Raw genomic sequence first — 43,253 nt, 5'->3', positions numbered from 1 at the left:
CCCGGCGACGGCGTCGGCGAGCCCGGCGACCGCTGCGGCCTGCGACGGCCCCGGCCGCAGCAGACCGGCCACCAGCGCCTCGTCGAAGGCGTCCACGGCGGCGAGCGCCTCGTCGAGCCCCTCGACCGGATCGGACAGCAGATCGCCCCGCATCAGGCCACCGCCCGCGTCGGCGGGAACCACTGCATCTCGGGCAACGGCGTGGTGACCGCGTCCAGTTCGAGATAGGCCAGGTGGCGCAGGAACCGGCTGAACACCTGGGCGGCCGCCGAGGAGTCGCCCTGCACCGGCCGCGCCGCTGTCATGGTGGCGGTCAGGGACCGCGCGTCGGGCTCCCCGTCCGGGTTCTCCACCGTGAGGTAGCGGGCGACGCGCGCAGCACCGTACTGCAGCACCGCCTCGCCGACGAGCGCCTGGATGTGCTTGCAGAACATGCCGCGCGCGCCGCCGCAGGGCCGGTTGTTGTTGGTGCTGCAGGCGAACGCGTACGTCCGGGCCGCCACGGACGACACATACACCCGGCCGATGTCCGATCCGCTGGAGACGACTCCCTGCAACCGCCCGTCGGCCAGTTCGACGAACGGCACCTTGGCCAGCTTCCGCGGGCGCGCGGGCGGCATCACCCGCGCCGTACTCGACTTCTCCCAGACCGACAACGCGTCAACTCCCATGCAGGCGAAAGGGGACGTCCACGCCATCGCGGCGGGACATGTACGAACTTAGTCCCGACCACTGACAACGCGGCCGGCAGCCCGCGACGCCTCGGCGTCCGGCCCGCAGCGGCCCGTCCACCCCGTCCGGCACAGGAAAAGGGTCATGAACCCCAGAGGTGTCGCGCGAGCAGGGCCGGGTCGATGGTGCGGGTGAGCAGGTGCAGGGGCGCTGCGCGGATGCCGGTCGCCTCCGCGGCATCCCAGTAGGCCAGCCCGGTGGCCGCGTCGACCGGACCGCGGACGAGCGGCACCTCGGCCCCCGAGGCGTGGAGCAAGGACTCCAGCCGGCAGGACGCGATGGTGTCCGGCACCATCGGCTGCGCGAGGTAGCCGGCCACCGCGGCGGCCGGGAGGCCCTCGGCCACCTGCCGTTCCGCGGGGCCGGCGCTCAGCAGCCCGCCGCCCACGACCAGGACGTCCTTCGCCCGTTCCATCCGGCCGATGGCGCGGGACGTGTCGAAGCAGTGCGGGAACGAGTCGTCCACCACCGTCGTACCCGGTGCGAGGCGGTCGATGTCCAGGAGCGTGCCGCCCCCGCTGACCGCCGCGACGATCAGGCGGGCGTCGTACACGGCGTCGGGCAGACCGTGATCCGACTCGACCACCTCCACGATCTCGACGAGGCGGCGCTCCAGGAGGTTCTCGGCCAGCTCCTTGAGCCGTGGCCCGCTGCCCGGTACGTCACAGAGCAGCAGCCGTGCGGGCGGCTGCTGGGCCCGGGTGAGCAGCAGTTCCAGCGAGGAGGAGCCGATCGAGCCGAGCCCCACGAACGCCACGGTCACGGAGTCCAGTTGCTGCCCTGTCGCGTCGAGAGCCGCGTGCACGGTCCTGACGACGGAGACGACGGTCGCCGCGTGACCGGTGGTGACGGCCGGGGCGGTGCGGGCAGTCGGGACACCGTGATCAGCGGGCTCGACGGGGCCCGTGGGCGCGGCGGCGACGGCTCCGGCCGTGCCGACGGCCCGCAGGACGTCGAAGCCGTAGCCGGTGAGCGAGGGGATCATGCCCGCGAGGGACACGGCCCGCGCACCGAGGGACGAGGCCAGCTCCACCCCCCGGGCGGTGTGACCGAGCAGGTCCTCGCCGGCGGCGAGTTCGTCCGCGAACAGCGGGACGCACACGAAGCCCGAACGGCCCAGCGGCGTACTCAGCGTCTCCAGAAGCCGGGGCCGCCCGTCCGGAAACAGCAGGGTCCGTATCTGCTCGCGCGGCAGCGCCGCCTCCGGCAGACCTGACAGCCGGGCGAGGTCGGCCGGGGACGGCAGATAGCCGACGAGCGCGGCATCCATCCGCGCGTCCCGGCCGGGGCCATCCGGGTGGGCGCGGCGGCCGGGACCGGGCACGGTCGAGGTCGTCGCGTGCGCCAGACCGTCGCGCACCGAATCCGCGAACGCCGCCAGCGACTCCGGGGTGAACGCCGTCGCCGCCGCCCGGACGGTGATCCGCAGCCGCTCGCCGTCCGGACCGGCGGCCAGGAACACATCCGTACCGGCAGGCGGCGGCGTGTACACGCTGTCGCCGTCCTCCCGGGTGACCGTCAGCGTCCTGCCGCTCTCCGGACCCAGGGCGGAGAAGTCCAGATAGGTGAAGAAGAACTGCGAGGTCATGGGCAGCCCGTTGGACAGCAGGGGTACGACCCCCTCGTACGCTCGCGCCTCGGCGGCCTCGGCGGCGACGCGCAGCAGATCGTCCTCGAAACCCCCGTCGCCGGGCCGCCCGGACGCCGGACCAGCCGGACGCAGGGGAACAGCCGTGGCGTAGGGACCGAACACCCGGTGTGCGTCGGGCAGGGAGTCGTCCCGGCCGCTCACCGCCAGACCGAGCACCAGATCCGCCCGGCCCGTGGTAGCCGCGAGCGCCCGGTAGTAGGCGGTGAGCACCGGGGCGTGGAGGGTGGAACCGGTGCGCGCGGCGAGCCCGCGCAGCGCCTCCACCTGATCGGCGTCGACCGTGAACCCGCAGGTGTGGAAGAGCGGGTCGGCGGCGGTGCCCGCAGGCGTGCCGGTGGCGGTCCTACCGGCGGCGAGTACGGGCGGCCGGTAGGGCGCGCTCAACCGCGCCCAGCGGTCCTCGCCGGCCGGGACGCCCGGCCCGGCTGACGCGGTCGGCGTGACGAAGTCCGTCCCGGCGGTGGTCCCCCGGGCCGCCGACGGGGCTGTTGCGGTGGCCGATTCCGTGCGCTCCGCGAGCTGCAGGGCGTGGTCGCGGAACGTGCTGCGCAGAGGGGCCGGCGCCGGTTCTTCACCGAGGGACAGGGCGTCGTACACGGCCGTCAGCTCCCGTACCAGGAGTGCGGCGCTGTAGCCGTCGCCGATGATGTGGTGGGCGTGTGCCACCAGGACGTGTTCGTCGGGAGCGACGGTGAGTACTCGCAGGCGCAACAGGGGCCAGGCCCAGGGTTCGAAGCGGCGCGCCCGTTCGGCGGCGACCCGCTCCTCCACCTGCCCCGGGTCGGTGAGGTTCTCGAAGTCGACCGGCAGGCGCAGTGAGGACGGAAGTTCCTGCTGGACGGCCGGGCGCGCCCCGGCGGGGAAGACGGTTCGCAGCATCGGGTGGCGCCCGACGAGCGTGTCCACCGCGCTCTGGAAGCGGGTGGTGTCGAGGCGGCCACGCAGACGCAACCGCGTGAGCCAGGACGATGTCGTGCCCGGTGCGATGGCTTCGGCCAGCAGAAAGCCCCGCTGGGTGGGTGTCAGCAAAAAGGCCGGGGAAGCGACGGCCGGATCGAGCGTTGGCGTGCGGTCGCCCACCGGATCGCGTCCCAGGGCCGACGCGCCCGCTGCGGCGTCAACGGCGTCAAGGGCTGCGTCGGTGGCGTCGGTGGCGGTGTCCGCCGCGGCGTCCACCGCCAGGGCGAGGGCCGCGAGCGTGCGATTGCGGTAGATGACGGTCGGCCGGGGGAGCGGTCCGCCCTCCTTCTCCAGCCGGGCGAACACTTCCAGCACGAGCAGGGAGTCGCCGCCCAGGACGAAGAAATCGTCCTCGCGGGACACGTCCTCGGCCTGGAGCAGGGCGGACCAGACGGCGGCCAGCCGGACCTCGGTGGGAGTGCGGGGCGGTGTACGGACATCACCCGTACGCGCGCCGCTGTCCGCGTCCGTGTCGGCCCCGGGCGGTTCGGCCGCTCCCTGGAACGTCAGCAGCCCACGGCGGTCGATCTTGCCCGTGCTCGTGAGCGGCATCCTGCCGACACGGGTGATCCGGGACGGAAGCATGTACGCGGGCAGTGACTCCGCGAGATGGAGCCGGAGCGCCACGGCATCCGCCCCGGGAGTCCCGGGCCCCGGTGTGACGAAGGCGGTGAGGCGTCCGTGCTCGGTGAGGACGACGGCGTGGGTGACGTCCGGATGGGTCTGGAGCACCGCTTCGATCTCGCCCGGCTCGACCCGGTTGCCACGGATCTTCACCTGGTCGTCCAGCCGCCCGAGGAATTCCAGCACACCGTCCTCGGAACACCGCACCCGGTCGCCGCTGCGGTACCACCGGCGACCGCGCCGGACGGTGAACGCGGCCTCGGTGAGGGCCGGTTCGCCGAGGTAACCCGAGGTCAGACCGGATCCGGAGATGAGGAGCTCACCGGCGTCGCCGGGCCGCCGGGGCTCCCCGTCGGGGCCGACGACCTCCACCTCCGTGCCCGCAACGGGGCGGCCGATGGGAAGCCGCCGCACCTGGTCGCCGGGCCGGGCCCGGATGATGTGGCAGCTCGTGTTGATCGTGGCCTCGGTCGGGCCGTACAGGTTGGCGATGTGCTGGCCGTCGCCGAAGAGGTCGAACCAGCGGCGCACATGGGCGGGTGACAGGGCCTCGCCGCCGACATGGATCCACCGGAGCGCGGACAGGTCCGGCCGCGGTGCGCCGTGCCGCACGCGTTCCTCGGAAGCGCTGAGCAGTTGCTCCCAGAGCGTGGGAACGGAGCTCCATACGGTGATGCGGCTGCGTTCGACGTGGGTCAGCAGTCGGTCGGGATCGCGCAGCAGGTCCCACGCCACCGTGACCACGGTGGCGCCGACGAGCAGGGGGGCGAGGAGTTGGCGGACGGAGGCGTCGAAGCAGGGCGACGCGGTCTGGGCGAGCCGGTCGTGCTCGTCGTATCCGAAGGTGTCGATCGCCCAGTCGAGGTAGTTCTCCATCGACCGGTGGGTGATGGGTACGGCCTTGGGCCGGCCGGTGGATCCGGAAGTGAAGATCACGTAGGCGATGTCGTCGGCGTCGGCCGGGCCATCGGGCGCGGGGAGTCCGTCCGGCGGCCGGACGGAACCGGCGACACGGCCGGGGCCCGCGGCAGGCCCCGGAGCCGTACCCCGGTACGACGGCGCCGAAGCGTCGACGGACACCAGGGTGACGTCGCCGAGCGCTTCCCCCACCGCCCGGGTGGCGGTGTGGCAGAGCACCGTACGGGCTCCCGAGCGCGTGAGCTGGTCCCTCAGCCGCGCGGTCGGGTGGCCGGCGTCCAGCGGAACCCAGCCCGCTCCGGCGCGCAGGGCCGCGACGACCGAGACGACGGTGTCGGCGCCGGGTTCGGTGAGAAGCCCGACGAGGCTTCCCGGGGTGACGCCGTGGGCCAGGAGAGAGGTCGCGAGGGAGTGGGAGGCACGGTCGAGTTCGGCGTACGTCAGGGTGACGGCGCCGGTGTCGACGGCGACCGCGTCCGGGGTGGCCCGGAACCGTGCGACCAGCCGGCCCACGAGCGTGGCGGCACCGGATCCGGCACGGGACCCGACGCCGTGGTCGGGTACGGCCTCCGTGACGACCGGTGCGACGGGCGGAGGCTCGACGAGCGCGGCCAACTCGGCGTGGAAGTCCCGGTCCAGGCGGGCCACCGTCGCCGGGTCGAAGAGCCGGACGGGGAAGTTCCACGAGAAGCGCAGGGTCGCCTCGTCCTGCCAGCACAGCAGGCTCAGGCGGGTCGCGGCGGTGGCGGTGCCGGCAGCGGTCGGCCGCACGCTCACCGGACAACGCCCGTCGAGCGCGGCGGGGAAGCGCGAGAAGCTGAAGCCGGCCGGGCTCACGGTCCGGGGGCCGGCCCCGGAGGGGTCCGGCGGCAGCAGCCGCGCCAGGTCCAGGCCGGTGAGGCTCGCGTGCTGCTCGCTCTCCAGCCAGATCCCCGCCAGCCGCTCGGCCAGAGCCCCCGCCGACTCGTCCGGGTCCGTCCCGCACAGCAGGGGAAGGGTGTCGGCGAGCGGCCCCACGAGCCGGTCCAGGCCCGTCAGGCGATCGTCCCGCCGGGCGCGGGCCACGTTCACCGCGATCTCCCGCTGTCCGCTCCACCGGGCCAGACAGCGCACGTGCGCGGCGAGCAGAAGATGGAACAGGCTCACCCCATGAGCGGCGGCCCGCTTCACCAACGCGGCGGACAGCACCGGGTCGAGGGCGCTCTGGTGCGTGGTCATCGGCGCCGTGGGCAGGGCGGACGGATCACCGTCGTACGGCAGGCGCAGCGGTTCGCCCAGGGAGCCCAGCCGCCCCGACCAGTACAGCCGGTCGGCGGCGAGGGCCCTCATGCCGCCCGTGGAGGACCCCTCATCGGCGGCCGCGGCCGCGTACCGCGCGAAATCGGTGCCGAGCGGGGGCAGCGTCGGTGCGCGCCCGTCGGCGAGGGTGGTGTAGAGCGACCAGAGTTCTCCGGCGAGGACGTTGAGGCTGTATCCGTCACCGGCCGCATGGTGGATCACCAGCACCAGATGGGACAGCTCCGGGCTCTCCCGGGCGAGAAGCGCGCGCACCGGAGGCTCGGCGGAGAGGTCGAACGGGCGGTTGCACAGGGCCGTTTCGAGCTCCTTGAGCTCCTCGACACGGCCGGTCAGCTCCCGGACCTCGTACCAGGCGGACAGCGCGGCGGGCGGCGCGACGTACTGCCGCGGTGCCGCCGAGCCGATCCTGTCGCCGGTGCTCCCGGTGCTCCCGGTGCTCCCGGTGCTCCCGGTGCTCTGCTTGCTCTCAGTGGTGTCCGTGCTCTCGATGCGGATCCGGAGCATGGTGTGCCGGTCGGCGAGCGCTGCGAGTGCCCGGCCCAGGAGCCGGGTGTCCAGGGGACCCCGCACGGTCTGGCGGACGTAACCGTGAGCCGGGACGTCGGGGTGGAGCCGACTGCTGGTGTGCAGGGCCAGTTGGACGGGGGTGAGCGGGAAGGTGACCCCGTCCGGCACGGGAGACGGGGCGGGCGGGAGGGACCGGGAGGAGTCGGCCGGCGGTTCGGGGGAGGGCGTGGTGTCGAGGTGGGCGGCCAGTTCGGTGACCGTCCGGTACTCGAAGAAGAGCGTGGCGGGAAGCGGCCTGCCCAGTTCCCGTTCGAGCTGCCTGACGAGGTCGACGGCGGCGAGCGAGTCGAGGCCGAGGGCGAGAAACGGTTCGTCGTCGGGAATCCCGGTGGCAGGCAGACGCAGCGCCGGGGCCAGCAGCCGCCGAAGCAGTACCGCGGTACCGGTGCGAGGTCCGGACCCCGCACCGGTACGCCGGTTCACACGCGCGCCGCCGCCGGTGCCTGTGCCGGGCACCCAGCCCGAGGCCGCAGGATCCGTGCCGGATTCCGTGCCGGGTTTCGTCCCCGTGGGAACCGTCGGCGCGGTCGGGTCCGCCATGACCGCGGGCCCCGGGGGTGGCGTCAGGTCGGCGAGCAGCAGCTGCGCCGCGTCGACGCCGCATGCCGTACGGAGCGCCGCCAGCGCGGGGCCGACGGCGACGGGCGGGCCCCCGGCACTCCGTACGGTGGTGGAGCCGTCTCCTGCCCCGGCTCCGAGAGCCGCCGCGATGCCCGTCCCGGCGAGGGCAGCGAGGTTCACCGACTGCCAGGGCCGGCCCGCGTGCCGTTCCGACGCGGCGAACGCGTCGAGGAAGGCGTTGGCGCCGGCGTAGTCGCCCAACGCTCCCGCCAGGCCGGGCAGCACGGCGCTGACGGAGGAGAACGCGATACGGACCGCCGGGTCGAGCCCGTGCCGGCGCAGGGCCAGGGAGAGCAGCAGACTGCCCCGGGTCTTGGCGGCCAGGGCTGCCGCCGTCTCCTCCGCGCGCCTGGTGCGCAGGGTGCCGGGGCGCACTGCCCCCGCGGCGTGGAAGAGACCGTCGAGGTGGGGCAGGCCGGCGAGGAGCGCGTCGACGTCCTGCTCCACCGAGACGTCGGCCACGCGGTAGTGGACGGTGGCGCCCAGCGAGCGGAGTTCCTCGGCCAGTCCCACGGGAGGACGGGGGGAGCGCCCGGCGAGTACGAGGGTCGGGCGGCCCCGGCCGGCGAGGTCCCGGGCGAGCGCGGCGCCGATGCCGCCGCCGCCCCCGGTGATGAGGAACGTGCCGTCGGGCGGCAGCGGTGATCGCGTAGCCCCGCCCGGGGCGGTGGTGCTGCCCGCCAGCGGTACGAAGCGACGGGTGAGCCTGCGCCCGGCGCGCCAGGCGACGGTGGCGGCCCCGGCATGGGTGCTGCCGCCCGACTTCAGTTCGGCCAGTTCGGCCAGCACGGCGGTCAGGCGCTGGGACGCGGTGTCCAGCGAGCAGAGGTCGAGGGCGGTGGCCGCGGCGCCCGGTGTCTCCTGCGGCAGCGCCAGCAGGAGCCCGCCGAGGACGGCGTGGGCCGGCCTGGGCCTTTCCCGTACGGTCCCCGTGGCGTGGACGTCCTCGGTCAGCACCAGCAGCCGGTCCGCGCGCGTTTCGTCGAACCGTGCGAGTGCCTCGCCGAAGGCGGCCAGCGCGGCGTCCTGGGCCCGGCCGAGCGCGTCGGCGGTGTCCTGGCCGGGAGCGGCCCCGGCAACCAGGACCACGGCATCCGGCGGCCCGTCGCCCCTTTTGTGCATCCGGACGCCCTCGGCGGCGAGCTGCGAGGCGAGCCGGTCCACGTACGCGGAGTCCGGCCCTGTCAGCAGCACCGAACGCACGGCCGCCGCCGCCCTCCCGGGCAGGGCGGCGTCCTCCCACAGGACCCGGTGCAGCAGAGGGCTCACGGGCGGATCGGCCCAGTACCGGCGGCGCTGGAAGGGGTAGGCGGGCAGGGGAATCCGGTGATGTTCCGCGTCGAGCGCGGTACGGTCCAGCGGCACGCCGTGCGACCACAGGCGGCCGACGGTTCCCAGCAGGGCCCCGCGTCCGCCGCCGTGCCCCTCATCGGGGAGCCGTTCGGCGTCCGTGCGACCGTCGGAACGTCCCGGGAGGGCGCACATCACCGTCGTTCCGCCGGTGAACGCGCTGGAGTTGCCGGATGTATCGGACGTATCAGTTGAACCGAACATTCCGTCGCCTCCGGCGCGTGCCACCGGCGCTCCGGCCGCGTACGCCTCCGTCGCCGCGCGGACCGCGCCGGACAGCGTCGCACCGTGGCCGACCTCCACGAACGTGTCGTATCCCTCCCGGGCCAGGCGTTCCACAGCCTCCCCGAACAGCACCGGACGCTCGGCGTGGTCACGCAGGTACTCCGGGCCGAGGACCGGCTGCCACTCGGCGGTGACGGTGCTCATGAGGGGGACGGAGGGGGCCTGCGGGGTCAGCGCGCGGGCCGCGTCGGCGAGCCGGTCGGCCACCGGCCGCATCAGCGGTGAGTGGAAGGCCCGGGAGACCCGCAGGCGACGGGTGGGAACGCCCAGGGCTTCGAGGCCGACGGCGGCACGCTCCACGGCACGGACGGCCCCGGAGAGGACCTGGAGCCCCGGACCGTTGTACGCGGCCACGGCGAGCGCCCCGCCCGACTCCGCCACCGCCGCGGCGACGGCCTCCTCACCCCCGCGGACGGCGATCATCGCCCCGGGTTCGGTGAACGCGCCCATGAGACGGCCGCGTTCGGCCGCGAACCGCACGGCCTCCCGGAGGGTCAGCACCCCGCCGGCACAGGCGGCCGCGATCTCCCCGACACTGTGCCCGGCCACGGCGTCGGGCTCCACGCCCCAGGCGCGCAACTGGCGGGCGAGCGCCACCCCGGAGGCGACGAGGAGAGGCTGTGCCACCTCTGTGACCGCCTGCGCGGCGGGGTCCGCCTCCGGGTCCAGCGCCCAGTCCAGCAGGGACCGCCCGCACACAGGACCGAGCAGCGCGGACGCTTCGTCGAACGTCTCCCGGAACTCCTGCGCCGTTCGGTACAGCGCCCGGTCCTGGCCGGGGAACTGCGAGCCCTGCCCGGGGAACAGGAAGACCACGCGCGGCCGGGAACGGACGAGGCTCCCGACCTGCCCGCCCGCTTCTCCCGCCCCGCCGCCGGCGGCGATGGCGGCGAGCCGCTCCCGCAGATCTCCGTCGGCGATGACGGCGAGCCGGTGGGGCCCCTCGTCCCGGGATGTGCTCGCGGTCCGGCAGACATCGCCCTCCCGAAGACCCGGATGGCTTTTCAGATGAGCGGCGAGTCGGGTCACCGCGTCCCGCAGCGCGCCCGAGCTGCCCGCCGACAGGGTCAGCAAGTGAGGCCCGTCGACCGCGACGTCACCCGCGACACCCGCAGGAGGCGAGGCCGGGGCAGCCGGGGGCGCGGCCTGTTCGAGAACGGCATGGGCGTTGGTGCCGCCGAAACCGAACGCGTTGATCCCCGCGACGAGGGGCCCGTCGGACGTCCAGTCCCGTGCCTCGGTCACCACGGAGAAACCGGCGGGGGCCAGGCCCGGCGAGGCGGGGGCGTGGTGCAGCGACGGCGGCAGCCTGCGGTGGCCCAGAGCCAGCACGACCTTCACCAGCGCGGGCAGTGCGGCGGCGTTGAGCAGATGCCCGATGTTGGTCTTCACCGAACCGACCAACCGCGGTTCGCCGTCGGGCCGTATGGGGAACGCGTGAGCCAGCGAACGCAGTTCGATCGGGTCCCCCACGGCCGTGCCGGTCCCGTGGGCCTCCACATAGGTCACCGAGGCGGGATCGACCCCCGCCGTCTCGTACGCCCGGGTGATGACTTCGCGCTGCCGCAGGGGGTTGGGCGCCATGAGGCTCATCGACCGGCCGTCGTTGTTGACGGCCGTGCCCCGGACCACCGCGAGCACCGGATCGTCCGCGAGGCGGGCCGCGTCGAGGCGCGTCAGGACGATGGCCGCGCCGCCCTCTCCGGGCACGAAGCCGTCGGCGTCGGCGCTGAAGGCACGGCTGCGTCCGGTGGGGGAAAGGGCCCCCGCCTCTTCCAGCAGCCGGTGCGGGGCTGAGGTCAGGTGGAGGTTGACCCCGCCGACGACGGCGAGGTCGCACTCGCCGTCCAGCAGGCTGCGCCGGGCCAGATGCAGAGCCACCAGGCCCGACGAGCAGGCGGTGTCCACGGCGAGGGCGGGCCCGTCGAGGTCGAGGCTCTGGGAGACCCGGGCGGCGACGAGAGCGGGCAGGTTCCCTGTGAGCGCCGCGGGCAGCGGGGAGCCGTCGGCGGCGGCCCGTTCCAGGATCTCCCGGTAGCCGCTGTCCCCGACCGCCGCGAACACACCGATCCTGAGGCCGCGTCGGCGGGGTCCCGCGTATCCGGCACGTTCGAGTGCCTCGTGCGCGAGTTCCAGGAAGAGCCGGGCCTGCGGGTCGAGTGCGCGCGCCTCGTCCTCGCCGATGCCGAAGTAGCCGGCGTCGAAGGCGGCCGGATCCTCCAGCAGTGCGGCCCATCGCTTCCGGGGAACCGCCGGAGCCGCCGGCCGGGCTCCCGGAAGGTCCTGGCCGTCGTCCCATCGTCCTCGCGGTACGGGGGTGACGGCGTCGTGCCCGTCGACGAGCAGGTCCCAGAAGTCCTCGGGGGTGCCGGCACCGGGGAACCGGCACGCCATCCCGATGACGGCCGCAGCGGTGGCGGCAGCGGCAGCGCCGGTGGCTGTGGTGGGATCGGGTACGGCCGGGTCCCCCGCGGTCGTACCTCCGGTGCGCGGCTCGGCACTCTCCTCGGCTTCCGGGGCATACGGCCTCGGAACCGGCGCCACCGTCAGAAGGTGACCGGCGAGGGCGGATACCGTGCCGTGGTCGCGGATGACCGCCGGCGGCAATGTCACACCGAAGGCGTCCTCCAGGGCCCCCAGCACCTCCATGGCCTTGAGCGACGTCCCACGGAGGCTCCCGAACGCCTCGTGCGCCCCGATCGAACCGGCGGGCCGGCCCAGTACCCGGGCCCACACCTCCCGCACGGCCTCGACGGTCTCCGCCCGAGCCCGGGGCGCCCTCGCGAGAGCTTCCGCCGCCGGCCGAGCCGCTTCCGCGAGACCGCCCGCCGCAGACGAGGGACCATCGCCGTCACCCGAAGCGACCTCACCCGCTCCCCGCTCACCCGTCCCGAACGCGCCGTCCTCGAAACGCTCCCGCAGCCGCCGGCGCCGCAGCTTGCCACTCGTCGTACGGGGGAACGCCCCCGGCGGCAGGGTCAGCACCCGCACATCGTCATGGAGCAGGGCCTCGCGCACCCGGGCCGTGACGCGTTCGAGTACCTGCGCCGCCTCGCGCGGGGGCCGTGCCCAGGGGACGAACACCACGACGCGCTCGGCTCCGGTGACCGGGTCGGTCGATCCGACCACCGCGGGGGCCCCGGGAGGCAGCCCGGGGGTGGCGGCCGCGACCTCCTCCATGTCCGTGGCGTGGAAGGTGCGGCCGTTGAGGAACAGCACGTCCTTGTGCCGGCCCGTGACGCACAGCCGGCCGTCCCGCAGGAACCCGAGATCCCCGGTGCGGAGCCATCCCCCGGCGAACACCTCCGCGCTCACGTCGGGAAGGCGGTGGTAACCACGGGCCAGTTGGGGACCGCTCACCATGATGTGCCCGGTCCGCCGGTCCCCGAGGACGGTGCCCGCGTCGTCGACGATGCGTACGGCGCAGCCGGCCACCGGCCGCCCGACGTCCATCAACTCGACGGCGCCTTCGCCCGGTTCGGCGTCCACCGCCACTCCACGGCTCAACGACGCCCGGTCCAGGACGAGGGGTTCGGCCACTTCCCCCGCCGGCGGGAAGGTCACCGCCAGCGTCGCCTCGGCCAGGCCGTAGACCGGCTGGGCCGCTGTCGGATCGAGCCCAGCCGGCCGGGTCTTGTCGGCGAACGCACGCCACACCGCGGGCCCGATCGGCTCCGCCCCGACCAGGATCAGCCGTACCGCCGAGAGGTCCAGCCGGGCCAAAACCTCGTCGGGAACCCGGCGTACGGCCAGCGCCAGGGCGAAGTTGGCCGCGGACAGCACCGTGGCCCGGTGCCGGGCCGCGACCTCGAACCACAGGCGGGGACGCTTGGCGAACGACAGCGGACCGATCTTGACCTGCCTGGCCCGGGCGGCCAGCGGAGCGAGGTGGGTGCCGATGAGCCCCATGTCGTGGAAGTACGGCATCCAGCTGACCACCACGTCGTCGGGGCCCAGCGCCGAGGCGGCCCGTATCTGCTCCAGATTGGCCAGCACCGCTCCATGGGTCACCTCCACCCCCTTGGGCACACCGGTGCTTCCCGAGGAGAACTGCACGAACGCGACGTCGTCGGGCCCGGCGGCGGCAGGCTCCCGCAGGAACGGCCCCTCCCGCAGGACATCGAGGGTCAGGGTGCGAACAGCGTCGGGGAGGTCACCGGACAGCGACGAGGTCGAGGCGTCCACGACGACGGGCGGCCGCCCCAGGTGCTCCCAGACCGGCAGCACCCGACGGGCGTCCGGCGCGAGCGGGACCGGAACGAGACCGGCCGCCACAGCACCCCAGAACATCGGCTGGAAGTCCTCGCTGCGGTCGGCGAGCAACGGCACACAGGTCCCGGGCGCGACGCCCGCCTTCCGGAAGCCGCCGGCCACGCGCAAGGCCTCGTCCAAAAGTTCGCTCAGGCTGACCGTCAGCTCGCCGCCGTCGCCGCGGACATGTACGACGACCTGCCCGGGAGCCTCACGGACCGCGCCCAGCAGTACATCCAGCAGCGTCATGTCGTACTCCACCGGTCCGTCGGTCCGTTCCTCGAAGAATGATCTTAAAAAGGCGCGGGTCGGGGGGAATCAGCCGCCGGGAGGAGAGCCCATGCACCCTGGGAGTGACCTGGTGGAAGAGGTTCGGCTCGGTTTCAGGACCGGGACGGGCAGCGACTGGCGTGTCCGCCGTGAACGTGGGGACCGAGGAGAAGCACTGCCTGGACGTCCCGTTCGCCGGGACCATGGCCCGGCCGCTCGGAACGACCTGCCGGGCCGGAGCGACCCGCCTGGCCGGCCATCGGCCGGACCGGGCGGGTCACCCCTCGGCGCGCGCTCGCGCCACCTGTCGTACGCGTCGTGCTACGCGCCGGCCGGGGCGGCCTGCTGTACGACCTCGAAGGACCACACCGTGGACCCGCTGGCCGCCGGCTTGGGGCGCTCACCGCTCCCGGCGTCACCGCCCTGATGGGCCGCCTTCATCGGCCCCTCCATCCACGCCTGGAAGGAGGCCTCGTCACGCCAGCGCGTGTAGACGAGGTAGTCGTCCGTGCCCTCGACGGGCCGGAGCAGCTCGAACCACTCGAATCCGTCGGAGCCCTCCACGGCATGGGCCCGGGAAGCGAAGCGCTTCTCCAGCGTCTCGCGTTGTTCCTGGGGGACGGTCAGCACATTGATCTTGACTACGCTCATGGCTCCATCCTGCCGTACGAGGTCCGGACTCCGTCGGCGGGCGGGGCGATCGCGGGGAGTTCCACCGTGATACGGATCCCGCCGTCCGGGCGCGGGGTGAGGGTGAGCGTTCCGTCGTGTGCGCGGGCGATGGTCTTGACGATGGCCAGGCCGAGGCCGACGCCCGCGTGGTGGGTGCGCGTCCGTTCGGCGCCGCGTCGGAAGGGTTCGGTGAGCGTCGAGGCCAGCTGCGGGGTGACCTTCGCACCGGTGTTCTCGACCGTGAGCACCACGGTCTCCCGGCGGACGCCGGTGGTGACCCGGACGGTGCCCCGTTCGGGCAGATTGTGGACGATCGCGTTGTGCACGAGGTTCGTGGTCAGCTGGAGCAGGAGCGTCGGCGATCCGATCGCGGGGGCGATCTCGCCGCGTGTCTCGACGGTGACGTCCTGTTCTTCCGCGAGGGGGAGGAGGGTCTCGGTGGCCTCCTCCGCGAGCAGCGACAGGTCGACGCGTTCTCGGGTGAAGGAACGCCGGTCGGCGCGGCTGAGTACGAGCAGGGCCTCGGTGAGGTCGATCGCCCGGCCGTTGACGGCGTACAGACGGTCGATGATCTCGTCGGTGTCGTGGTTCGGATCGGTGCGGGCCACATCGAGAAGCGCCTTCGAGATCGCCAGCGGGGTACGCAGCTCATGGGAGGCGTTGGCCGCGAATCTCTCCTGTTCGGCGACGTGTGCTTCGAGCCGGGCGAGCATGGCGTCGAAGGCGTCGGCGAGTTCCCGGAACTCGTCCCTGCGGCCCGGCAGCCGGACCCGGTGGGAGAGCGACCCGTGCGTGGCCGCGCGGGTCGCTTCGGTGATCCGGGTCAGCGGGGCGAGCATGCGGCCGGCGAGGACCCATCCTCCCAGGAGGCCGAAGACGAGAAGGACCGCCAGCACGGTGGCCGCCGCCGGGGCGAAGGTGTACGCGAGGAGCTGACGGTTGGGGTTCTCGTGGAGCATCCGCTTGTCCCAGTCGTCGGGAACGTACTCCAGGAGGAACACCCACACCGCTGTGAGCAACAGGACGCCGGCGACCATGAGGAATCCGGCGTAGCTGAGGGTGAGCTTGAGGCGGACGCTCAACCCGGGCCGCCTAGCCATGGTCCTCTCCGTCGCCGCGACCGGTGCCGGACGCTGTGCCGATGCGGTAGCCGACGCCCGGCACGGTGGCGATGATCCACGGTTCGCCGAGGCGCTTGCGCAGGGCCGAGACGGTGATGCGTACGGCGTTGGTGAACGGGTCGGCGTGCTCGTCCCACGCGCGTTCCAGGAGCTCTTCGGCGCTGACGACACCGCCGTCGGCGGCGACGAGGACATCGAGAACCGCGAACTGCTTCCTGGTCAGCGCGACGTAGCGGCCGTCCCGGTAGACCTCCCTGCGGAAGGTGTCCAGCCGCAGACCCGCGATCTCCCGCACGGGAGGTCTGCTGTGGGCGCGTCTGCGGTCGAGCGCTCTGAGCCTGAGCACGAGTTCCCGGAGATCGAAGGGTTTCGTGAGGTAGTCGTCGGCCCCGAGTCCGAACCCGGAGGCCTTGTCGTCGAGACGGTCGGCGGCCGTGAGCATGAGGATCGGCATACCACTGCCGGAGGCGACGATGTGTTCGGCGATCTGGTCGCCGGACGGCCCGGGGATGTCGCGGTCCAGGACGGCGATGTCGTAGGTGTTGACGCTCAGCAGCTCCAGAGCGGTCTCGCCGTCACCCGCGATGTCCGCCGCGATCGCTTCGAGACGCAGGCCGTCGCGGACGGCTTCTGCCAGATAAGGTTCGTCCTCGACGATCAGCACGCGCATGCGCCGATGCTACGAGTCGGCGCCTGTCGTCCGCGTATCGAAAACCGCATACGCCTCGGCAACACCGCGCTGCCTTGACTGGCGGTATGACTCGACCACCGCCGTCAGTGCGAACACCACCCCACCGGGCGGGCCGGCCCCTCGTCGTCGGCGCGGTAGCCGTCGTGGCGGCGATCGCCACGGCCCTCGGCCATGCCCTGCTGACCCCCTCACAGGCCCCGTCGCCCTCGGCCTCGGCCCGCTCCCCGTCCGCCGCCCCCTCCTCGGCCCCGGCACCCCTGCCTCCGCTCCACCGTGAGCACGGTGGAGCACTGGGAGAGGCCGACGGCGTCGTCCCCGACGGCGTGACGGTGCTCGACGACGGGATCCCGGCCGTCGCCCGTCTCGACGCGGATCTGCTCGCGGTACTCCGCCGGGCGGCGCGGGAGGCGGCGCGGGACGGCGTCGAGTTCGCCGTCAACAGCGGCTGGCGATCACCGGAGTATCAGAATGAGCTGCTCCGCGAGGCGGTCGCGCGGTACGGGTCGAAGGCCGAGGCCGCCCGGTGGGTGGCCACCGCGAAGACGTCGCCGCACGTGTCGGGGGACGCGGTCGACATCGGGCCTGCGGACGCGACGAAGTGGCTGGCCGAGCGCGGCGCCGCGTACGGACTGTGCCAGACCTACCGGAACGAGCCCTGGCACTACGAGCTGCGCCCGGAAGCGATCGACCGGGGTTGTCCGCGCATGTACGCCGACCCCACCCAGGACCCGAGGACGCGACAGTGACCGGCAGCGAACGAGGACGGACGATGACACAGGTGGACACGGCCGGGACCGCGCAGGGTGACGTGCACACGGCCGGGACCGCGCAGAGCTACCTGGACACGCCCGGTTCCGGGCAGGGCGATGCCTGTCCCCGGGACGCGGGGCCCGGGGACACCGGCCCCCGGGGCACCGGCGCGAGGACAGGTCTCTGGAGGCGCGGCCGGGTACTCGCGGCGGCGGCGCTGCTGCTGGGCCTGTTCCTGATGCTGCACGCGAGCATCCCGAACCGGGTCGGGAACCTCGGCAGCCTGGTGGAGACCTTCCTCCCGTGGTTCGGCCTGTTCATCCCGGTGCTGCTGGCCGGGGCGCTGCTGCGCCGCTCCGTCCTCGCGGTCGTCGCGCTGCTGTTGCCGGCCGTCGTGTGGCTGACCCTCTTCGGCGGGCTGCTCACCGACAAGTCCCACCCGGGCGGCGACCTCACCGTGGTCAGCCACAACGTCGGCGCCGACAACCCCGACGCGGCGGGCACCGCGCGCGACCTGGCCGCCTCCGGCGCGGACGTGCTGGCACTCGAAGAGCTGGCCCCGGAGGCCCGGGGGGCGTACGAGAAGGAGCTGGCGACGACGTACCCGCACCACACGGTGCTGGGCACGGTCGGGCTGTGGAGCAAGCTGCCGCTGTCGGACACCCGGCCGGTCGACGTCAAGATGGACATGGGGCCGCTGGCGGACACCAAGCCTGCCGCCGTCAAGCTGGAATACAACCGGGGCCTGCGAACCACGGTGGCCACACACCACGGACCCCTGGCGGTGTACGTGGCGCATCTCGGGTCCGTCCGGGTGAATCCCCGGGCGGGCCTCTCGACGGGCCAACGGGACGCCGGCGCGCAGTCGCTCGGCCGGGCCGTCGCCGCCGAGCGAAACGAGCGGGTGGTGCTGCTCGGCGATCTGAACGGCACCCTGGACGACCGCGCGTACGCGGGCATCACCGCGCGGATGCGATCGGCGCAGGAGACGGCCGGCGGTGGTTTCGGCTTCAGCTGGCCCGCCACCTTCCCGGTGGTGCGGATCGATCAGATCCTGGTTCGGGGCGTGGAGCCGGAGAGCTCGTGGGTCCTGCCCGCGACCGGCAGCGACCACCTCCCGGTGGCGGCCCGCATCAGCTGGTGAACACCGCGGAGGGCTTCGGACGCGTCCGGAGCCCTCCTGCCGTCTCGCGGCGGCAACGGGACCTTCCGTGTCCTGCTGTTGTTCACCCTCCTCCGGAGGAGGGCGGACGAACGCGCTAGGCTGCGTTCCGCCACGGGGGAAGTCCGGTCGAAATCCGGCGCTGACCCGCAACGGTAGACGGAGCCCCTCCCCGGGGCGCCGTGAGCCCGATCACCCGCGGCGGAGAAGGCTCCTGACGATTCGCCGTGGACTGCGAACGGGCGCTGCGCGGGGCGGCCGCCGTCCGGGGCCGCTCCTCATCGCGCGACGCACGGCCCGAGGCGAAAGCGACCGGCCTGTGGCCACGTCTGTCGACCGCATACCCTCCGAGCCGCCGCGCCCCGTGCACGTCGGCACCGGACCGGCGCCACCCCGGCGCATGCCCCTGCCGCTCCTCCTGGCCGGCCTGGCTCCGGCCCTGCCTCTCTCGCTCGTCTGCGGGGCGGCGCTCGGGGCGTCGGGGCTCTCCTGGGCGGAGGTGACGCGCTACCTGTGGGCAGGGCTCACCGGCGGAGCCATCGGCCCCGACGAGGTCCCGGCCTACACCATCGTCTGGGAACTGCGCCTGCCACGAGCCGTGCTGGCCGCCGTCGTCGGGGCCGGCCTGTCGGCCATCGGCGTCGCGGTCCAGGCCATGGTGCGCAACGCGCTCGCCGACCCGTTCGTGCTCGGCATCTCCTCGGGCGCGGCGGTCGGCGCCAACGCCGTACTCATCTTCGGGGCCTTGGGAGCGCTGGGCGTCTGGGCCCTGTCCACGGCGGCGTTCCTCTCCGCACTTCTGGCCATGCTGCTCGTGTACGCGGTCGCCCGCACCGAACGCGGACTGACCCCGCTCCGGCTCGTCCTGACGGGAACCGCGATGTACTACGGCTTCTCGGCCGTCACCACGTTCATGGTGTTCGCGGCCGAGCGCGGGGAAGCGGCCCGCTCCGCGATGATGTGGCTGCTGGGCAGCCTCGGCGGGGCCAACTGGACGGCCGTGCCGATCGCCGCCGGAGCGGTGCTCGCCGGCCTCGCGCACCTCGGCTGGTCGGCACGGCGCCTGAACGCCCTCGCCCTGGGCGACGAGACCGCCGCCGCACTCGGGGTCGATCCCGGGAGACTGCGCAAGGAGCTCTTCCTCGTCTCCGCGGCCGTCACCGGGGCGGTCGTCGCGGTGAGCGGAGCGATCGGCTTCGTCGGCCTGATGGTCCCGCACGCCGCACGGATGCTGGTCGGCGCGGACCACCGCCGGCTCCTGGCCGTCGCACCCCTGGCGGGGGCCGTCCTGCTGATCTGGGTGGACATCCTCTCGCGCGTGGTGCTGGCCCCGGCCGAGCTGCCGGTGGGCGTCCTCACCGCGGTCATCGGCGTCCCCTGCTTCATCCTCCTCATGCGCCGGCGCGCCTACTCCTTCGGAGGCATCTGATGCGGATCGACATCGACGCGCTCACCGTCGAGATCGCCGGTGCACGGCTGGTGGACCAGGTCACCCTGGGCGCGGCCGACGGGCAGCTCGTCGGCCTGGTCGGTCCCAACGGCAGCGGCAAGTCGACCCTGTTGCGCTGTGTCTACCGGGCCCTGCGCCCCTCGACCGGCGCCGTCAGGATCGGCGGTGAGGACCTCCACACCCTGAGCGCCCGGGAAGGCGCCCGGCGGCTGGCCGCCCTTCCGCAGGACGCGGTCGCCGCATTCGACTTCACCGTCGCCGAGATCGTCGCCATGGGGCGGCTGCCGCACCAGGGGCCGGTGGCCAGGGCGTCCGACGAGGACCGCCGCCTCTGCGCCGAGGCGCTGGAGGGGGTCGGCGCGGGACACCTGGCCGAACGGGGCTTCCTCACCCTCTCCGGCGGCGAGCGGCAACGCGTCCTGATCGCCCGCGCCCTGGCCCAGCGGCCCCGGGTCCTGGTACTCGACGAGCCCACCAACCACCTGGACATCGCCCACCAGCTGGAAGTCCTCGCCCTGGTCCGCGGCAGCGGCCTGACCGTGCTCACCGCCCTGCACGACCTGAATCTGGCGGCCCTGCACTGCGACCTGGTCCACGTCATCGACAGCGGCCGGATCGTCGCCTCCGGGGCCCCGCACGCGGTCCTGACCACCGAGCTGCTGGCCGACGTCTTCGGCGTACGGGCGCACCGCGTCGCGCATCCGGAGACCGGCGCGCTCCAACTGCTCTTCGACCTCCCCCCTGCCCGCCCCACTTCCTGAAGGAGCCTCGACCACCATGCGCGACCCCCTACGTACCGCGGCCCTCGTCCTCGCGGCCGCCCTGGCCCTCACCGGCTGCGGAGCGGACGTCACCTCGCAGGCGGACGGGAAGGACACCGCGTCCGGGGCCGACCGCCACTACCCGGTCACCGTCGAGAACTGCGGGGAGAAGAAGACGTACGACAAGGCCCCGCGACGCGTCGTCACCAACGACACCGGGATCACCGAGATCATGTTCGCCCTCGGACTCGAGGACCACATGGCCGGGTACGTGATGCCCGACGACAAGGGCGACATGACGTCCGTCCCCTGGAAGGACGGCTACCGGAAGACCAAGTGGCTCTCCAAGGAGCGGATCAACAAGGAACTGGTCCTCGACGCCCGCGCCGACCTGGTCTTCGCCGGCTGGAACTACGGATTCAACGAGGGGGAGGGGTTCACCCCCGCAGAACTGGAGCGCGTGGGCATCGACTCGTACCTGCTCAGCGAGTCGTGCCGCAACGGGCAGGGCAAGGCGCGCGGAGTCATGCCCCCGCTCGAAGCGCTCTACACCGACCTGCGGAACCTCGGAAAGATCTTCGACGTCGAGGACCGGGCGGACACCCTCATCACATCGTTCCGTGAGGAGGTCGCCGCCGCACGGGCGAAGGCGGCCGAGGGCGGTGACCGTCTCCGCGTCTTCCTGTACGACGACGGGAAGGACAAGCCGCTGACCTCGGGCGCCTACGCCGGACCGCACGACATCATCACCAAGGCCGGCGGCGACCACATCATGAAGGATCTCAAGGACAGCTGGACGACGGTGGGCTGGGAGACCGTGGTCGACCGCGACCCCGAGGTCATCGTCATCAACGACTACGGCGACACCGGAGCGGACGAGAAGCGGAGGTTCCTGAAGTCCTACAAGCCGCTCGCCGGCGTATCCGCGATTCTGAACGACCGGATCGTCGTACTCGACTACGTGGACCTGGTCGAGAGCCCGCGCAACCCCGCGGCCATCAGCTCGCTGGCGGAGGAGCTGAGGAAGTTCGCCCGGTAGAGCCCGGGGACACCCCGCGACCTCACCCGGACCCTGCCGTCCGGTCGTCGTCGACGGGAACGCCCAGCCGGCCGGCCGCGGTGGTGAGGGCGTCGCCCAGCGGGAGGGCGATACGGGTCAGGGCGTGCCGGTCGCCCCGGGTCGGGTCCCGGTTGACGATCAGCACCGGAACTCCCGCCTGGGCGGCCTGGCGGACGAACCGGAGCCCGGACATCACCGTCAGCGAGGAGCCCAGCACCAGCAGGGTGCTCGCCCCCCGGACCATGTCGCGGCAGTGTTCGACCCGCCCCGGGGGCACGGCCTCGCCGAAGAACACCACGTCCGGTTTGAGGACGCCGCCGCAGACCGCGCACGGCACCACGCGGAAGTCCCCGACCTGCTCGTCCGTGAGATCAGCGTCGCCGTCCGGATTCATCGAGGCGGCCACCGGCGCGAAGCCCTCGTTGGCCTCCTCCAGCCGGCGCGCCAGCTCGGGGCGCGGGCTGGAGGCACCGCAGGACAGGCAGACGACCCGGTCCAGGCGCCCATGAAGGTCCACGACGCCTTCGCTGCCGGCGGCCTGGTGCAGGCCGTCGACGTTCTGGGTGATCACACCCGAGAGCAGCCCCCGCCGCCCGAACGCGGCCACGGCCCGGTGCCCGGCGTTGGGCCGGGCGCGGCCGAACGTACGCCAGCCCAGATGGCTGCGCGCCCAGTACCGGCGACGGGCCCCTGCGTCGGCGGTGAAGTCCTGGTAGGTCATCGGGGTGTGGCGGCTCAGGCTCCCGCCCTCGCCCCGGTAGTCGGGGATGCCCGACTCCGTGGAGATGCCCGCACCGCTCAGGACCAGAACACCGCCACCACGCAGCGCCTCGACGACCGGCTCCAGGTCCGTCGTGCCCGGCAGTGGCTCCTCGGTGGAGGTCCAGCTCAGGGTGGGTCGCATGCGCATGCCCTCAGCGTACGGAACATGCCCCGGATGGCGACGATGCCCGCGACCGGGGCGCCGGGGGCGACCCGATGGGACGAAGCGTCCCGGGCCGAAGATCCCGGCAGGGTGCGTTTCCGGCCTCATTTTATGGCAGGTGCATGATCAAGCCGCGATCGCGGCATAGGTTCTGCGGCCCCGGGAGGATCGGCAACCGGCCCTTGCGTCCCCACGGTTCGCGGTGGCGATCCTCCCACTCCCTCGGCTCCGCGCGGAGCCGAGCCCCCCATGAGTGAAGGGACAACCATGCTGGATTCCAGATGGCTCAGAGCAGTCGGTGTCGCCGCGGCGATCACCCTGGCCACCGCTACGGCGGCGCAGGCCGCTCCCGCGCCGGACCCGGCGGCGGCGCAGGGCGCGTCGGCGGTGGTGACGCTCCGGTACGACGACAGCCGGGCCGGCGGCTGGGAGGCGGAGATCGCGGCAGGGGTCGCCTCGTGGAACTCCAACGTCGACAACGTCAAGCTGGTCGAGGCCGCACCCGGCACGCGTGCCGAGATACAGATCGTGGCCACCAGCGGCTGGCCGCAGGCCACACTCGGTCCGGTCCGGCCCGGTGGCCGGGCCAGGGTGGAGCTGGGCAGCCAGGCGGTTTCCCAGGGCCACGACAAGACCCGTATCGCCGCTCACGAACTCGGCCACAGCCTGGGTCTGCCGGACACCAAGCCAGGCCCCTGCTCCCAGCTGATGTCGGGATCCAGCGCAGGCATCAGCTGCAAGAACGCCGTACCGAACGCGGCCGAGCAGTACCGCGTCGAGTCCGCCTACGCGGGCGGCCTCGCCCCGCGCGTGCCGGCTGACGGGCGTGTCCTGGTGGACGCCTCGTAACCGGTCGTACGAGGACACAAGAGGTGCCGGCCCCGTTCTGAACCGGCGCCCGGTCACCCCCGTTCCCGGCACCCGCCGCCGGGGCCCGGGAGCGGGGGCTTCACCGGTTCTTCGGGCCGAACGGTCCGTCGGGGCCGAACGCGAGGCGGGCGAAGCGTTCGGCGATGCGCCGGTGGGCGGCGGGGTCCGGGTGCAGGTCGTCGGGGAGCGGGAGTTCGGCGTGGTCGCTCTCGCCGTAGAGGTCGAGGCCGTCGAGGTAGTGCAGATGAGGGTCGGCGGCGGCGCGTTGTGCGACGATCCGGGCCAGCTCGTCCCGGATGACGGTGAGGGTCAGCTTCCCGGCGGCGCTCTCCGCGGGGTCGCCGATGGCCACGAACCGCAGCCGCCCCTCGCTCATCGCGCTGCTGTCCGGGGCGCTGGGGCCCGGAGTGGTCTCGTGGATGGGACAGCAGATCGGCGAGACCACCAGCAGCGGTGCGGTGGGGTGGCCTTCGCGGATCGTGTCGAGGAAGCCGTGGACGGCCGGGCCGAACGCGCGCAGCCGCATCAGGTCGGCGTTGACGAGGTTGATGCCGAGCTTGACGCTGATCAGGTCGGCGGGGGTGTCGCGCATGGCGCGGGCGGTGAAGGGGTCGAGCAGGGCGCTGCCGCTGAATCCCAGGTTGATCAGCTCGGCCTCGCCGAGGTTCGCGGCCAGGGCGGGCCAGGTGCCGGTCGGGGTGGCGGCGTTGGATCCGTGGCTGATGGAGCTGCCGTGGTGCAGCCACACGGGCCGGCCGGTCGGGGCGGGGCTCTGGAGCGGTGCGTCGGTGCGCAGGGCGACCAGGAGTGTGGTCTCGTCGTGCGGAAGCCAGATCTCGACGTCCTTCTCATCGTCCGGCAGGCCGGTGAACCGGAGCGTTTCCACGGGACCGGGCCGGGTCCGCGAGGCCATCGAGGCCAGATCGATGGTGATCGTGTCGCCGTCGGGGGCACTGGCCCGGGCCGCGGGGCGGCCGTCCACGAGGAGCTCGTACACGCCGTCGGGGCGCGGCGGCGCTCCGGGGTAGACGCGCTTGGTGGCCACCACGTCCAGCTCGACGACGGTGGCCCGGGTGCGGAACGCCAGCCGGACCCCGGAGGGCTGCGATTCGGCCATGGCCAACTGGTCGTCGGGAATCTGCCGCCGTGCCCGCGCGGGCAGCCGGTGCGGCAGCACGCCGCGCTCGGTCGGCTCCAGGTCGAGAGCGCCCCGCAGGATGTCGGCGCTGATGGGGGTCGTCGTCCAGTCGTGCCGGATGGTCATGTTCTCGGCCTCTTCGTTCGTCGAGGGGCGGGAGGCGGGTCAGGAGGGGGCGGGCCAGTTGCGCAGCAGGGAGTCGAGCGCGTCGAGGATCTCCGTCCAGCTCTCCTGGGAGTCGGGGGAGCTGTGGCGGAAACCGCCGGCCGTCTCCAGCCCCACGTAGCCGCTGAAGACGCTGCCCAGGAGCCGCACCGCGTGTGTTTGCTGGAGTTCGGTCAGGTCGTAGCCGCGCAGGATCGCCCGCATCATCCGGGAGTGCCGGACGCCGGCGCTCGCGGCCGCCGTGTCCGCGTCGAGCCGGAACCCTGCCGCGGCGAAGCGTCCCGGATGCTGGAGGGCGTAGTCGCGGTAGGCGTTGGCGAAGGCGCCGAGCGCGTCGCGGCCCGCCCGCCCCGCGAGCGCCGCCGACGCCTGGTCGGCGAGTTCCTCCAGTGCCAGCAGGGCGATCTTCGTCCTGAGGTCGTGGGCGTTCTTGACGTGTGAATACAGGCTCGCGGTCTTGATGCCCAGCTTCCGGGCGAGCTCCGACGGGGTCACCTGCTCGAAGCCGATCTCGTCCGCCAGCTCGGCCCCCGCCCGTACGACGCGCTCCGCGGCCGGCCCTGCTCGTGCCATGCGAACCTCCGAACGCTTACCTGCGGTTACCTAAGCAAATATATGTTTGCCTAATGGGATTAGGCAAATTAGCGTGAGTTGCATGAAGCCCCTGACCGAGCAAGAGATCCGTACCTCCTTCGTGAACTGCACCAAGGGCGAGGCCAAGCGCCTGTCCGTACCCCGCGACATCGCCGACCGGCCCTGGGACGACCTGGACTTCCTGGGCTGGCGCGACCCTCAGGCCCCCGACCGGGCCTACCTGGTGCTCGACCCGGGCCAGGGTCCCGTCGGCATCCAGCTGCGCTCCTCCGACGCCGGATCCTGGCAGACCCGCCGCAGCATGTGCTCGATCTGTGTGACCGTCCACACCGGAGGCATTTCCCTCCTGGTGGCCCCCAAGTCCGGGAAAGCGGGCCAGCAGGGCAACTCGGTCGGCGCCTACATGTGCAGCGACCTCGCCTGCTCGCTCTACGTACGCGGGAAGAAGGACGCGGGCGTCGGGGCGCGGCTCCGGGAGTCGCTCACCCTGGAAGAGCAGATCGAGCGAACCGTGGCGAACCTCGTGGCGTTCATCGCCAAGGTGACGGCGTGACCCGACGCGTCCGCGGGGGCGTCGCCGTGCGGCACGGGAAGCTCGGGCGCGCCTCCACCGGCCGTGGGCGGCACGGTTCGACGGCATGGTTCCGGACGTCGCGGTGAACGGTTCCGGCCGCGGCGGGGGCGATGCTCGCTCCGGTGCCGCTCCACCGCACTCGCTGGACCTGAGCGGACGCGAAACCGTTCGACCGTGTGCGAAAGACACCGGCCAGATCCGCGGTCCCGCGAAGTGGCCGGTCCGGGCGTCGACCCGATAGGTGCCTGGGGCATCCAATTGGGTGAGGTGCGGAGCGACCCGCTCCGCACCTATCACCGAGCACTGCGAGGCGACCGCTCCCATGACGGAATCCACGACGGAACCGGCCCGCCAGGACCCCGCTCTCACCGGCCCTACCACCGAACCGACCTCCGCGACACCGTTCCCGCAGGACCGCGAGTGCCCCTACCACCCGCCCACCGGGTACGAACCGCTGCGCGCGGACCGGCCGCTGAGCCGAGTCACCCTCTTCGACGGACGTCCGGTCTGGGCGGTCACCGGCCACGCCCTGGCCCGCCGGCTGCTGGCGGATCCGCGGCTGTCCACCGACCGAACCCATCCCGGGTTTCCCGTTCCGGCCGAGCGGTTCGTGAACGTGCAGCGGCGGCGCGTGGTCCTGCTCGGCGTCGACGACCCCGAGCACAACGTCCAGCGCAGGATGCTCATCCCGAGCTTCTCCGTGAAGCGGATCGCCGCGCTGCGCCCTCGCATCCAGGAGACGGTGGACCGACTGCTGGACGCGATGGAGCGGCAGGGGCCGCCGTCCGAGCTGGTCGCTGATTTCGCGCTGCCGGTGCCGTCGATGGTGATCTGCGCGCTCCTCGGTGTTCCGTACGCCGACCACGAGTTCTTCGAGGGCTGTTCGCGCCGGCTCCTGCGGGGTCCGGGCGCGGCCGATGTGGACCGGGCCCGGATCGAGCTGGAGGACTATCTGGGTGCCCTGATCGACCGCAAGCGGGTCGAGCCGGGGGAGGGGCTCCTGGACGAGCTGATCCACCGGGACCACCCGGAGGGGCCCGTCGACCGCGAGGACCTCGTCTCGTTCGCCGTGATCCTGCTCGTGGCGGGGCACGAGACGACGGCGAACATGATCTCGCTCGGCACGTTCACACTGCTGAGGCACCCGGGGCAACTGGAGGCACTGCGGTCCGGAGGGACGACGACGGCCGCGGTGGTCGAGGAGCTGTTGCGGTTCCTGTCCATCGCCGACGGTCTTCAGCGGCTGGCGACCGAGGACATCGAGGTGGCCGGGACGACGATCCGCGAGGGCGAGGGCGTGCTCTTCTCGACCTCGCTCATCAACCGCGACACCGAGGTGTTCGAGCATCCGGAGACGCTCGACTGGGACCGGTCCGCCCGCCACCATCTCGCCTTCGGCTTCGGCGTCCACCAGTGCCTGGGCCAGAACCTGGCCCGCACCGAGCTCGACATCGCCCTGCGCACGCTCTTCGAGCGGCTGCCGTCACTCAGGCTCGCCGTGCCCGCACACGAGATCCAGCACAAACCCGGGGACACGATCCAGGGTCTGCTGGAACTGCCCGTGGCCTGGTGAGCGGCGTGGGAGTCCAGGTCGACAAGGAACGCTGCGTGGGGGCCGGCATGTGCGCGCTGACCGCGCCGGACGTGTTCACGCAGGACGACGACGGGTTCAGCGAGACGCTTCCCGGCCGCCCGGCGGAGCCGGGGGACCATCCGCTGGTGCGGGAGGCCGTACGGGCCTGCCCGGTCGGGGCGGTGACCCTGACCGACGACTGACGGGCCGGGGCCCGGCGGGACGTCACACGGTCACGCCCGCCGGGCACCTGCCCGCTACGAGAAGCGCACCGGCCGGATCAGAGGCCGAACTCCTGCGGCGACACCCCGAGCGCCATGCACGCTTCCCGCAGAACCTGCGCCTCGGCCGGGGCGATGTACCCGTCCGCACCGGCGATCACGAAGCCGGTCTGGACGACCGCCTTGGCCTCCACGGGCTTCTTCGCGGCCTTGGCGATCTCCTGCATGGCCTCGGTCTTGCCCTGCTGGAAGTTGAACATCATCTGATCGACATGCTTGTTGAACCTCTGCCGCAACTGCTCGGGAGGGAAGTTCTGCAGTACGTCGTTCTGCAGGATCAGCGTCTCCACGTGGTGCCGCTCCGCGGGGTCGACAGACCCGTCGGCGGCCGCGACCAGAGCGCACATCGCCATACTGGCGTCCCGGTACGCCCCGCTCTTGAGCTCCGTCTTCAGGGAGCCGAGCTGCGACTTGAGCAGCCCCACCAGCTTCTCCTTCGAGCCGCCCGCGGCTCCGGTACCCGCCTGCCGCTGGCCGGCGGGGCCCCTTGTGCCCTGCGACTGCTGCTGCAGCCCCTTGGCCTGGTCCTTGATGCGGTCCCACATAGCCATGCGTGCCACCTTGTCGATCGGATCGATGGTCCGCGCAACGTGCGCGGCCTCTTGCAACCATTCTTCGTGGACCGCCCGTCGGCGGCCCTCGCCCGCTGACCGGTGAGTCACCCGAAGCAGGCGGCTCCGGGAGGCTCGTCGAACCGATCACGCGTGGTCCTTCTGCCGATCACCTCGACGGGAACGCAGCCTGCGACCGACCGCCACGGCCAGCGCTGCGACCACCAGCACCAGAACAACCTTCGAGAGCACCCCGACGTAACTCTCCACGAGGTCCCACTGGTCACCCAGCAGATATCCGGCCATGACGAGGATGAAGTTCCATATGAAGCTGCCCAGAGCGGTGAGCAGGACGAAGATCGGCAGAGGCATCCGCTCGACGCCGGCCGGGACACTGATCAGACTGCGAAAGATCGGAATCATCCGGCCGAAGAAGATGGCCTTCATGCCGTGCTTGAGGAACCATTGTTCGGTCTTCTTCAGGTCGGACACCTTCACCAGCGGAAGCCGCTCCCACAGGGCGTACATACGGTCCCGGCCGAAGAGAGCGCCGATCTGATAGAGGGCGACAGCACCCACCACCGACCCCAGCGTCGTCCAGAACAGGGCGGAGAACAGGCTGATCACTCCCTGCCCCGCGGCAAAACCCGTCAGCGGCAGAATGACTTCGCTCGGCAACGGCGGGAAGAGGTTCTCCAAGGCGATCGCCAGCCCGGCCCCGGGGCCGCCCAAGGTTTCGACAAGGCTGGTCGCCCATCCCGCGATGCCGCTCGCCGGCTCCGAGGCGAGGGGGAAATACTGCATGTGCGTCTGCTCCAGGACTGAGTCGGGGGCCGAGGCCAGGGTGCTGACCGCATCGGCGTCATATCTATTGGGGCGGGAAACCCCACAGGATCCGATCGGATAACGAGAGAGGAATCCGAGGGGCATCGCGATCGCGTCGCGGCGGAATTCCGCGTGACGCGGGACGTGATGACGTATCCGCGAGCGGGAGATCAGAGCCTGAGCGCCGAGGGCCTGCGCACCGAACGGGTCGGGGCAGGGTGCACTTCGCCGAGTCGAGGGCCGAGCCGCTGACTGGCGCCAGGCCGTGCGGGGGCCCGGCGGGCTGCCGCAGGGTGATCGGATGGTTCGCTCAGCAGCGAAGGATCTGGACACGGTCAGGGCTTCGCGAGCCCGAGTGCGAAGAATGCTGCCGGGCGACATCCGTCGCACAGTCGTCAGGATCCGGTGACGATGAGGGAATGCCTGCCTGCACAGGAGGCGAGGCCGTCGTGCTTCCCGCTTTGTGGCGGTGCTGGAGCGTGACGTCACCGTCCACGCCCTCCAGCGGAGTGCTCGGCCCTGACCCGTCGAATACGGACACGGCGTGAGAATGAGTCGCCGTGTCGACGGTCTGCAGGGTCTGAGCCGAGGCGCCGAGAGCGAACGCGGAAATCATCAGCAGCACGGCGATTCCGGCGTAGAAGGCCAGCATCTCCCTGCAGCGCATTCCTACGCTCCCTGTCCCGGTCGATTCGGCCCGCAAGCTGAAGTGCCAAAGCCGCTCGGCGAATTGCCGCCGCAGGACTGCACTCTAACAGCCCGAACTGAAGCGAACCCGAAGCTCATTTCGCCCTACGGCTCACGCGCTGCGGCAGCTGTGCGTGAGCCGGGCGCCGGCCGTGCGGTGGGGCCGCGTCGGCCGCAGAGGCCGCTCCCCGGTCGCGACGGGGGAGCGTCCGCCGCGGAATCGGCGCCGACTGCCGACCGGGCCGGGGCCGGGTGGTGGCTCGGCCTTCTCGGACGGGTCGTCTAGACGCGTTCCAGGGCCTGGTGAGGGAGAGGCGGCAGTTCGATCCCGACGGCGTCGCCGGCGCGGACCGTCCCACCGGTACGGACCACGGCCATGACGCCCGACTTGAAGGTGAACTCGCCCGACACGGGGTCCAGGGCGAAGACCTCGCCCAGCAGCCCTTGACGGAAGTCGTTGATCTTCGCGCACGGATTGCGCAGCCCGGTCACCTCCAACACCGCATCCTCACCGAGGCGCAGGAGGGATCCGGTGGGGAGGCCGAGAAGATCCACTCCCGCGGTCGTGATGTTCTCGCCGAGCTGGCCCGCCGACACGTCGAAGCCCTTGAGCGCGAGCTCCGCGAAGAGTTCCTCGTGCATCAGGTGGACCTGGCGCAGGTTGGGCAGGTCCGGTTCGTACGTCATGCGGAACTGGTGGCGAATCGTCTTTCCCGCATGCACGTCCCCTTCCACGCCGAGCCCGGCGAGCAGGGTGATGGACGGGTGGGTGGGTTTGCTGAACGCGTACCGCTCGTTGCGGCTCACCGCGGTGACCTGGCCGCCCATCGTGTCCTCCGTGCGTCGTCGTCCGTGCCGCGATCCTACGGAGGTGTCCCGGGCTCGGCGGGAGAGCCCGGCCGGGAGCCACCCGAACCGGACGCCGTGTGACAGTCTCGTTTATGCTCCCGCTGCGGGCTGACCGGAAGGCAAGCTGAACATGACTGGGCAACGCGATCGTTGGGCGGAACTGACCGGTGGACAGGCTGGGGAGGAATATGCCCAGCGGTTCGCACGGCTCGCCGAGTCGGGCCACGACATCCACGGCGAGGCCTCCTTCTGCGCCGCGTTGCTGAGTCCGGCCGGCCGGGTGCTCGACGCGGGCTGCGGCACCGGCCGGATCGCGATCCGGCTGGCCGAACTGGGCCACCACTGCACCGGCGTGGACGTCGACTCCTCGATGCTCGCCGTCGCACGCCGCGAAGCACCCGCGCAGGACTGGCGCCTCGGTGACCTGGCCCGCCTGGACGCACTCGGTCTGGACCCGGACTTCGACCTGGTGCTCGCCGCCGGAAACGTCATCCCCCTGCTGGCCCCCGGCACCGGGGCGACCGTCGTCGGGCACCTGGCCGCCGCACTGCGCCCCGGCGGTCTGCTGGTCACCGGCATGGGACTGGACCCGGCGCACCTGCCGCTCGACGAAGCACCGGTGACCATCACCGAGTTCGACCACTGGTGCGCCCGGGCCGGACTGGTCCTGCGGCAGCGCTACGCGACCTGGAGCGGCGACCCGTACAACGACGGCGGTGGCTACGCGGTCAGCGTGCACACCCGCCCCGCCACCTGAACCCGCGGCCCTTCCGGCAGCCCGGTCCCGCCACTCGCCCGCCGAAAGCCCCTCTCGCGATCTTTCCTGTCCCAGGACCTGGAGATACCGGCATGCCACGCGTCGTCCTTGTCGAAGATGATCCGTCCGTACGCGACGGCGTCGAGATGGGGCTGCGCCGGCGCGGGCACGAGGTCCTCGCCACCGCGACCGGCGAGGCAGGCCTGGAGGCGCTGGACGTGTTCCGCCCCGACCTCCTGCTGCTCGATCTGATGCTGCCCGTGATGGACGGTGTCGAGGTGTGCCGCCGCGTACGCGCGAACAGCCAGTTGCCGATCATCATGCTCACCGCGCGCGGTGATGACGTGGACATCGTCGTCGGCCTGGAGGCCGGTGCGGACGACTACGTCGTCAAGCCCGCCCGTACCGAGGTCATCGAGGCCCGCATCCGTGCTGTGCTGCGCCGTATCGAGGCCCCGGTCGGTGTCCGGCCCGCCGTCGAATACCACGGCGACCTGGACATCGACCGGGCCGGTCACACCGTCCTGAAGTCGGGCGAGCCGGTCGCCCTCGCACCTTCCGAGCTGAAGCTGTTGCTGTTCCTGTCCGCGGCGCCGGGAAAGGTCTTCAGCCGGCAGCGGCTCCTGGAAGAGGTCTGGGATCACAGCTACCACAGCGACGTGCGCCTGGTGGACGCCTGCGTGCGCCGACTCCGCATCAAGATCGAAGACCTGTCCGACAGCCCTCGGTACATTCAGACCCTGCGGGGATTCGGCTACCGCTTCGGCCCGTTGTGAAGATACCCGGAGCGGCCGTCGCGTTCGGCGTGCGTACCCGGCTGGTGCTCGCGTTCCTCCTGGTGGCCGCGGTCAGCGCGGTCACCACCGCCGCGCTGACCTACCGGGAAGCTCGCAGCGCGGTCCTCGAACGCGCGCAGGACACGGCCGTAGCCTCCTTCCGCGAGGAGGTCGAGCGGTTCGTCCCCGGCCTGCCACTGGACCTGGAATCGGTCCGGTGGGAGCTGTACGACATCGCGGCGCGCTCCAAGCCCCATCCGTGGATCGTGTTCGCCGAGTACGGCTCGGTGCGCGTCTCCTCGGGCGACCGGCCCGTCTCCGGTGTGCTGACCGGAGAGCTGCGCCGCGCCGCGCGGACCTCGCCGCACGGCAGCTTCCAGCGGGTCGTCAAGGACGAGAAGGCGTACCTGACGATCGGGATGCCGGTGATGACCCGGGTCGTCGCGGGCGGCCGCGCGGTGCCCAGCGGCCTCGTCCTCTTCGCCGTGATGCCCATGGCGAACGAGGAGGCGGACATCGACGCGCTGGTGACCGCCGCCCGCGACGGTGCCCTGCCGGGACTGGTGGTGGCCCTGGTGCCCGCCCTGTTCGCGGCGCGCAGCGTGCTGCGCCCCGTCCGGGAACTGCGGCGTGCCGCGCACTCCATGGGCGGGGGGCGGCTCGACGCGCGGATCACCGTACGCGGCAGGGACGAAATGGCCGACCTCGCCCGGACGTTCAACAGCTCGGCGGCCCGCCTCGAACACTCCGTACAGGAACTCCGGGACGCCGGGGCGCGGGCCCGGCGCTTCGCCTCGGACGTCTCGCACGAACTGCGCACCCCCCTCGCGGGGATGCTCGCCGTCACCGACGTCCTGGACGAGGACGCCGGGACACTCGACCCGGACACCGCCCGTGCGGTGCGCCTGATCAGCGTCGAGACCGGCAAACTGGCCGTGCTGGTGGAGGACCTGATGGAGATATCCCGCTTCGACGCCCGCGCGGCCGGACTCAACACCGACGAGGTGGACGCGGCGGAGGCCATACGCAGAACCCTGTCCGGCAGGCAGTGGCAGGACCGGGTCCGTGCGGAGCTGGCCGAGGGCGTCCGTATCCGCCTCGACCCGCGCCGCTTCGACGTCATCGTGGCCAACCTCGTCGACAACGCCCTGCACCACGGCGCCGAACCGGTCACCGTACGGCTGTCGTCCCGCGCGGGTGCGCTGATCACCGAGGTGCGGGACAGCGGCCCCGGGATCGCCCCCGACGCACTGCCGCACATCTTCGACCGCTTCTACAAGGCGGACGCCGCACGTTCCCGCTCATCGGGCAGCGGCCTCGGCCTCGCGATCACCCGGGAGAACGTGGTCCTCCACGGCGGCACGATCCGCGCTTCGAGCGCGCCCGGCGGTGGCGCGCTGTTCACGGTGGAACTGCCCTTCGACGGGCCCGCATCGAGGCCCGACGCGCCGGACGATCCGGCGGCCGCACACGGCGAAGAGCCGGGGACGGGTCCTGGCCGCACGGAGGCCACCGCGTGAGGAGACGGGCGCTCCGCGGGGTCGCGCTCGCCACGCTGCTGCCGCTCGCCGGGGCGCCGCTCTCCGGCTGCGGTATCCAGGAGACGGGCGTGGTCGGCGCCGGGAGACCGCCGGTCGGCGACCTGTTGCCTCCGCGGGACTCACGGATACTGTTGTTCTTCTTCTCTCCCGACGACGAACTGCTGCCCGTGCCACGGATCGTCGAAGTCCCCTGGCAGGGCGGCTCCGGGAGTTCGCCCTCGGAGAGCGAGGAGGCGAGCGAGGCCCTGTCGCCCCTGACGGCCGTCACCGCCCTGCTCGACGGGCCGAACAAGGCCGAACGGCGGGCCGGGCTCCGCAACACCCGCTCACTGCCCCGTGCGGCGTCAGCCGTGGACCGGGTCGTGACGGGCGCCTCCACCGTCGAGGTCAGGCTGAACCTGCGGGTGAGGCGGCTGTCCGCCCCCGCCCGCGACCAACTCGTCTGCACGGCCGCCTTCGCCGCGCACGCACAGGGGGCCCTGCCCGTCACCCTGGTCGGGCAGGACGGCGGCCTCGCCCCGGCCGACTGCTCCCTCCGCCCGGTCCCGGCACCGGCACGCTGAGCGAGCGCGAGGCGGGAACGGCCGACGGCCCCCGCCCACCACGCCGGCGGCACGACAGCGGCCCGCCGGAACTTCCGTTCCGACGGGCCGCTTCGCCTGGCATCACCCCGGACGGTGTTCCGCCCGGTGGCCCCTCACCTGCCGAAGAAGGCGTGGTGGATCGTGACCGTCGACTCGTTGCCGCTCCTGTCGGTGACGACGGCCTTCAACGAGATCGCCTTGCCCTTCGCCGGGGCGTTCACGGTGATCCTGCCCGCGGTGACCTTGGCGGGCAGCCACTTCTCGTCGTCGTACGACACCATCACCCGCAGCGCCTTCAGACCGGCTCCGGCCGCCGCGCCCTGCACCACGACGGGGAACGTCTGCTGGGAGCCCGCCGGGACGGTGGAGTCCAGCGCGAGCCGCGGCAGGAAACGGACCGTGGAGACCGGCAGCGTCGCCGGGGCTTCGGTGCGTGCGGAGGTGAAGGTCCACGAGGCGTCGATCCGGGTGCCGGCGCGGTAGACCGCCGGGTTCCGGTTGATCGTGGTCGCCACCTTGTACGTGGCGGACTCCGGAGGGAGTGCGAAGAACCGCTCGTCGATGGCCGCGTCCTCCTTCGCGTACAGAACGCCGTCGCGGTGGATGGTGGTGGACGCACCGGAGTACCGGGCGAACCCGGGATGCCCCGGCCCGTCACTGACCAGCGCCAGCGAACCGTAGAGGTTGTCGCCGTCGCGCACGAGCCCGTCGCCGGCCTTGATCTGCGGCCCCATCACACCGGCATGGAAGGTCTCGGTGTGCGTCGTCCCCGGCTCGAAACGTCGTGACTGCGCGAAGGAGTAGGCCCCTTCGACCTGCCGGTTGCCGGCCGCGTCCTTCTCACCCAGCACACCGGCCGCGATGTTCCAGACGGCGTCGTCGTCCGTGGACAGGTACACCTTCCGGGTCCCCGGCAGGGGGTGCGCCGAGTAGAGCGCGGCGATCCCGCCGTTGGCCAGTTCACCGTCCGCCCTGACGATGCCGTCGAGGCCGGGCACGGACGCCCCGATCCGCACCTTCACCAGGGCCATGTTCTTGGTCGTGTACGTCTTGCTGTAGCCGGTGGCCAGCTCCGGGACCAGGCTGCCGGCGAGCGCGTTGTACTCGGTGCCCCCCTGCTTCCAGTGGGCGGACCACTGCTGGTAGAGGGAGCCGTCGGACGCCCGGGGACCCTGGTGCGCGGTACGGACGTTGTCGAAACTCGTGAAGTCGCTCCACAGCGTGATGCCCACCTCGGGCGTGTTCAGGGCGTACATCATCCCCGCGCGCGTCGGAGTGGCCGCCGCGTCCGGCACCTTGAACGTCACCGGCCGGGTGGACCGGGCGTCTAGGTCGACCGTGGTCGGGCCGGTCACCGAGAACTGGGGGTTGTTGATCAGATCGGCGCCCTTGCCCGGAGCCGCGGGGTCGACCAGCATGTCGGCCGACAGGTTGTAGGTGCCGCGCGGCAGCCGGACAGTTGCCGAACCGGACGACAGATCCGGGAAGAACCGCAGGCCGGAGGCGTGACCGAGATACCCCTTCAGGTCCGCCTGCCAGCCGGTGCTGGGCGCGCCGTCCCGGCCGGTGGCCTTGAAGGTGACCTCGTACGACTCGGCCTCCCGCTCCACCGCGGCCGCCGTCCGCACGGTCTGGCCGCCCCCGGACGCCACGACGGTGGCCGAGTAGGAGCCGTCGACCGTACCGCCGAGGCGGGTGTCGGCCGTCAGGTCCACGGCGGCGGTGCCGCCCGCCGGGACCGTGACCCGCTGCGCCCCGAGGGCGAAGAAGCCGGCCGGTGCGTGCTGCCCGTCCCCGCCGGTCGGCGCGGACAGCGACAGGTTCAGCGTCACGTCGGCGCTGCCGTTGTTGCGGTACGTCACCTGCTGGGTGACGGGGGTGTCGTCGGTGTGGGGCCAGGCCTGGGTGCCCAGGTTCACGGAGGCCGGCTCGGCGACGACCGTCTGGTCGATCGCCTTGTCGACGGTGAGCCGACCCGCGCCCTGCTGGAAGACCGAGTGGGAGCCGTCCTTGGCCGAGCCCGTCAGGGCGGCCTTGATCCGGTCGCCCGTCCAGGTGGGGTTCTTCTGCTTGAGGATCGCCGCGGCCCCCGCGACGTGCGGAGTCGCCATCGACGTGCCGTTCAGACTGTGGTACCCGGGCGGGTCCTGCCCCGCCACGCCCGCCGCGGCCGCCGCCGTGATCGACATCCCCGGTGCGGTGATGTCGGGCTTGACGGCCTTGTCGCCGGTACGGGGACCGACGCTGGAGAAGTCGGTGACGCGGTCGTCGTCGTCGACGGCGCCGACGGTCAGAGCCGCGTCGGCGCTGCCCGGCGACGCGACCGTGCCCTGGTTCGGCCCGTTGTTGCCCGCGGCTATCGCGAACAGGACGCCCTTCTCCGCGGAAACCTTGTTGACCTGGGCTTCCAGCGGGTCGATTCCGGGCGTGTCGACGCCGCCCAGACTCATGTTGATGATGTCGGCACCCTGGGCGACGGCCCAGTCGACCCCCGCGATGACGCCGGAGTCGTCACCGACGCCCTGATCGTCCAGCACCTTGGCGTTGATGAGCCGTGCCCCGGGGGCAACGCCCTTGAACCGGGCGTCCTTCGCTCCCGTGCCGGCCGCGGTGGAGGCCACGTGCGTGCCGTGCCCGTCACGGTCCTTGGCGTCCGGGGAGCCGCTGAAGTTCCGCTCCGCGGCCACCCGGCCCGCCAGGTCCGGATGGGTGGCGTCGATGCCGGTGTCCACGACGGCGATCTTCACTCCGGTGCCGTCGAACGACCGGGCCCAGGCCGCCGGGGCGCCGATCTGACCGGTGCTGCGGTCGAGCGAGGCCTTGCGCACACCGTCGAGCCAGATCCGCGCGATACCGGACGCGGTGGCCGCCGAACCGTCCTCCCGCTGACGTGTCAGGGCGTCCCAGAGCGCGCCCTCGCTGTCGGTGGCCGCGGCACTGGTGACGGCATCGGCGTCGAGGGTGGACAGGGCCCGGCGGACGGTGGTGCCGTCCGCGGACCGCACCTCGGCACGGGCGGACCCGGCCGCCGCTCCCCGGTAGCCGACGATCACCTTGAGCCCGGCCCGGTGGGCCTTCAGGCTCTCCGGCTCGGCCAGTGCGGTGATGTCGAACAGCCGCCGGTCCAGCCTGCCGTCCGCGATCAGCTGCCGGGCGTCACGCGGCACCACATGGGTGCGGCCGTCGTGGATCTCGGTGAAGAAGGGGATGTCCTCCCGGCCCTTGGCCCGCTGGATGCCCCCGACCCGGCCCTTGGCGTCCACGAGAACCCGGTCGCCGGTGATCAGGGTGACGGTGTCGGCGGTCCGGCCGCCCGGCTCTAAGGCCTTGGCGGTGGTCGGGGATGCCGTGTCCGGGCCGCCGGTCTTCCCCGACGCCGGACCGGTCATGCCCGCGGTCAGGGCGACCGAGGCCGCTGCGACGAGCGCGTAGGCCCTCGTTGATCTTTTTCGCAAGATTGTCCCTGCTCAGGAGTGGTTCGGGCGGGCGAAGGCCCGGCCGCACGGGGCGCGTTCGGCCCCGGATTCCTGAAGTATGTCGAGGGCGTTCGGACGCACTCAATGATCGTTGTGTAACAGCGGAGCACCCTGATCCGGCCTGCTCGCGAGGGCGTACGGCACCGGATCAACGCGAGGGCGCACCGCCCTGGATCAGCCGGACGGCGTGACCGGACTCCACACGCCCAGCCACTGCTCGGCGCCGTACTCCTCGAACCGCGTCACCTCGGTGAACCCCAGCTTCCGCGCGAGGCGCATCGAGGGGCTGTTGGCGGTCCGGGTGCAGAGCACCACCGGTTCGCCGGGAAGTGCCGCGGCGAACCAGCCGAGCGCGGCGGCGCCTGCCTCGGAGGCGTACCCGAGGCCCCAGGCCTCCGGCAGGAACAGATAGCCGAGTTCGGTCTCCCCGGCATCCGGACGGAGGCGGTCCGGCAGTTCCCCGGGCCGACGGTCGAGAGTGATCGCGCCGATCATCGCTCCGTCGAGCTCCACCACGAAGAAGCCCCGCCGTCGCCCCGGCACCTCGGGGACGGAGCGTTCGAGAGCATCGCGCGGTTGGGGCCCACCGATGTGGATGCCCACCTCCGGTGATGCGAACAGCTCGATGAACGCCGCACGGTCCCGTGCCTCGGACCCACGGAGCACGAGCCGTTGCGTCCTGATCGGGACGGGCGGCCAGGCGGCGCCATCGAGTTCAGCCATGGAGGGCAAGCTATCGCGAGGCGCGGGAGGACCGCCCCGCCGTCCTCCTCCTCGGCGAAATCCGCCACCGTCCGGTCACCACGTGTCGATGACCGGTACGCCGGGTTCGTGGTGCTGCCATGCCTCGTCGAGCCGCGCCAGCCGGTCCGTGGCGGCGATGCCGTACAGGGACGCGACCTTGCCGTCGCTGACCTCGAACGCCACGGCGCCCACCACCCGGCCCCCGACCACGGCGACGACGGCCAGGGCGCCGTTGACCCGCGCGAGATGCAGCGCCGGCGAACCGCCGGCCAGCCGCCGCTTCGCCGGCGTGGGCTTGAAACCCGCCCGCACGAAGGTGGCGACCCGCTCGCGCGACCGGTACCGCAGCAGCCGCCTGGCCAGCCCGGCGCCGTCCGAGACCGCCGTCACGTCCTCGGTGAGCAGCGCCACCAGCCGATCGGTGCGCCCCGAGGTGGCGGCGGCGAGGAACTCCTCGACGACCCGGCGCGCGGACGCGGGGTCGGCCGCGCCGCCGCGGCGGCGCTCGGCTGCGACCCGGGTACGGGCCCGATGGGCATGCTGCTGGCTCGCCGATGTGGTGATGTCGAGGATCGCGGCGATCTCGGCGTGGCTGTACGAGAACGCCTCACGCAGGACGTAGACGGCCCGCTCGGTCGGCGAGAGGTGCTCCAGGAGGGTCAGTACGGCCAAGGTCACCGATTCACGCTGCTCGAAGGTGTCGGCCGGGCCGAGCATCGGGTCGCCGTCGAGGAGCGGTTCGGGCAGCCACGCGCCGGCCGTTCGCTCGTGACGCGCCTGTGCCGAGCGGAGGCGGTCGAGGCAGAGGTTGGTGGCGACCTTGGTCAGCCACGCTTCCGGAACCTCGATCCGCTCGCGGTCCGCGGCCTGCCAGCGCAGGAACGTGTCCTGCACGGCGTCCTCGGCGTCGGCCGCCGAGCCGAGCAGGCGGTACGCGAGCGAGGCCAGCCTGTTCCGGCCGGCCTCGAACTGATCGACGGCTGCGCTGTCCATGCGAAACAGCCTAGGCGGTGACCCGCGCACCGGTCCGGCCGGGCGCGGGCGTCAGGCGGTGCCTGCGCTTCGGCATGCCGAAGGTCGGATGGGCGATGCCCCACCCGGCCCCCCTGAGCACACCCGACTTGAGCCGTGCGGCGGTTCGGCCGCCCAGGTACCAGGCCTTCGACCGGACGTCCCCGTCCACCATCTGGAAGATGGCGTCCCGCCGTCCGAGGCTGATGTGGTTGCCGAAGTACTTCAGCCCGGTGGCCGGGACCTCGCGGCCCGTCAGGCGCGCGATGATCGCGGCGGTCGCCTGCATGTTGGTGAGACCGGCCGAGGCACAGGACATCGGCAGCGGCCGACCGTTCTCGCCGATCGCGTAGGCGCAGTCGCCCGCGGCGTAGACATCCGGGTGAGAGACCGAACGCATGGTGCGGTCGACGACGATCTGGCCGGTCCCGGCGACCTCCAGCCCGGCGGCCGCCGCCATGGGGTGCACGGCGAACCCGGCCGTCCACACGGTCACGTCGGCCTGGATGGACCTGCCGTCGGCGGCGATCACCCGTGTCGCCTCGACGGCTTCGACGGCGGTGTGCTCGTGCACGGTGACCCCGAGCCGGTCGAAGGCGCCGCGCAGGTGACGGCGCGCCTTCGGGGAGAGCCAGGCGCCCAGCTCGCCGCGTGCCGCGAGCGCGACCGAGAGTCCGGGGCGCGACTCGGCGAGCTCGGTCGCGGTCTCGATGCCGGTCAGTCCCTCGCCGACGACCAGGACGGTGCCTCCCTCGCCCAGGGCGGCCAGGCGCTCCCGCAGGCGCAGCGCCGAGGACCGGCCGGCCACATCGAAGGCGTACTCGGCCGCGCCGGGGACGTCATGGTGGGCGACGGAGCTGCCGAGCGCGTAGAGAAGGGTGTCGTAGGCGAGTTCACCGGGGCCGTCGTCGCCGGTCACGGCGACGGTCCTGCGCTCGGGGTCGATACCGGTGACGCGCGCCAGACGCAGCCGCACCCCGGTGCCCGCGAATACGTCGGCGAGTTTGCGGGACGCGAGATCCTGGCCGCTCGCGAGCTGGTGGAGCCGCATCCGCTCGACGAAGTCGGGTGCGGCGTTGACGACGGTGATCTCGGTGTCGGCGGGGGAGAGCCGACGGGCCAGGTTGCCGGCGGCGAAAGCCCCGGCGTAGCCGGCGCCGAGGACGACGATGCGGTGCTTCATGACATGGCTCCTGTCTCGTTCGTGTACCCCCTGAACGGGACAGCGCTCCGATTGCTGACAGGAGTCGGGCGTGACCCAGGTCACACCGGATCGATGGGGGGTTCACGGACTCCGGAAGCGCGCCGACGGACTGCGGGCCGCGGGTCGCCGGGCGGAGAGCGCCCGGTGGTCGCGGAGCCCGGCCGGTGCGCGGCGAGCCCGCTTCGCACCGGAGTGGCGGGCCGTTTTTTGTGCGCTTTGCCCGTATGTAGTGGGTCGTAACCACAAAAAGGGACTTTTTGCCGCGCGTGAGAATTTGCCATGCCTCGACGGGAAGGGCTATAAGAGGCATGTGGTTCAGGCGCCGCCGGGAATTCCGGGGAGGCCGTCATGGAGGTTTTCCCATGTTCTGACTCCGTCCGACACGGAGAAATTGCTACTGAGTGTTGCCGGAATGATCGCGCGCGACCGGCGCGCCCGCGGCGTCCGCCTCAACTACCCGGAGACCGTCGCCCTGCTCGCGTGCTGGGCGATGGAACGGGCCCGTGAGGGTGTCCCGGTCAGCGAGCTGATGACAGCGGGGAGGGCGGTGCTCACCCGTGCTGACGTGCTGGAAGGCGTCCCCGAGATGCTGCACGACGTCCAGGTCGAGGCGACCTTCCCGGACGGGCGCAAGCTCGTCACGATCACCTCGCCGATCCCGTGATCCCGGGCGAGATCCGGACCGGCTCCGGAGTGCTGCATATCAACGCGGAAAGCGCGGTATTGCCGCTCACCGTGGTGAACGACGGTGACCGGCCCATTCAGGTCGGATCACATCTGCATTTCCCCGACGCGAATCCGGCGCTTTCTTTTGACCGGGCCGCGGCCCGGGGATTTCGGCTCGATATTCCGTCGGGCACGTCGCTGCGCTTCGAACCGGGCGTCGGCGTCGACGTCGGCCTCGTCGAACTCCGCGGCCACCGCCGCGTGCCCGGCATCGTGCTGCCCGGGAACCGCACACCGGCCACCACACCCACGCCTCGAACGGAGGACCTGTGACATGGCCCAGCTGACCCGCGCCGCCTATGCCTCGCTCTACGGCCCCACCACCGGGGACCGGATCCGCCTCGCCGACACCGATCTGTGGATCGAGGTCGAGGAGGACCGGTGCTTCGGCGGCGACGAAGCCGTCTTCGGAGGCGGCAAGTCCATCCGCGAGTCGATGGCCCAGGCCACCGCGTCCCGGGCCGAGGGCGCGCCCGACCTGGTCATCACCAACGCGGTGGTCCTGGACCACTGGGGCGTCGTCAAGACCGACGTCGGCGTCCGCGACGGGCGGATCGTCGCCCTCGGCCGCTCCGGCAACCCCGACATCAGCGACGGCGTCCATCCCGGTCTGGTGATCGGCCCCGGCACCGACGTGATCTCCGGCGAGGGGCGCGTCCTCACGGCCGGAGCCGTCGACACCCACGTCCACTTCCTGATGCCGGAGACCCTCCACGAGGCGCTCGCCACCGGCACCACCACCGTCATCGGGGGCGGCACCGGCGCCACCGAGGGATCCAAGGCCACCACCGTCACCCCCGGCGCGTGGAACCTCGCCATGATGCACCGCTCCCTGGACCGCGTCCCGCTCAACGTCATGCTGTTCGGCAAGGGCTCCACCGTCGGCGACGAAGCCCTGCGCGAGGCGGCCCTCAGCGGTGCCGGCGGCTACAAGGTCCACGAGGACTGGGGCGCCACCCCGGCCGCGATCGACGCCGCGCTGCGGGCGGCCGACGCGTACGGACTCCAGGTGGCGCTGCACGCGGACAGCCTCAACGAGGTCGGCTACGTCGAAGGCACCCTCGACGCCATCGCCGGACGCGGCATCCACGTCTTCCACGCGGAGGGCGCGGGCGGCGGCCACGCTCCCGACATCATCACCGTGGCCTCCCACCCGAACATCCTCCCGGCGTCCACCAACCCGACGCTCCCGCACACCGTCAACACGGTCGCCGAGCACCTCGACATGCTGATGGTGTGCCACCACCTCAACCCCCGCGTCCCCGAGGACCTCGCGTTCGCCGAGTCCCGGATCCGGGCCACCACCATCGCCGCCGAGGACGTGCTGCACGACATCGGCGCACTCTCCATCACCTCCTCCGACGCCCAGGCGATGGGCCGCGTCGGCGAGGTCGTCTGCCGCACCTGGCAGGTCGCCCACGTCATGAAGCAGCGCTTCGGCGACCGCGGCAGCGAACTGCCCGCCGACAACGAGCGGGCGCGCCGGTACGTCGCCAAGTACACGATCTGCCCGGCCGTCGCCCACGGCATCGACCACGTCGTCGGCTCCGTGGAGCCCGGAAAGCTCGCCGACCTGGTGCTCTGGGACCCCGCCTTCTTCGGCATCCGGCCCGCCGCCGTCATCAAGGGCGGCATGGCCGTGTACGCGCCCCTGGGCGACGCGGGCGCGGCGATCCCCACCACCCAGCCGGTCCTCCTGCGCGCCACCGCCGCCGCCGAGGCCGCGCCGCACCTGTCGGTCGGCTTCGTCTCCCCGATGGCGCTGGCCGACGGACTGGCCGAACGGCTCGGCCTGGTACGGGAGTTGGTCGCCGTACGGCCCACCCGGCACCTCACCAAGGCGGACCTGCCGAACAACACGGCGCTCCCGGCCATCGACGTGGACCCGGAGACCTTCGCCATCCGCATCGACGGGGAGCTCGTCGAGCCGGTCCCCGCCGCCGAACTGCCGCTGGCCCAGCGGTACAGCATGTTCTGATGGCGCTGCTCGCCCCCTACCTCCTCGCCGACGGGCGGCTCCCGGGTCGGCGCCCACACCTACAGCGCGGGCCTCGAACCAGCCGTCGCGGCGGGCCTCACGCGCGCGGAGATCCCCGCGCTGCTGAGGGCCCGTCTGCACACCACCGGCGTCACCGAAGCCGCCGCCGCCGTACTCGCCCTGCGGGCGGCCCTGCGCGACCCGGTGGACTACGGGCCCGTGCAGGAGG

General features: G+C 72.4%; 31 protein-coding genes and 2 pseudogenes. 17 read left to right on the top strand and 16 right to left on the bottom strand.

Translation table 11 applies throughout. The features are described 5' to 3' along the window. The 6 genes and pseudogenes from CR470_RS40400 to CR470_RS09340 all read right to left on the bottom strand — a co-directional run. A pseudogene (locus CR470_RS40400) lies at positions 1 to 183 on the bottom strand (hypothetical protein); the annotation flags it as partial. After that, positions 153 to 671 carry a hypothetical protein gene (locus tag CR470_RS09360; RefSeq protein WP_097867104.1) on the bottom strand — a complete coding sequence of 173 codons (519 nt, stop codon included), beginning with the start codon at positions 669 to 671 and terminating at the stop codon, positions 153 to 155. The pseudogene CR470_RS40400 and the gene CR470_RS09360, both read right to left, overlap by 31 nt. A 143-nt stretch (positions 672 to 814) precedes the next feature. Beyond that, positions 815 to 13,519: a hybrid non-ribosomal peptide synthetase/type I polyketide synthase gene (locus tag CR470_RS09355; RefSeq protein WP_097867103.1), complete on the bottom strand. Its 12,705-nt coding sequence runs from the start codon at positions 13,517 to 13,519 to the stop codon at positions 815 to 817. Positions 13,520 to 13,849: 330 nt separating this feature from the next. Further along, entirely contained in the window at positions 13,850 to 14,179 is a 330-nt protein-coding gene (locus CR470_RS09350) for an antibiotic biosynthesis monooxygenase family protein (RefSeq protein WP_097867102.1), read from the bottom strand. After that, a complete protein-coding gene (locus tag CR470_RS09345; protein WP_179892193.1) occupies positions 14,176 to 15,300 on the bottom strand; it encodes a sensor histidine kinase in 1,125 nt (374 codons plus the stop codon). Before CR470_RS09345 ends, CR470_RS09350 begins: the two co-directional genes overlap by 4 nt. Then, on the bottom strand, positions 15,293 to 15,991 hold the full coding sequence (locus tag CR470_RS09340; protein WP_097867100.1) for a response regulator transcription factor: 699 nt from the start codon (positions 15,989 to 15,991) through the stop codon (positions 15,293 to 15,295). Before CR470_RS09340 ends, CR470_RS09345 begins: the two co-directional genes overlap by 8 nt. 86 nt (positions 15,992 to 16,077) lie before the next feature. On the opposite strand from CR470_RS09340, the gene CR470_RS09335 reads away from it, so the two are divergent. The 5 genes from CR470_RS09335 (at position 16,078) to CR470_RS09315 (ending at position 21,174) form a co-directional block, all read left to right on the top strand. Next, complete coding sequence (locus tag CR470_RS09335; protein WP_097867099.1) at positions 16,078 to 16,758, top strand: M15 family metallopeptidase; 681 nt, start codon at positions 16,078 to 16,080, stop codon at positions 16,756 to 16,758. A gap of 23 nt (positions 16,759 to 16,781) precedes the next feature. Then, complete coding sequence (locus tag CR470_RS09330) at positions 16,782 to 17,906, top strand: endonuclease/exonuclease/phosphatase family protein (protein WP_097867098.1); 1,125 nt, start codon at positions 16,782 to 16,784, stop codon at positions 17,904 to 17,906. A gap of 337 nt (positions 17,907 to 18,243) precedes the next feature. Beyond that, the gene (locus CR470_RS09325; RefSeq protein ID WP_097867097.1) at positions 18,244 to 19,353 is read left to right on the top strand and encodes a FecCD family ABC transporter permease; all 1,110 of its coding nucleotides are present in this window, start codon (positions 18,244 to 18,246) and stop codon (positions 19,351 to 19,353) included. Next, positions 19,353 to 20,135 (top strand): ABC transporter ATP-binding protein, encoded by a 783-nt coding sequence (locus tag CR470_RS09320; protein WP_179892192.1) that lies wholly within the window; start codon positions 19,353 to 19,355, stop codon positions 20,133 to 20,135. The genes CR470_RS09325 and CR470_RS09320 overlap by 1 nt, the downstream gene beginning before the upstream one ends. 16 nt (positions 20,136 to 20,151) lie before the next feature. Further along, positions 20,152 to 21,174: an ABC transporter substrate-binding protein gene (locus CR470_RS09315; protein WP_097867096.1), complete on the top strand. Its 1,023-nt coding sequence runs from the start codon at positions 20,152 to 20,154 to the stop codon at positions 21,172 to 21,174. 22 nt (positions 21,175 to 21,196) lie between these two features. Here CR470_RS09315 and CR470_RS09310 read toward each other — a convergent pair whose 3' ends face one another. Next, complete coding sequence (locus tag CR470_RS09310; RefSeq protein WP_097867095.1) at positions 21,197 to 22,105, bottom strand: NAD-dependent protein deacetylase; 909 nt, start codon at positions 22,103 to 22,105, stop codon at positions 21,197 to 21,199. Between the two features lie 282 nt (positions 22,106 to 22,387). On the opposite strand from CR470_RS09310, the gene CR470_RS09305 reads away from it, so the two are divergent. Beyond that, positions 22,388 to 22,969 carry a snapalysin family zinc-dependent metalloprotease gene (locus CR470_RS09305; protein ID WP_097867094.1) on the top strand — a complete coding sequence of 194 codons (582 nt, stop codon included), beginning with the start codon at positions 22,388 to 22,390 and terminating at the stop codon, positions 22,967 to 22,969. A gap of 100 nt (positions 22,970 to 23,069) precedes the next feature. On the opposite strand, the gene CR470_RS09300 is transcribed toward CR470_RS09305, so the two are convergent. After that, on the bottom strand, positions 23,070 to 24,254 hold the full coding sequence (locus CR470_RS09300; protein ID WP_097867093.1) for a GDSL-type esterase/lipase family protein: 1,185 nt from the start codon (positions 24,252 to 24,254) through the stop codon (positions 23,070 to 23,072). Between the two features lie 39 nt (positions 24,255 to 24,293). Next, a complete protein-coding gene (locus CR470_RS09295) occupies positions 24,294 to 24,866 on the bottom strand; it encodes a TetR/AcrR family transcriptional regulator (protein ID WP_097867092.1) in 573 nt (190 codons plus the stop codon). A gap of 82 nt (positions 24,867 to 24,948) precedes the next feature. Between CR470_RS09295 and CR470_RS09290 the strand changes: the two genes are divergently transcribed. The 3 genes from CR470_RS09290 to CR470_RS09280 all read left to right on the top strand — a co-directional run bounded on the left by CR470_RS09290 (position 24,949) and on the right by CR470_RS09280 (position 27,237). After that, a complete protein-coding gene (locus tag CR470_RS09290) occupies positions 24,949 to 25,440 on the top strand; it encodes an FBP domain-containing protein (protein WP_097867091.1) in 492 nt (163 codons plus the stop codon). A 343-nt stretch (positions 25,441 to 25,783) separates the two neighbouring features. Next, on the top strand, positions 25,784 to 27,034 hold the full coding sequence (locus CR470_RS09285) for a cytochrome P450 (protein ID WP_097867090.1): 1,251 nt from the start codon (positions 25,784 to 25,786) through the stop codon (positions 27,032 to 27,034). Then, a complete protein-coding gene (locus CR470_RS09280) occupies positions 27,031 to 27,237 on the top strand; it encodes a ferredoxin (protein ID WP_097867089.1) in 207 nt (68 codons plus the stop codon). The genes CR470_RS09285 and CR470_RS09280 overlap by 4 nt, the downstream gene beginning before the upstream one ends. Positions 27,238 to 27,314: 77 nt before the next feature. Here CR470_RS09280 and CR470_RS09275 read toward each other — a convergent pair whose 3' ends face one another. The 3 genes from CR470_RS09275 to CR470_RS09260 form a co-directional block, all read right to left on the bottom strand. Then, the gene (locus tag CR470_RS09275) at positions 27,315 to 27,866 is read right to left on the bottom strand and encodes a tellurite resistance TerB family protein (RefSeq protein WP_179892191.1); all 552 of its coding nucleotides are present in this window, start codon (positions 27,864 to 27,866) and stop codon (positions 27,315 to 27,317) included. 147 nt (positions 27,867 to 28,013) lie between these two features. Then, complete coding sequence (locus CR470_RS09270) at positions 28,014 to 28,670, bottom strand: DedA family protein (protein ID WP_097867087.1); 657 nt, start codon at positions 28,668 to 28,670, stop codon at positions 28,014 to 28,016. Between the two features lie 990 nt (positions 28,671 to 29,660). Next, entirely contained in the window at positions 29,661 to 30,206 is a 546-nt protein-coding gene (locus CR470_RS09260; protein WP_097867085.1) for an MOSC domain-containing protein, read from the bottom strand. 151 nt (positions 30,207 to 30,357) lie between these two features. Between CR470_RS09260 and CR470_RS09255 the strand changes: the two genes are divergently transcribed. The 4 genes from CR470_RS09255 to CR470_RS09240 all read left to right on the top strand — a co-directional run bounded on the left by CR470_RS09255 (position 30,358) and on the right by CR470_RS09240 (position 33,864). Then, positions 30,358 to 30,984: a class I SAM-dependent methyltransferase gene (locus tag CR470_RS09255; protein WP_097867084.1), complete on the top strand. Its 627-nt coding sequence runs from the start codon at positions 30,358 to 30,360 to the stop codon at positions 30,982 to 30,984. Between the two features lie 92 nt (positions 30,985 to 31,076). Further along, entirely contained in the window at positions 31,077 to 31,760 is a 684-nt protein-coding gene (locus tag CR470_RS09250; protein ID WP_097867083.1) for a response regulator transcription factor, read from the top strand. Continuing rightward, positions 31,757 to 33,280, top strand: coding sequence for a sensor histidine kinase (locus CR470_RS09245; RefSeq protein ID WP_097867082.1), 1,524 nt, complete (start codon positions 31,757 to 31,759; stop codon positions 33,278 to 33,280). The genes CR470_RS09250 and CR470_RS09245 overlap by 4 nt, the downstream gene beginning before the upstream one ends. Continuing rightward, on the top strand, positions 33,277 to 33,864 hold the full coding sequence (locus tag CR470_RS09240; RefSeq protein WP_097867081.1) for a hypothetical protein: 588 nt from the start codon (positions 33,277 to 33,279) through the stop codon (positions 33,862 to 33,864). Before CR470_RS09245 ends, CR470_RS09240 begins: the two co-directional genes overlap by 4 nt. A gap of 134 nt (positions 33,865 to 33,998) precedes the next feature. On the opposite strand, the gene CR470_RS09235 is transcribed toward CR470_RS09240, so the two are convergent. From CR470_RS09235 to CR470_RS09220, 4 genes are all read right to left on the bottom strand, one after another. After that, positions 33,999 to 37,340 (bottom strand): S8 family peptidase, encoded by a 3,342-nt coding sequence (locus CR470_RS09235; RefSeq protein WP_097867080.1) that lies wholly within the window; start codon positions 37,338 to 37,340, stop codon positions 33,999 to 34,001. Positions 37,341 to 37,535: 195 nt separating this feature from the next. Further along, positions 37,536 to 38,084 (bottom strand): GNAT family N-acetyltransferase, encoded by a 549-nt coding sequence (locus CR470_RS09230; RefSeq protein WP_097867079.1) that lies wholly within the window; start codon positions 38,082 to 38,084, stop codon positions 37,536 to 37,538. Positions 38,085 to 38,159: 75 nt separating this feature from the next. Then, positions 38,160 to 39,098 (bottom strand): sigma-70 family RNA polymerase sigma factor, encoded by a 939-nt coding sequence (locus tag CR470_RS09225; RefSeq protein ID WP_097867078.1) that lies wholly within the window; start codon positions 39,096 to 39,098, stop codon positions 38,160 to 38,162. 10 nt (positions 39,099 to 39,108) lie between these two features. After that, positions 39,109 to 40,299 carry an NAD(P)/FAD-dependent oxidoreductase gene (locus CR470_RS09220; RefSeq protein WP_097867077.1) on the bottom strand — a complete coding sequence of 397 codons (1,191 nt, stop codon included), beginning with the start codon at positions 40,297 to 40,299 and terminating at the stop codon, positions 39,109 to 39,111. Positions 40,300 to 40,732: 433 nt separating this feature from the next. Between CR470_RS09220 and ureA the strand changes: the two genes are divergently transcribed. The 4 genes and pseudogenes from ureA to CR470_RS41125 all read left to right on the top strand — a co-directional run. Further along, positions 40,733 to 40,984: an urease subunit gamma gene (gene ureA, locus CR470_RS09215; protein WP_097867076.1), complete on the top strand. Its 252-nt coding sequence runs from the start codon at positions 40,733 to 40,735 to the stop codon at positions 40,982 to 40,984. Then, positions 40,981 to 41,319, top strand: coding sequence for an urease subunit beta (gene ureB / locus CR470_RS09210; RefSeq protein ID WP_097867075.1), 339 nt, complete (start codon positions 40,981 to 40,983; stop codon positions 41,317 to 41,319). Before ureA ends, ureB begins: the two co-directional genes overlap by 4 nt. Before the next feature lies 1 nt (position 41,320). Continuing rightward, entirely contained in the window at positions 41,321 to 43,024 is a 1,704-nt protein-coding gene (locus tag CR470_RS09205; protein WP_097867074.1) for an urease subunit alpha, read from the top strand. Continuing rightward, a pseudogene (locus tag CR470_RS41125) lies at positions 43,024 to 43,253 on the top strand (urease accessory protein); the annotation flags it as partial. The gene CR470_RS09205 and the pseudogene CR470_RS41125, both read left to right, overlap by 1 nt.

Origin of the sequence: Streptomyces sp. rh34 (genome assembly GCF_002551245.1) — a bacterium.
Lineage (GTDB): Bacteria > Actinomycetota > Actinomycetes > Streptomycetales > Streptomycetaceae > Streptomyces.
This window is presented reverse-complemented; position numbering and strand designations above follow the sequence as displayed.

Excerpts from the sequence above, each read along its gene's own strand:
- CR470_RS09310 (WP_097867095.1), bottom strand. The coding sequence starts at position 22,105 with ATGCGCATGCGACCCACCCTGAGCTGGACCTCCACCGAGGAGCCACTG.
- CR470_RS09220 (WP_097867077.1), bottom strand. The coding sequence starts at position 40,299 with ATGAAGCACCGCATCGTCGTCCTCGGCGCCGGCTACGCCGGGGCTTTC.
- ureA (WP_097867076.1), top strand. The coding sequence starts at position 40,733 with ATGATCGCGCGCGACCGGCGCGCCCGCGGCGTCCGCCTCAACTACCCG.
- CR470_RS09305 (WP_097867094.1), top strand. The coding sequence starts at position 22,388 with ATGCTGGATTCCAGATGGCTCAGAGCAGTCGGTGTCGCCGCGGCGATC.
- CR470_RS09225 (WP_097867078.1), bottom strand. The coding sequence starts at position 39,098 with ATGGACAGCGCAGCCGTCGATCAGTTCGAGGCCGGCCGGAACAGGCTG.
- CR470_RS09330 (WP_097867098.1), top strand. The coding sequence starts at position 16,782 with ATGACACAGGTGGACACGGCCGGGACCGCGCAGGGTGACGTGCACACG.
- CR470_RS09315 (WP_097867096.1), top strand. The coding sequence starts at position 20,152 with ATGCGCGACCCCCTACGTACCGCGGCCCTCGTCCTCGCGGCCGCCCTG.
- CR470_RS09275 (WP_179892191.1), bottom strand. The coding sequence starts at position 27,866 with ATGGCTATGTGGGACCGCATCAAGGACCAGGCCAAGGGGCTGCAGCAG.
- CR470_RS09340 (WP_097867100.1), bottom strand. The coding sequence starts at position 15,991 with ATGCGCGTGCTGATCGTCGAGGACGAACCTTATCTGGCAGAAGCCGTC.
- CR470_RS09205 (WP_097867074.1), top strand. The coding sequence starts at position 41,321 with ATGGCCCAGCTGACCCGCGCCGCCTATGCCTCGCTCTACGGCCCCACC.
- CR470_RS09360 (WP_097867104.1), bottom strand. The coding sequence starts at position 671 with ATGGGAGTTGACGCGTTGTCGGTCTGGGAGAAGTCGAGTACGGCGCGG.
- CR470_RS09350 (WP_097867102.1), bottom strand. The coding sequence starts at position 14,179 with ATGAGCGTAGTCAAGATCAATGTGCTGACCGTCCCCCAGGAACAACGC.
- CR470_RS09285 (WP_097867090.1), top strand. The coding sequence starts at position 25,784 with ATGACGGAATCCACGACGGAACCGGCCCGCCAGGACCCCGCTCTCACC.
- CR470_RS09290 (WP_097867091.1), top strand. The coding sequence starts at position 24,949 with ATGAAGCCCCTGACCGAGCAAGAGATCCGTACCTCCTTCGTGAACTGC.
- CR470_RS09270 (WP_097867087.1), bottom strand. The coding sequence starts at position 28,670 with ATGCAGTATTTCCCCCTCGCCTCGGAGCCGGCGAGCGGCATCGCGGGA.
- CR470_RS09300 (WP_097867093.1), bottom strand. The coding sequence starts at position 24,254 with ATGACCATCCGGCACGACTGGACGACGACCCCCATCAGCGCCGACATC.
- CR470_RS09250 (WP_097867083.1), top strand. The coding sequence starts at position 31,077 with ATGCCACGCGTCGTCCTTGTCGAAGATGATCCGTCCGTACGCGACGGC.
- CR470_RS09255 (WP_097867084.1), top strand. The coding sequence starts at position 30,358 with ATGACTGGGCAACGCGATCGTTGGGCGGAACTGACCGGTGGACAGGCT.
- CR470_RS09230 (WP_097867079.1), bottom strand. The coding sequence starts at position 38,084 with ATGGCTGAACTCGATGGCGCCGCCTGGCCGCCCGTCCCGATCAGGACG.
- CR470_RS09335 (WP_097867099.1), top strand. The coding sequence starts at position 16,078 with ATGACTCGACCACCGCCGTCAGTGCGAACACCACCCCACCGGGCGGGC.
- CR470_RS09260 (WP_097867085.1), bottom strand. The coding sequence starts at position 30,206 with ATGGGCGGCCAGGTCACCGCGGTGAGCCGCAACGAGCGGTACGCGTTC.
- CR470_RS09345 (WP_179892193.1), bottom strand. The coding sequence starts at position 15,300 with ATGGCTAGGCGGCCCGGGTTGAGCGTCCGCCTCAAGCTCACCCTCAGC.
- CR470_RS09295 (WP_097867092.1), bottom strand. The coding sequence starts at position 24,866 with ATGGCACGAGCAGGGCCGGCCGCGGAGCGCGTCGTACGGGCGGGGGCC.
- CR470_RS09320 (WP_179892192.1), top strand. The coding sequence starts at position 19,353 with ATGCGGATCGACATCGACGCGCTCACCGTCGAGATCGCCGGTGCACGG.